This window comes from Providencia sp. JUb39 (assembly GCF_012272845.1).
GTDB classification, from domain to species: Bacteria; Pseudomonadota; Gammaproteobacteria; order Enterobacterales; family Enterobacteriaceae; genus Providencia; species Providencia lanzhouensis.
On record NZ_JAAWXD020000001.1, the window covers coordinates 1,326,447 to 1,384,117 of the forward strand.

Sequence of the window (57,671 nt, forward strand, 5' to 3'; positions counted from 1 at the left end):
AAACCAAGTATTCATTGGTCTGCGCATCAAACCAGGTGTCGATACCGACCACAATACACTGAACGCCAAAGCGCTCAGCCAGACGGCTAATCAGTGTAGGGTCGGACAGCGCAGGGGAGTTGATAGAAATTTTATCCGCACCAAAAGAGAGGATTTGCGCGGCGTCTTCGACACTTTTGATCCCACCGGCCACGCAGAATGGAATATCAATCACTTCGGCCACTTTGGCGACCCAGCTTTTATCGACAACACGCCCGTCAGACGAGGCAGTAATATCATAGAAAACTAACTCGTCAGCACCTTCTTGGGCATAGCGTTGAGCCAGTGGGACGATATCACCGATGATTTCATGGTTGCGAAATTGCACCCCTTTAACCACTTGTCCGTCACGGACATCCAAACAAGGAATTATGCGTTTTGCCAGCATTGGATTGCCTCCGTTACGGTAAATTTACCTTCTAATAATGCACGACCCACAATCACGCCTGCTGCGCCAGAAGCTGGCAGTGCGGCGATATCGTTTAAATTACCAATTCCACCAGAGGCTTGTACCTCGATATCAGGGAATTTTTGGCTGATTTCGCGGTATAAATCCACATTGGAACCCGCCAGCGTGCCATCTTTTGAAATATCGGTGCATAGCACATGTTTTAAGCCATAAGGGCGGTACATTTCAATGGCTTGCTCAAGGGATAAGTTTGAGTTTTCTTGCCAACCACTAATGGCAATCTCTTTGATGCCTTGAGCATTAATACGCACATCCAGCGCCAGTACGATAGCGTCGCCACCATAACGTTGGAACCACGTTTTGACTAACTCTGGTTGGGTCACTGCCGTCGAGCCAATCACCACGCGAGTCGCACCAGCATCTAACAGCGCTTTGACATCTTCTTCAGTACGAATTCCGCCCCCAACTTGTACCGGAACGGTCACACCTGCCAATAGTTTTTTCAGCAGAGGAATTTGGCGTTTCTGTGGATCTTTAGCGCCCGTTAAATCCACTAAGTGCAGCAGTTTTGCCCCTTGCTTTTCATAATCTTGTAAGCGAGGGAGTGGGTCTGTGCCATAGTCCGTTTGTTTGGCGTAATCCCCTTGATGTAAACGCACTACGGTGCCATCAATTAAGTCTAATGCTGGAATAATCATGGTTTTTACATCTCCAAGAAGTTTTGGATCAAGCGAGCACCCGCAGCACCCGAACGTTCTGGGTGGAACTGCACGCCATAGAAATTATCTTTATTCACGGCACTACTAAACAGGTTGCCATATTGTGTTTGCGCGATGGTGTTGGCGGAAATTGGCATTGAATAGCTGTGTACGAAATAAAAATAGGCATCATCGCTAATCCCCTTAAACAGAGGATTGCCCGCGAGTGCTTTCACTTGATTCCAGCCACTGTGAGGGACAGGTAAGCCGTTTGCATCCATTTTGCGAACGGGGCTGTCGATCAATCCTAACAGTGGAATTTCTGTTTGACCTTCTTCACTGATACTGCCGAGTAATTGCATTCCAAGGCAGATACCCAAAACGGGTTGGGTTAGCGCTTTAATTAACGGAATAAGTTCACGCTCTGCTAGTTTTTCCATGGCGGCGCTGGCGGTGCCAACACCCGGTAGAAAGACTCTGTCTGCTTGTAAAATAGTGTTTGTGTCGCGGCTCACTGTCGGCTCATAACCTAGGCGCTTAACGGCATAGGCGACGGACGCTAAGTTTGCACAGCCGGTATCGAGGATCACAACCTTCATTACAGAACTCCTTTCGAACTTGGCAAGGTATCCCCTTCAACGCGAATCGCTTGGCGTAAGGTACGACCAAAAACTTTAAACAGGCTTTCCGCTTTGTGGTGATCGTTTTTCCCTTTCGTTTTCAGGTGTAGCGTGCAGCCCATCGCATAGGATAACGAACTGAAGAAGTGCTCAATCATCTCGGTACTCAGGTCACCAACGCGCTGATATTTAAACTCTGCTTTGTATTCCAGGTGCGGACGCCCAGAAATATCCAGCGCACAGCGTGCTTGGCATTCGTCCATCGGTAATACGAAACCAAAACGGGCAATGCCACGTTTGTCTCCGAGTGCGACGCGTAGTGCTTCGCCTAACGCCAAGCCGGTATCTTCGACGGTGTGGTGGTCGTCAATAAACAGATCACCATTAACTTCAATGCGCAAGCGGAAGCCGCCGTGGGTGGCGATTTGATCCAACATGTGGTCAAAGAAGCCAACGCCAGTGTTGATTTTGCTACCGCCTTCTTGGTCAAGCCACACTTCCACTTGGATGTTGGTCTCTTTGGTTACGCGCTCGACTAAGGCGTAGCGGTTACGCTTAGTGAGTTGGTTGGTGATGGTATTCCAATTCAGCTCTTTGGCACTATAACGTAGCCCTTTAATCCCCATATTTTGGGCAAGCTGAATATCTGTCTCGCGGTCGCCGATGACATAGCTGTTTTCGATATCGAGAACACCGTCTTTGAGGTAGCTTTCTACCAGCTTAGTTTTTGGTTTGCGACAGTCGCAATTGTCTGCAGGCATGTGTGGGCAAATCAGCACATCATCAAAACGGATACCTTGAGATTCAAATACCTGCATCATTAAATTGTGTGGTGGATTGAAATCTTCCGTGGGGAAGCTCTTGGTGCCTAAACCGTCTTGGTTGGTGATCATTACTAAGCGATAATTGGCTTTTTGCAGTGCTAATAGGCTTGGAATGACATCATTTTCAAAGGCGAGCTTACTGAGGCTATCCACTTGATAATCTGTCGGTGGTTCAGTAATTAATGTTCCATCACGGTCGATAAAAAGAATTTTCTGGCTCATGATTATTTCCTAATTAGCAAAGTGCTTTAATCGCTTCAATAACACGGACGTTTTCAATTTCGGTACCAATGGTGATACGCAGGCAGTTGACCAGCCCCGGTTGCTTGCTTTGGTCGCGTAAAATAATGCCTTGATCCCACAGGGTTTTAAACACTTTAGCGCCATCGGTAAAACGTACCAGAATATAGTTGGTTTCACTTGGATAGACGGTTTCAACGACAGACAATTCACGCAAAGCCTCTGAAAGCGCAATGCGATTCTCGCGAATTTCTAACACGCGTTTTTTCATGATGGCGATGCCATCAGCATTCAGGGCTTTTTCCGCTATCAGTGCCACGGGGGTAGAGAGTGGATAAGGGGCGATGACTTTCAGTAAAACTTCAATCACTTCAGGGGATGCTAAGGTAAATCCGCAGCGTAGACCTGCCAGTGCAAAAGCCTTTGATAAGGTTCTTAAAATCACTAAGTTCGGATATTTGGCAAGCCAGCTTGAGACGCTGAACTCAGGGCAAAACTCAATGTAAGCTTCATCGACGACCACCAGAGCACGGTCAGCCGCCATTTCTAATACTTCCAGCAGCGCTTTATTATCGATGATATTGCCCGTCGGATTATTTGGGCTACAGATATAAATCAGCTTGGTATTCGATAAGTTTTCGCGGATAGCGGCGACATTCAGTGACCAATCTGGCAATGCCAGAATTTTTTTCTGTTCTACACCAAAGGTTTCCGCGCTGACGCTGTACATACCGTATGTTGGTGGGCAGAACATCACCGCATCTTTACCAGGTTCGCAAAATGCACGGATCAACAGTTCGATAGATTCATCCGCGCCACGGCACACTAATACTTGCTCAGGAGATAACCCTGCATAGGCCGCATAATTGTTAATCACACCAGCAGGTTGTGCCTCTGGGTAACGATTAAGATTACGTTCAATAAACTGATAATCTGGCGCCGTTGGGTATTCGTTGGCGTTGAGCCATACATCCCCATTACCCCCAAGACGACGGGCGGACATATACGGGGTCATTACTTTTACATTTTCGCGTGCAAGGCTGGCTGCGTTAAACGTTTGGCTCATGGTTCACTCCTGATTTTGTTTTTTTAGTTCGGTGACTCGTAAGGTAACGGCGTTTTTGTGGGCAGTCAGCTGCTCGGCTTGTGCCAAAGTTTCTATGGTGTTGGCTAATCCTAGTAACCCTTGAGCCGACAGTTTTTGGACTGTCATTCGCTTCATAAAATCGGCTAAACCAAGGCTTGAATAGGTTGATGTGTAACCATAAGTTGGTAAGACGTGGTTGGTGCCGGAAGCGTAATCCCCTGCGGATTCTGGCGACCAATCTCCCACAAATACCGATCCTGCACTGGTGATAGACTCAACCAAATCATCGGCATTGCGAGTTTGCAAAATCAAGTGTTCAGGTCCGTAGCGGTTACTGATTTCAACACATTGGTTGATAGAGTCCGCGATGATCACTCGGCTTGCGCTGAGGGCTTCACGGGCAATAGATGCACGAGATAACGCCGTCAGTTGTTTTTCGGTCTCTTCAATAACGCGCTGTGCAAAATCCGCGTCGTCGGTGAGCAAAATGACTTGAGAATCTGGCCCGTGTTCTGCTTGGGAGAGTAAATCCGATGCCGTAAATGCAGGGTTGGCTTGGCTATCGGCAATCACTAATACTTCGGATGGCCCCGCTGGCATATCAATAGCCGCACCTTGGTAGCTTTGGCTAACTTGGCGTTTGGCTTCTGTCACATAGGCATTGCCCGGTCCAAAAATTTTATCGACGCTCGGAATGCTTTGGGTACCAAATGCCATCGCAGCAATAGCTTGGGCGCCACCAACTTGGAAAATGTCAGTAATGCCACATAGTTTGGCTGCATATAAAATTTCGTCTGCAATCGGTGGAGGTGAGCAGAGAATGATGTTGCGGCATCCGGCGATATTTGCAGGCGTTCCCAGCATCATGACAGTGGAGAGCAACGGTGCGGAGCCGCCTGGAATATACAGCCCGACAGAATCAATCGGGCGGGTCACTTGTTGGCACACCACGCCTGCTTGAGTTTCAACGGTGATCGGTACAGGTTTTTGGGCTTCATGGAAGCGGCGAATATTGCCAATCGCCGTGTTCATTGCCGCTTTAATGTTATCGCCAAGGCGAGCTTGGGCTTCATCAACGGCTTCTTGTGAAACACGAACAGAGGTAATGTCTGTTTTATCAAAACGTTGGCTCAGGGCGATGAGGGCAGCATCTCCCTCTGTACGCACTTGGTCAATAATTTGACTGACTGCGGCGCTAATGTTGCCAGAGGCGGCAATAGCAGGGCGCATCAGTAAAGCTTCTTGCTGCTCTTCAAGGCAGTCTGACCAGCGAATTGGTTGATTGAATCCCAGTTCCATGGCGAATTACTCCATCATTTTTTCAATTGGTAAAACAAGAATTGAACTTGCGCCCAAGGATTTCAGTTTTTCCATGGTTTCCCAGAATAGGGTTTCTGAGCTGACCATGTGCATTGCAACACGGCTTTGATCACCTGCTAATGGCAAAATAGTTGGTCGCTCAGCACCTGGTAACAGTGCGATGATCTCTTCGAGTTTTTCACCCGGAGCATGCAACATAATGTATTTTGATTCGCGTGCTTGGATAACCCCTTGAATACGCGCCATCATGCGGTCAATTAACTGTTGCTTATCGGCCGACATTTCACCGTCACGCTGGATTAAGCACGCTTTTGAGCGGTAGATGACTTCCACTTCTTTTAAGCCGTTTGCTTCAAGGGTAGCGCCTGTAGAAACGAGGTCACAAATGGCATCCGCTAAGCCAGCGCGAGGGGCAACTTCGACTGAACCGTTCAGTAAGCAAGATTTGAATGTCACGCCTTTTTCATCGAAATAGCGTTTCAGTAGGTACGGGTAAGATGTCGCAACACGAGATCCATTCAAGCATTCTGCCCCGGTATAATTGAAGTCTAATGGCGCGGCTAAAGAGAGGCGGCAGCCACCAAAATCAAGGCGACGTAGAGTGGTAAATTGCGGATTTTCACCGCGAGCTTGACGGCTTAATACTTCTTCCTCCAGTACGTTTTCGCCAATGATACCGAGGTCAACCACACCGTCCATTACCAACCCTGGGATATCGTCATCACGTACACGAAGTAAATCAATAGGCATATTTTCTGCATAAGCAATCAGTCTCTGCTGTTGTAAATTGATTTTAATGCCGCAGCGAGCCAGTAGCTCTCTTGACTCTTCGCTTAGACGTCCTGATTTCTGTATTGCGATACGTAAACGTGATTTGTCCAACATAATTTTGCTCCACATCCCAAAAATATCTTTTTGATTAATAATAAAAAAACCCTCGGAAGATAATCTTCCGAGGGTTTTCTCAATTCGCATTTCAGCCACCGGAAGAGTCGTTGATCGTCTTCCAGCACACATCGCCCGAAAGACTAATCAGGATGATGGTGATGATGATGGTTGCGTGAAATACGAGTCATAATAGCTTCCGTTTAGTTATTTGGATAATTGCTTAAACATTCAATACTAATCAAGCTATCCGATTTCACACTATGAATGCAACCCTTTTTTTCAAAATAACTCATAATAATTAGTTCCCGGTTTTTTATAGTGATTAATCCCTTGGAAAATAGCTTCGGAAGTTGAATGATTTTCAGCTAATCTATGAGGCATTGATGCAATCACTTTCTCAGGATGCGGGACAGTCTTATGAAAAAAATCACCATTATTGGTTTAGGTTGGTTAGGGGTTCCTTTAGCGAGTCGCTTGATGGCGCAGGGAATGACGGTCACGGGAACGAAAACAAGTTTGGACGGTGTTGAAGCTGCCAAAAAGGTTGGTATTGACTGTTATCAACTGCAATTGGTGCCAGAATTACAATGCGATACCGATGATTTGAGCGAATTAATGGAGGGGGCAGATGTGATGGTAATTTTATTACCACCATCGAAAGTCAGCCTTTCTGAGTATATTGTGGCGATTGAGCAATTAGTTGATAGCGCGATTAGCTATCAAATTCCTCGGGTTATCTTTACATCATCGACTTCTGTCTATGGTGATGTGGATGGCGTCATTAATGAAGATGCGCCGTTACTTGGTGAAACCGCCTCAGCACAAGCGTTAATCGCTGTTGAGCAATGGTTGCATGATTTACCCAATATTCAGGTGGACGTACTGCGATTAGCCGGTCTTGTGGGTGAAAAGCGCCATGCAGGGCGCTTCTTAGCAGGGAAACAACAAGTCAAAGGGGCTAATCAGCCAGTTAATATGGTGCATCAAGATGATGTGATCGCTGCAATTTTGCTGTTGATCCAGCAATCCAATGGTGGGCATACCTATAATTTATGTGCGCCTGAGCATCCGACGCGTCGGCAGTTTTACACTGAAGCAGCAAAATCATTATGCTTAACACCGCCAGAATTTGCGCTTGAAGAGCATGAAGCGACAGGGAAAACAATCGATGGAAATCGAATTTGCCAAGAAATGGGGTTTGAGTATGAGTTTACTCATCCACTTTATATGCCGATGAGTTAAATAAAAGCCGTGGCGCTCAATACGAACGCCACGCTAAATACTTATTTGATAGGTAACATCACAATTTCTTGGAACGCAGGACGCTTGGTCAGGGTTTGATACCAGCGCTCTAAATGAGGAAATTCAGGGCGTTCCGTCACAATTTCATGCCATGGGTAGAACAGTGGCGCAATGGCAATATCTGCAATACCAAATTTATCTCCGCTAAAATAGGCTTGAGTCGCCAGAGCGTCATCCGCAATTTTCAGCAGTTTTTCGATATTTTGATAAATGACTTTGGCTTGAGCTGGGTCTCTATCGGCTTCAGGAACACGAACGATTTTGTTCATCATCTGCTTGATATGGTCAAACAAATTAGCGCTGCTCCAATCCATCCATTTATCAGCAGCCGCTTTTTCTTGCAGATCACGGGCTAACAATAGGTGAGAGTGATCATACTTTTCCGTAAGGTAACGTAAAATTGCATTGGATTCCCACAGGGTAAAGCCTTCATCCTGTAAAGTTGGAATTGTGCTGTTTGGATTCATTTTCTTATATTCAGGTGTATCAACACCACCGAATGGGCCACCAACATCTTTTTGATTATAAGGAATATTCAGCTCTTTCAAGCACCACAGTACTTTTTTCACGTTTGAAGAGTTAGTACGTCCCCAGACAGTTAACATTGGAATCTCCCATGACTATGTTTTAACTTAAAGACGGTATTTTTGACCTAAACAAGATAGATGAAATTAATGAATTGAGAAACTTTATTATTTATTAATTGCGGTGGTCATCATCACTTATTTTGTTTAGGGTATGGGGGGATTTTAATTAGCGTAATATTTTGCAGTATCTCGATGAATTTGACTGCATTTTTGGTTTCTAGTGAATATTTTATTAAACATGGTTTGATTGTGATGAACGCTTTGAATAGTAATAGCAACACTAATAGTAAAGGAGTAACCAATGAATAAAACAACATTGTCCTCAGCAATTAGAGGAACAGGTATCGGGTTCAGTCTATTCGTTGTGATGAGCACAAGTAGTTATGCAGCTCAGACACCAGTTGCTCCACAGGTTGACGCAAAAGCGTTTGTATTAATGGATTATAACAGCGGTAAAATTTTGGCTTCGGGTAATCCTGATGAGCGTTTGGATCCTGCAAGTCTAACCAAGATCATGACTAGCTATGTGGTTGGGCAAGCGGTCAAAGCAGGGAAAATTACACCGCAAGATATGGTGACAGTGAGTGAAGCCGCATGGGCGACAGGGAACCCAATTTTAAAAGGTTCTTCCTTGATGTTCTTGAAACCGAAAGACCGTGTTTCGGTGTTGGATTTAAATAAAGGCGTGGTAATTCAATCGGGGAATGACGCCAGTATTGCCTTGGCTGAGCACGTTGCGGGGAGCCAAGAATCTTTTGTTGACCTGATGAATAGCTACGTCCAAAAAATTGGCTTAACTAATACCCATTTTAAAACCGTACATGGTTTAGATTCTGAAGGGCAATACAGTACCGCTCGGGATATGGCGGTGTTAGCGCAAGCGCTGATCCGCGATGTACCTGATGAATATGTATTGCACAAAGAGAAAGAGTTTACGTTCAATAATATCCGTCAACCTAACCGTAACCGTTTATTGTGGAGCCAAAATCTCCATGTTGATGGCGTGAAAACAGGGCATACCAGCGGGGCTGGTCATAACCTTGTCGCATCAGCAACTGACGGTCCTATGCGCTTGATTTCAGTTGTTTTAGGTGCGCCAAGTGACCGGGTTCGTTTTTCTGAAAGCGAAAAGTTACTCACTTGGGGCTTCCGTTTCTTCGAAACAGTGACGCCGATTAAAGGGGATGCTGTTTTACAGAAACAACGTGTTTGGTTTGGTGACATTTCAGAAGTGCCTTTAGGGGTCGAAAAAGATGTGGCAGTGACTATTCCGAAGGGCCAGCTACAAAACCTAAAAGTGGATATCAAACTGGATAATGATTCTATTGAAGCGCCTTTAGCATTAAACCAAAAAGTGGGCACGATTAACTTTATTCTTAATGGTGAAGTGATTGAGCAGCACCCACTGGTTGCAAAACAAGCCGTAGAGGAAGCTGGGTTTGTCGGTCGTATTTGGGATTACATTATGAAAACCATTACTGGCTGGTGGAATGCTATTTTTGGATAATTAAAACCTAATTATAAAATTAATATATGGAGACCTCTTTATGAGGTCTCTTTTTTTGTGGTAAATAATATTAATTAAATTTACAGATAAACTTCAATTGAAATATTTTTAATTCAATTTAATAATCAAGCTAATCGTTTGATAGGTAACTATTATTTTTTATTTTCGTTTTGATTAATTTAGTTCCTCTGATTCGATTTGTGAATTTATAAATCAATTTATTTAAATTATTTTAATGGAGAATTATCAATGGGCATTTCCATGGAAGAAAGAATGCATCAATTATCCCTGCAAAAAAATACCAAAGGAATTGGGGAAAACAGTGTTAATGGTGGTCGTGCGGATAACCGTGGCGAGAATAGTGGAGTTATGAAATCCGGTGATGCGGTTGATTCTGGCAATGGGGGCGGTTCTGTAGATGGCGGTAATACATTAAACCTGCATACTAACAATCATATAATGCAAGGTGGGCTTGCGCGTAATAATGGCGTTAACAATGGGGACATTGAGGGGGGACATAGCACCAACTTTGGTTTAAATAACAATGAACTTAATGGTGGTTCCGCAACGAATGAATTTGGTTCTGTTAACCATGAAAATTCACATATTAAAGGCGGTAATGCTATTCGTGAATTGCAACGTGGTCTTGATGAATATAAAGGAATGCAAAAGCAATTGGCGGATACAAATAAAGAAATTATTCGTAAAAATAATGAATTATTAAAATTACAAAAGGAAATTGAATCTCAAAAATTAGAATTACAAAAGCAGCAGAAGATGCTAGCAGACCAAGCTTTTCAATCGAAAGATACACAAGATAAATTGGATAAAGCTCAACAAAAACTCCTCACGAGTGAAAGTGAAAAGCAGCAGCTAAGCCGTGACTTGCTTAAAGCGAATAGAGATATTCTTAAGTTACAAGATGATATGAATAATCAGCGCAATGAAATTGAGCAGCTCAACAATGAGGTAAATCTTGGACAGAAAAAAGTTCAAGCCCTGGTCGCTGAATTGGATCAATACAAAGCTGATAAAGCGAAGTTAGAGTTAGATTTGGCAGGAAAAAATAACCGCGCAACTCAACGTGAAGGGAGTATTGCTAAACTAGAAGAGCAAATAAAGGTGCAAGACAAAAAAATTATTGAGTTGCAAAAGCGACAGGATAATAAAAATAATGCCGAAATTAACGAATTGAAAAATAGCAATAAGCAATTACAAGATAGCATCAATGATAAAAATGCCAAATTAGCTAAATCTGAGAAAAAAGTTGCTAAATTAGAAGGGGAAATAGCATCTCTGGAGGCTAAAGAGAAAGAGCTCACCGAACTTTTGAAGCTTGAAGCTCAATCCTATAAAGAATTAGATGAAAAATATCAAATTTACACAGCTTCTATTGAAGGGGATTTAAAAACGTTGGAACAGTTAAAATCAACGTTATCCCAAATTGGTGATTTAGCGAGCGATGGTGGGAAAATCTTAGATAATCCAATTAAAACAAAAGTAACGACCACGCATTCAGTCTCTAGTCATATGAGTAAAAATCAGACTAAAATGGAGCCAGCACCAGCAGGATCTGCTCAAAATTCAGGGAATAACTCAGGCATTATTCGTGCAGGTGACAGCATTAGTAATTCACTTGTAGTGAATGAAGTGGTGGTTGAGTTCGATAGTGAACAACTCGCCAATAAAATAGCGGAAGGGGCGAGCGCTTTCACTCAGACTGTTGAGGATGCTGTTTTAGATGCTGAAAGTTCAGTTAAAGGAGCTGTCGATACTGTTAGTGCATTAGTCTCAACGAAAACACCATATCAAGTTAATTAATAATACTTAGCCAGTAACCAAAAGGCCTGCATTTGCAGGCCTTTTATCGTCAAAAAGTTATCAACTATTCACAGTGTCCTAACTTAATCGCCAAACCGCCTTGGGAAGTTTCGCGGTATTTTGCGTTGATATCTTTACCTGTTTCATACATGGTTTCGATGACTTTATCGAGACACACGCTTGGCGCGCTCACACGGCGTAATGCCATACGAGCAGCATTCACAGCCTTAACAGATGCAATTGCGTTACGTTCGATGCAAGGTACTTGGACTTGCCCACCCACAGGGTCACAGGTTAAGCCTAAGTTATGCTCCATGGCGATTTCCGCCGCGACGCACACTTGCTCTGGGCTGCCTCCCATTAATTCTGCCAAACCAGCAGCTGCCATGGAACAGGCTACGCCGACTTCACCTTGGCAACCGACTTCTGCACCAGAGATGGACGCATTCATTTTGTACAGCGTACCAATCACGCCTGAAACTAAGAAATAGCGGGTATAAGAGTTTTCGTTGACTGGGCGAATAAATTTATCGTAGTAAGCCAATACCGCAGGAATAATTCCGCACGCACCATTCGTTGGGGCAGTAACAACACGACCACCGGCGGCGTTCTCTTCATTGACGGCAAGGGCGTACATGTTGATCCAGTCAATCACCGCCATTGGGTCAATATTGTTATTGTCAGAGGTCACTAATTGACGGCGCAATGCCGCTGCACGGCGAGGAACGCGCAATGGACCAGGTAATAAACCTTCGGTGCTCACCCCACGTTCAATACCCGCTTTCATGACATCCCACACCGCAGCCAGATATTCAGAGATCTCTTCTTTGCTGTGCAGGGCTAACTCGTTTTGCATTACTAATGCAGACAAAGACAATCCCGTTTCTTTACAGTGTTTTTGTAAATCAGCTGCATATTTGTATGGGTAAGGGACTTGAACCGTATTTTCAGTTTCTTGACCGAAATGTTCTTCATCGACGATAAAGCCACCGCCAATGGAGTAATAATTCTTGGTATACAGAACGTTATCGCCATCAAACGCGGTAATTGTCATTCCGTTTTCGTGTAATGGTAGGTTGGTTGAATGGAAATTCATCCCACCTTCAGTTGGAAACTCGACTTCATGTTGACCATTTGCCAGCAGTAGTTTGCCAGTTTGCTCAACCTTGCGCATAAATGCTGGGATAGCATCAATATCAATCGTATCAGGCAGATTACCCGCCAAACCCATAATAATCGCCATATCGGTGGCGTGCCCTTTACCTGTTAGGGATAAAGAACCATAAACATCGACGGAAATACGTGTGGTTTTAGTGAGAAGATTTTGCTGGATGAGGTCATCGACAAACTGCTTACCGGCTTTCATAGGGCCGACAGTGTGTGAGCTGGATGGTCCGATACCGATTTTAAAAATGTCGAATACGCTAATCATATTCTGTCTTCCTATATTGAAGGATCCCCATCAAACTGCCAATTACAGGGTATTTGTTGTCAGTAAGATGATTATAGAAGATCCCTCAATTAACCAGATTGATATAGGTTAATTGAGGGCTTAGATTTACTTAATTATTTGCTAATTTTTTTAATTAGAAGAATAACTTGTAAGTTGCAGCGGAGATAGCGACCAGACCCATGATGACAACGAAGATATTGCTGAGTTTACCGGAGTATTTACGCATCGCAGGAACTTTGCTGATTGCATACATTGGCATTAAGAACAGCAGGATTGCGATAACTGGGCCACCCAGACTTTCAATGATATCCAGTACACCAGGGTTCAATGTTGCAACAATCCAAGTTGTTACTAACATGAACAGTGCAGTACCACGATTTAATTTTTTAACATCAACTGTTTTGCCTTTTGCGCGATATGCACGCTCAACTAAACCATTGAAACCTTCACGAGCACCTAAGTAGTGGCCTAAGAATGATTTGATGATAGCGATAAAGGCGATGATAGCTGCAGCATACTTGATGAACGGCTGATCAAAATAGCCAGACAGGTAGTCAAGGATACTGATATTTTGCGCTTTAGCTGCAGCAAGGTCTGCTGAAGACAGTGTGAATACACAGCTGATGACGAAGAACATTACAGTCAGAACCATCAGGATGTGTGCAGAAGCTAGAATGCGTGAGCATTTTTTCTCAGCCGCTTCATCATACTCTTCACGTTTTGCAACAGAGAAAGCAGAGATGATTGGTGAGTGGTTAAACGCGAAAACCATAACTGGGATTGTTAACCAGATAGTGATCCAAATGCTTTGTCCACCTGATGCTTTAGCTGCTTCAGTCACGTTATCTAAAGATAATGTGCTCAGAGCATCGGTGCTCCAATGTGGAACCATATACAGAGAGAAAGCAACCAGTACGGCGATGAATGGGAACACCAGCATACTCATGACTTTAACAATGTATTTTTCACCGAATGCCACGATTGCCATGACGCCACCGACTAAAATCAGTGCCAGCAACCAACGTGGTGGTGCACCAACACCTAATAGTTCAGTCAGGAATTTGTTGACGTTGTTAGTGATGGAAACGCCATAAACTAACAAAATAGGATAAATTGCAAAGAAATAGAGCAGTGTGATCCAGTTACCTGCTGTACGACCAAAGTGTTCTTCTACCACTTCAGTAATATCACCGTCTTTCTTTGAACCAGAAAGAACAAAGCGAGTTAAACCACGGTGAGCGAAAAATGTCATTGGGAAAGCAAGTACTAACATCAGTAATACTGGCAGTAATCCACTCATACCCGCATTGATAGGCAAGAATAAAACACCAGCGCCGATGGCGGTACCATAAAGACCGAGCATCCACACGGTGTCTGTTTTACGCCAAGCGGTAGCATTCCCTGTTTGCGAGGCTGTTTTGTTGATGGAACCAACTTTTGTTGTATCCATAATAGTCTCCAAAAATAAAAGTCAAAAAATAAAAATTGGGTGCCTATTTCACTAGGCTCTTAATCTTTTTGTACGATTAATCGACGGTTTAATTAGTGGTTAGTAAATAAACAATCGGTTAATACACTGTCTAGCCATTAATAATGGTTTTATACGTAACAATCTGATTGGAAATAAAACTAAGATGAATATGAAATTCATTTTCAATCAGTTTTGCAATTTTATAAGTAATTTTTAAAAGTGGATTTTGAGTGTGAGAATCTACATTTTAGCAGAACAAAATGCCGTGATCATTATCTCAAAAGAGAAATATCCCCCATGTTTATCAGCTCACAGTGAATTTTGTAAAATTGTTAATGAAATTTAACTTAGTGCTAGCTATTACTGGTTTTCAACCATATTCATAAAATGATTATTCGACAAATTTATTTATATAAAAATACAAAACATTAAAACCGTTATCATGTTAATAAAAAATTTAACGTCAATAAAATGATCAATGACTTGAAAATAAAGACGGAAAAATCACGCTATTCTTTGGATGAGTTTAAACTTCATAATTAACGTAATATTATGATATTTATTGTATTTTTGTGATTGTATTAATTGATTAATAACGTGATTAATTTTTTTGGTTAATTAATGTTCTTGAGGAATATGTTAATTGTTTTAGGGGATTTAAGATTAGAAATAGAATACTTATTTTTCGTCACAAAAAATAATAAGAAAGCGTTACAAAATATTTGTTAATTAATTGTTTTAATATTTATTTGATAAATTCAAATAAAGTTATTGATGCTAAAAATAAATGAAAACAAACTTTGATTTAGCTCAATATTTAATGATGGGAAAAATGAAGGGGAAAGTACTGACTCTAATAATAGGTCAGTACTTTAAATCACCAATTAAGGTTGCATCCATCCTTTACGAATGAGAGAACCAAATACTAACTGGTAAAGACGAGTGATTGGCTGCTGAATAACGCTGCCGCCCATTGCCCAAATCAGCTGAGATAAACCGCAAGAAATAGCACCTAAGATAAATGCACCAATCATGTCTAACGGCCAGTGAACACCAAGATAAATACGAGACCATGCAATAACGATGGCTGGAATCATAAACACAAAGCCAACCCACGTTCTTAGCCAGAATAAGAAAGCAAAAACAAAGGTGAAGACGATAGTTCCATGGTTACTCGGGAAAGAAGGTGTTGCGTCGTGATCTAAGAAATTAGAACCAATTCCCATCACAAAAGGGCGTTCATGTGGCGCAAAATAACCAATCAACCAAGAAATCACTAAACCAATAACAATGGCGTAAGCCGTTTTACAGGCAAAGGCACGTTGGCGAGTCATATTTGGCTGTGCACCCCAAAACCAGCATGCAACAGTAAATAGCGGAAAAATAAGGATCAAGCGTTTGGCGATCACCGTGGCTAACGCAATAGTACCACTTGCGGACTCAGGCGTTGCGTTGATCAGATTAAAAAGATCCAGATTTAGTTGTTCCAGCACGATCGGAGTACCTCGGACATTAGTTCTCAAGAAGACGGGACATAGCAATGGGAAGGGGGTGAATCAAGACACGCTCTAGACCTTGCTACTCAAGCTGACAAATTTACTTTTTGTTAAACATTAACTCAATCAATATTTGCTCAATAACAGTGATTTATCAGGGCAATGCAAAAGTTCTAGACACAAAAAAACCGATAGCATGAAAGAATCAAATGGCTATCGGGCTCCTCAATATGGGGACATCAAAGAAAAGCAGTGGCACTAATTAAGACTACGGCAAAGGAGGAAAGTTCTCTCGGTGATCAGAAAAAGTGCAATTTTTGATGAAAATATTTTTGCATAGCACAAAAAGAAAAAATAAAGCCCCAAATGATAGGCTCATCTGGGGCTTTATAAAAGAAAATGTCTTGTAAGATTGATTACTTATACAGGCTCAGATTTTCTTTAGCGTATGCTTCAAAATCAGTGCAACCACCGATGTGTTTTTCATCGATAAAGATTTGGGGAACGGTTTCTACAGTTTTACCAACGGTTTTAGATAAGTCTTCTTTAGAGATACCTTCCGCTTGGATATCAACATAGCGATAATCGAAGTCGTCACGTTCATTTTTCAGTTTTTCTGCAAGTTCTTTAGCACGAACACAGTATGGGCAACCAGGGCGACCAAAAATAACAGTGTACATAATATCTCCTTAAATTTAGAACTCAGATTCTAATGACTATTCAGATACGAAATAATAATGCCCAATACTATGCCAACATCAGCTTCTAAATAAAAGTTGAATTTTCCTTTCATAGCTATAGGCAGTATATATAATTTGCTAGAGGTGGTGACGATACTGTCAGTATAAGGCAATAAAACGAAGGAAAACATCATGGAACAACAGCAAAAACCCACAAAAGAGACTAAAGGGACGATGCGCTCATTAGCGGATATGCCAAAACCCGTTCTTTTTCTTGAGGGTATCGGAATATTATTACTAATCACCGTATTACTTGCCACTAATGACTATATTACGCTGCCGGAATGGCTAGCCAGCTCTGGCGCGATTGTTTCTATGGTGCTGGTCGGGATGGGCTGCTTAATTCCGGCGATGATTAATATTATCTGGCGAGCCGTGCATGGTCTTACTTTTTTGGGAATTGATAATAAATCGGGTGGCGCGAGTCGTGACCGTCGTATTCAACCAAAAGGGACGACGGGAGATGATGATAAACCAGACGAAAAGTAGAGCTGGGCATGGTTTTACTGGTGTTTAGACTGGCTATGTGTGAAAATTGTCCGCTTTCTATTTGTTAGAATGAATGATTTGTTAGTATAAGTGCTAGTTGGCATGAATATGGTTATTTTTGGTATATCGCTATTTTGAGTTGAAGAAGGTTATTGCTCATGGATTCTATTTGTTACCCAGATATCTCACAACTACGTGAGTGGCTCGACCAACTCAAAACGTCCTATTTCGAGTGTGATTCTTGTGCTGCTTTGCATCTCCCTCATATGCAAAATATTGATGGGATCTTTGATGCTAAATTAGACATTATTAATAATGTGTTAGTACTCTCAGCATTGGCAGAACTTAAACCTACTGCGATTATTACGCTGGTGGCAAATATTAGCCAAATTAATGCCAGCTCATTAACGGCAAAAGTTTTTCTCGAAATTAATAATGAAAATCTACCTAAGTTAGTGGTTAGCCAATCATTTTCGTTAGAAGCTGGAATTACTTATCGCCAATTTAGTCATTTCTTACAGCAGGCCGAAGAGCAAATTTCCGGTATTGTGTTTGAAATTTTCAGTAATAATCTACTGTATGCAAACCAAGATGAGTATGAAGAGTTAGAGTCGGATGATAATGATGACGACACTGAATCCGACCTTGATGATAAACCTTCTGTAATTATTCACTAAATACCCTATGCATTGTGAAAAATATTTGGCAGGAGAATGTCGCTCCTGCCAGTGGCTAGAATTATCGCCAGAACAGCAAATTGCCCGTAAACAAGATAATCTGCAATCTTTATTGCCTTCTCTGGCGTCATCTATATTTTTGACACCCGTGATGGGACCATTTGAAGGATTTCGCAATAAAGCCAAAATGGTTGTCAGTGGTAGCGTTGAAAAACCGATTTTGGGTATTGTTAACCGTGATGGTGACGCTGTCAGTCTAACGGAGTGCCCGTTATATCCCTCTGAATTTTCGCAAGTCTTCGCGCAGCTTATTCCTTTTATCGCGAGAGCTGGGTTAACCCCCTATAACATTGAACGTAAGCGTGGTGAGCTAAAATATATTTTGCTGACTCAAAGCTGGCATACCAAACAATTTATGTTGCGCTTTGTCTTGCGTTCCGATAAAAAAATCGCGCAATTGCAGAAAGCATTACCTTGGTTACAAGAAAAATTGCCGCAATTAGCCGTGATCACCGCCAATATTCAACCCGTACATATGGCAATTTTAGAAGGTGAACAAGAAATTATGTTCACTGAGCAACATGTGCTGCGGGATGAATTTAACCAAGTTCCTCTGTTTATTCGTCCGCAAAGTTTTTTCCAAACTAATCCTATCGTGGCATCTCAGTTATATCAAACTGCACGAGAGTGGGTAAAAGAATTGAATATCATTAGTTTATGGGATCTGTTTTGCGGTGTGGGTGGCTTTGGTTTACATTGCGCGGATAAGACGACCAAGCTAACGGGGATTGAGATTAGTGCGCCAGCTATTGAGTGTGCTCGTCAGTCTGCCCAAGAGCTGGGTTTGCAGCACGTTGAGTTCCAAGCGTTAGATTCAACAAATTTTGCCACCAGCCGCCAAGATATTCCCGATTTAGTGCTGGTGAATCCACCTCGCCGTGGTATCGGTAAGAATTTATGCAATTATTTATCTGATATGCATCCTGAGTATATTCTCTATTCTAGCTGCAATGCCCAAACCATGGCGCAAGACGTTGAATTATTATCAGGATATGAAGTTTGCAAAGTTCAACTGTTTGATATGTTTCCGCATACCGCACACTATGAAGTATTGAGTTTATTGAAGCGGAAATAGTAATTAAAATAGATAGGTTTACGCCTATCTATTATGAATTTCTCCATATTTATCAATAGACAAATTACCTTTTTTGTTTTTTATTAATGGGAGCTTTTCAGTAATAGTTGAAATCATTTTTTTAACGTCAGTTTCATTTGAATCGATATTCCATTTTTTTAGTCCCTTATAAATGGTAGATTTGGTCATATTATTTATTGAGTCATGGCTTTTCAGTTTTATTTTGAAATTACCGGGTAATGCTATGTTTACTTTATCTTTTATGAGAGCCTTTTTTATATTATTTTGAAGCTCTTCATCAGAAAACGCAGGCAAGCTAAGTTTGTTTTGACTATTGGCTATTTTATCAATCATGCGGACATTAAGTAATGCATGGCCAGCATAAGAGCGTTCAGTTTGACCATTGGCATTAAATTCATCAAAAATTTTGGATAACTGGCTGAAAAAGCTGTAGCTATCTTCATCAAATAGAATTCCATTATTTGGGTCAAAAAAAGTGTATATCACTTTTTTGTTATTGATTTTGGCCGAAATAGCCATGCAGTGGCCGATTATGTCTACAAGGCAGTAATAGTAACTTTTACTTTTTACTGATTCATCGACATCCATTTCTATATCAGCTAGGGTTTTCAATTCACCATAATGATTGGGGTTTTGTCTATTTTCCTGTGGTTGTGTATTATCGTTGATTAACCCAGTACGAATTTGTCTATCAATAGAAATTAAGCTAATTTTTTCTACCTCAAATTTTAAAAAGGCAGTCAAAATCAAACGGGTATCATTGGTTGTTAACGGTATTTTATAGAATAATTTTTCTCTTATTGGCACTATTTCTTCCTGGGATAAATGCAAGCTGCTGAAACAGTTTCTATCCAGTATTTTATCTATAAAAAAGCTAAATTCGCAGGAAAATTATAGTTAATGAGAAATGTATCAGGCATATTTAATCTTTCATGAATTTCTCCTGATTTTAATAGCTTATTTAGATATCTAACATTGTCTTCCTGCGGGTAGATATCTCTAATGGATAAATTTTTAATATCAAATAAAAGTTCATTTAATTCAAATGAATCTACGTAGTCTACTTGTTCATTGATAGCTTGATAAATCAAAGTATTAAATTCAGCTATTTTGAATTTTTTAGTGGAATTTAAGACATATTTATCTAACGTATTTTGGGGATACTCTTGACTCGATATGATATGAAATGCGTCACTGAGTTTTTTAATATATTGGGAACCAAGATCATGATTTTCATACATCATAAAATGGTTGGAAAGACCGGAGCAAATACCTGCTTGAATAGGGCTAATATTTGATACTTTGACAAGTTTATTTTCAAATAGACTGGGGATAATAGTGGCTATGTAATCAACAATAGGCGCTTGCTGAAAAGGGATGGAAAATTTAACTTGTGTAATCATCTAGATAACCTTATTTAATCGATATAATTTTGCAATGATTCATGCTACCAATACAAAAAAGGTCTATCTTTCAAAAAACAATATAATATATAGAAATGATTGGTTATGTATGTTTTTCATACAAAAAAGCTTGGCATAAGACCAAGCTTTTTCATTTAAAAACAATCTGTTAATTTTTAGCTACGATGTTCAAAAGCCAGTGCTTTACGCTCAATCAGACGCATAATTAATGTCAGGATAGCATTCACCACAAGATAGATAATCCCTGCCGCGACAAACGCCATGACATCCCATGTCTGCCCAAATACTTGGCTACTGTAGCCCATAATATCCAGCATGGTAATGGTACTGGCAAGAGAGGTACTTTTGAAAATCAGCACGACTTCGTTGGAATAGGATGAAAGTGAGCGTTTAAACGCATAAGGGAGAATAATTCGCATGGTTTGCAGCTTATTCATACCCAGCGCTTGGCAAGATTGCCACTGACCTGACGGAATGGCTTTTACCGCGCCATGGAATAACAGTGTGGAATAGGCTGCACTGTTTAATGCTAATGCCACCATCGCACAAACCCAAGGCGTCGAAATAAACTCCCACAGCATAGGGTAATCTTGCAGTGACTTAAATTGGCTAGGGCCATTATAAATCAAGAAGAATTGCACTAATAAAGGCGTACCTGTGAATAGGGTGATATACACCTTAACCGCTTGTGAAATGACGGGGGTTTTGAGGGATAAGATCAGCGTAAAGAAGATGGCTAAGATAAAAGCCACCAATAATGCACTGAAGGTCAGCGACAAGCTGGTTGGTAATCCCGGTAATATTTGTAGAATTAAATCGATCATTTCGCATCACTCCGTTCAAAACGTGTGGTGCGCAGTTCAATACGTTTTAGCACCAATTGGCTTAATAGGGTGATAGCGAGGTAAATCAGTCCCACAATAGCGTACCAAGTAAATGGTTCATGGGTACGGTTCACAATGGTTTTGGTTTGTAGCATTAAGTCGTTGACGCTAATTAAGGAGACTAACGCGGTATCTTTGAGTAACACTAACCATTGGTTACCCAAGCCGGGCAGGGCATGGCGCCACATTTGCGGCATGATATAGCGAAAGAAAATGGTACGCTTGCTTAATCCAAGTGCCAATCCCGCTTCCCATTGACCATAAGGCACGGCTTTCAAGGCACCACGCAAGGTCTGGGAGGCGTAAGATGCATATAACAGCGCGAGCGCAATAACACCACAGAAGAATGGTGTGTAGTCAAATTCGCCGCTATCAGCAAAGAAAATGCTCGGGTCAATTTGGAAAGTACCTTGCCAGAAACCTAAGTTAATGGCGATACCATCACCTAACAGGTTAATAAGCTGGAGCGTTCCAAAATAGACAAACAGCACCACCAGTAGTTCAGGTAAACCACGGATCAGCGTGACCCAGCAGGTTCCTAAAAAGGCGAGAGGTTTGAACCGAACAGATTCCCAGGCGGTAAATAGCATCGCGAGAACCAATCCAAGGACTAGTGCTAAAACGGCAAGGCCGACGGTAATACCGGCGGCACTTGCTAAAAAGAATAAATCATTCATTAATTATATCGACTACTGTTGAAACCATTTTTTATGGATAGCATCGTAGGTGCCATCGGCTTTAACTTCAGATAAGGCTTTGTTCATCTTATCCAGCAACTCTTTGTTGCCTTTACGAACCGCGATACCTAAACCAATACCAAAGTATTGTGGATCGGTCACTTTGTCGCCCACAGCTGCTAAGTTTTCATTACCTTTCGCTTTTAACCACTCATCAGCAACGGCTGTGTCACCGAATACCGCATTAATACGACCGTTTTGCAGATCTAAAATGGCAGATTGGTAGTTATCATAAGGGACAACCGTCATATCTTTATGTTGTTCCAGAATGTATTTCTGGTGTGTGGTACCGTTTTGTACCCCGATTTTTTTACCTTTTAACTGGTCAACGGCAGTCACTTTATCTTTTACTGCAATAAACTCAGCGGAGTTCGGATAGTAAGTTTCGGTGAAATCCACTTGTTGTTGACGCTCAGGGGTAATATCGATACCCGCCATTAACGCTTCAAAGCGACGGAATTTCAGGCTTGGGATTAAGCTATCAAAAGATTGGTGTGTGAATGTGCAGGTTGCATTCATTTTTTCACACATTGCATTTGCCAGATCTACGTCAAAACCTACGATTTGGTTGTTTTTATCAAACATTTCAAACGGGGCGTAAGTTGCTTCAGTTGCAAAACGGATGGTCTCTTTTTCCGCCGCCGCCGCAGATAGGGTTACAGCGCCTAATAATGTAGCTAATAATAATTTTTTCATTGCTTAATCCTATATCTATTAGTGGGACAGAATCTATTAATGGGATAGATAATTTGCAAATGCTTCGGTTTGAGGTGCAGCGAAGTGGCTAGCATCTCCTTGCTCTACAATATGACCGTTTTCCATATAGACCACACGGCTTGCGGTTTTACGGGCAATTTCAACTTCATGGGTCACGATAACTTGGGTGATCCCTGTTGCTGAAAGTTCACGAATAATGTCTACCACTTGCGCTGTAATTTCAGGGTCAAGTGCGGCTGTTGGCTCATCAAATAACAGAACTTGAGGTTCCATCATCAAGGCGCGAGCAATTGCGACACGTTGTTGCTGTCCACCGGATAAATGCAGGGGATAACGGTCAGCAAATTGCGATAAACGTAAGCGCTCTAACAGCTTAGCGGCTTTTTCTTGTGCTTGCTGTTTGGATAGCTTCAAAACGCGGCATGGCGCTTCAATCAGGTTATCCATCACACTTAAGTGAGGCCAGAGATTATATTGTTGGAAAACCATGCCTACATTTTGGCGCAGATCGCGAATGGCTTTCGCATCTGGTGTTTTGGCAAAATCAAAAGTATGGTTGGCAACATTGAGTTGACCTGAACGTGGCATTTCTAGCAGGTTCAGTACGCGCAGTAAGGAGCTTTTACCTGCGCCACTTGGCCCGAGTAATACCATGGTTTCACCAGCAGAGCACTCTAAGTTGATATCAAAGAGTGCCTGATGGTTACCGTAGAAACAGTTTATGTTTTTTAATTGAATGCTCATGCTTACCAATAATATCTAAATTAACTACCTGCGATATTAATCCTGTAAGCATATTTATGCAATGTTTTATGCATAAAAATTTGGTTTTTTACGCTAAATTTATTCTGGCTTATTGGAGCTATCTTCCACTATCGGTGCTGTCACAAGCTTTTTGTCCCGTTGAATAGCCAATTCACTAATACGCTTAGCCATGCCTTTAAAGATGAACAGATGAGCTGGCATCATCGCAAACCAATAGAGTAATCCGCTGAAACCCGCAGGATGCCACCATGCACGAACATCAATGGAGCGTAGGTTTCCACTATCATGAATAGTGAAAGTTAATCGACCTAAACCTGGTGCTTTCATACCAAAAAGCAAGCTAAGTTGTTTATTTGGTTCCATATTAATGACTCGCCAACCATCAACTTCATCACCAACCTGTAAGGTGTCACGATCAGGTCTGCCATATTTGACTTTATTCAACATCATATCGTCCATAATGGCGCGTGTTTTCCAAAGGATATTGGCGTAAAAATAGCCTTCCTTTCCACCAATTTGCTGGACGGTATGCCAGAGCGATTCAGTGGATGCGGTGGTGCTAAAAGTAAAACCCGCTTGTTTAGGGTAGTAGCCGTAACCCGGTCGCCAGCGTTTTCTCACCTCAGGATCATAACCCCAATCAGAGTTATCAATGGCACTGGCTTCTTCCGCTAATGTGGTTCTGACTGCATCATCAAATGAAATCAGCGTTTGCGGGATAAGCTCGCGAATGAGTTTATCGTCCGCAGGCAGATCGTGTTGTAAGCCTTGGATCAACTCTTTGGCAATAGTCGGCGGCACTGAAGTTATCAAGCTAATAAAGTGCACGGAGATCATGCTGACAGGGATTGGAATTGGAATTAACAAGCGACGCTTTCCAGAGACTTTGATAAAGCGCTTGAAGAGCTCTTGATAACTTATATATTCAGGACCACCCGCATCTAACACTCGACTTTCTGTCACGGGAAGTTGGGCTAACTGGGTGAGGTAATACAGGATATTTTCAAGGGCAATTGGGGATGATTTTGAACGTACCCAACGAGGCGGCGTCAAGATGGCGAGGTTATATACCATGTCGCGCATAATTTCGAAGGCCGCAGAACCTGAACCAACAATTATGGATGCACGAATTTCAGTCACAGGGATGCCACTTTCGCGCAGAATTTCTCCTGTTAAGCGTCTGGCAATTAAATGCGGGGAATAAGTATGCCCATGTTGCAGTGCGCTGAGGTAAATCACTTGTTTGACGTTAGAGCCTTGCAGCGCATTTTGTACATTGCGCGCCGCTTCACGTTCACGTTCAATAAGGTTGGCTTGATCCGCCATGCTATGAACGAGGAAGTAAACAATATCCACCTCGTCCATAATATTTTTCAGTGTTCCAGGCTGGTGTAAATCCACATAGATACAGCGAGTATCCGACCAACCTTGGGATAGCATCCAGTCTACACGTCGGGCGGCAGCAGTGACTTCATGACCTTCTTCCAATAATTTAGGAATTAAATTTTGCCCAATATAGCCACTTGCACCTAGTACTAAAACTCGTTGTTTACCCGTCATGTTAATTTCCTGTGATACCTAAATTAACGGCTATTGTGACTGAAATTCTACTTATGTAAAGAAGGCCATAAGGATTGGCGTAATTAGACTTAAAACGAAGCCGTGAACGATAGCCGCGGGGACAATCGACACGCCACCACTACGCTGCAATACCGGCAAAGTAAAGTCCATAGACGTAGAGCCACAAATTCCCAATGCAGTAGAACGATAGCGATTAATGATTAATGGAATCAACATGATGGCAGTCAATTCTCGCAATAGGTCATTAAAAAATGCGGCGCTGCCCATCACGGGACCATAGGCATCGGTAATTAAGATACCGGTAAGTGAATACCAACCGAATCCTGAGGCGATAGCTAACCCCATCTTGATAGGAAGCCCAAGGAAAAAGGCTGCGGCTGCCCCACCGATAAGGGCGCTAACCCCCATGACTAAGGCAATGGTGGTTCCTCGGCGGTTAATTAAAATCTGTCGAATATGCATTCCACTATTACGCAGTTGTACCCCAACCAGTAACAGCAGCAACATTAGTGCCACTTGGCTGCCTTTATCCGCATAATGTAAGAATTTAAACCCAGTTAATCCCACCAAAAAGCCAATGAGCAACACACCACACAGCTGCAAGGATTCAAATACCATTTTGATACGTGAAGGGGGCTTTTCTTGCTTGTGCTGTGGCACTTTCCACGGATCAAGTTTATCCAGAAGAATTAAAGAAAGCGCATTGAGGCCAAAAATGCAGGCGAAGAAGGTCAGGGCATAAATTAAGATGGACACCAAATGTGCGCTGAGGTTTTCAAGCAAAGCAAGGGTAATACCCATTAAAAATAAAATAACGTACACCATCGAATTTAAAGACTGATGAACTCGATGAAGAACATTTTTATTTTTTATAGGTATCAAGTAACCCAGAAACAGCGGTAAAAGAATAATCAGCAAGCCTGAATACATGTTAGTGCCCTTTTATTTCATTTTGTTTTACTGCATTAACTACACTAATTTATACCAATATAAACAACGGATTATATTTAAACTTTCATGAACATTGCTATCGAAACATGAATAAATTTAGCCTGTGATGCTAAATATCACGCAGGTGATAAATATTTTTCAATGGCCGATTAAATAAAAATAGGAGAAAAATGCTGGAAAATAAAGCATAAACATCCTATATCACCAATTAAATAAGCTCAATACAGGGGCATGTATCGTTACGTGTTTTTTTTGTACTATGTTGACTCGTATAGTAATTAATCGGCTTAATGAGTAAGCTTTTATTTGAGATAGTTCAGGTTGTTTCACGGATCCTTGAGCGGTCAAGATGTTACAATCAAACTCAGTTTTCGATAGCAAGGAGAGAGATATGTACCTGGAACGTGTGGAAATATACGGATTTAGAGGGATCAACCGACTTTCTTTAGAACTTAATAATAATACCGTTCTCATCGGGGAAAACTCATGGGGTAAATCGAGTTTACTCGATGCCTTAGATATTTTGCTATCTCCCGAACATCGCGAATACCAATTCACAGCTAATGATTTTCACCATCCTACAGGGGATGATGAAACGCGTTTTCGTACTTTGCAGATTGTCTTAAAGTTCTGTGAGAGTCGTCCTGGTCGCCATCATTCTTATCGTTTCCAAAATCTAGCTTCTGTTTGGGTCGATAATGGGGATGACTTAAAACATATTTTATTCCGAGTAAGTGCCGAGCTAAAAGATGATAACAGCGTTACAGTAGATAAGTGCTTCTTAAATTCTGGGGGTAATAAATTATCCCTCGATAATGTGGGTAAGTATATTAAAGAAATTGTTCGTTTATATCCCGTAATTCGCTTACGAGATGCGCGTTTCTTAAATAGTATAAACCCCGAGACGATAGTCAGCGGAAGCAACAATTTCCGTGAAAACTTTAATCATCAGATTAAAGAATTGACGATGGCGCTGGTGAATAATCCTGAACGCTTAAGTGATAATGACCTTGAAGATGGAGTGGACGCGATGCAGCAATTGCTGAGCCACTATTTTTCAGGGAAAAGCGGTCATATGGTGAAAACGGATAATCCAATGATTAGTATCGAGCCTCGTAAGCGGGGTTGGCAGGCATTGGATAATATTAATCGATTAATTGCGAAGCCGAATCAACGTAATATTCGCCTGATTATCTTAGGGATGTTTTCATCGTTACTGCAATCTAAAGGGAATATTGAGCTGGATAAACATGCTCGTCCAATTATTATTGTGGAAGACCCTGAAACACGGTTACACCCTATTATGTTGTCTATTGCGTGGGGGCTGTTTAGTTTATTCTCCTTGCAGCGGATCACCACAACCAATTCTGGCGACTTACTTTCCCAAGCGCCAATTGACAGCTTATGCCGTCTTGTCCGTGATACTAATAAAGTGTCTGCATATCGTTTGAACCCGCAGGATTTAAGTGCCGAAGAGTTACGTAAAATCTCTTTCCATATTCGTTTTAATCGACCTTCCGCATTATTTGCCCGTTGTTGGCTACTGGTTGAAGGTGAAACGGAAATTTGGCTAATGAGTGAATTTGCGAGGCAGTGTAATTATTTCTTCGAAACAGAAGGCATTAAGGTAATTGCTTTTGCACAAAGTGGCTTAAAACCTTTATTAAAATTTGCCAATAAAATGGGCATTGAATGGCATGTATTAACCGATGGGGATGAAGCAGGGCGAAAATATGCCGCAACGGCGACGCATTACGCCAACAAAATTAATTCGCCAGATAGAGACCGGTTAACCATGTTGCCTGCACCGGATATGGAACATTTTCTGTATCGCGAAGGGTTTCAAGGTTTGTACCATGAAATTGCAGAAATTCCTGAAAATGCCCGAGTATCCACTCGCCGTGTGATTTTAAAAGCAATTGCTCGGACGTCAAAACCTGACTTAGCGCTGGCAACAGTAAACCGTGCCGCTGAATTAGGCCCTGAAGCTGTACCATTAGCTCTGAGAAATATGTTCTCAAGAGTCGCATGGTTGGCACGCGGTAAGGCGTATTAATATAAATTGCAGTTAATCTTAAATCTGTTTAGTGAAGAGTGATAATTATTCAGTTATCTTATTTTCAAGAGAGGGGCGGCCCTCTGATTGAAAATAGGAACAGAGTTAATGAAGGCAGCATCAAGAAAAAAATGGATTTATGGCATATTTGTCCTACTCGCGGCGCTGGTTACCGCATGGTTTTTTCTTGGTAACCAGCAGCCAGAGAGCTACCAAACGGTTGATGTGACTCGTGGCGATCTCGATAAGCGGGTTATGGCGACGGGTAAATTAGATGCTGTACGTAAAGTGGATGTGGGGGCGCAGGTTAGCGGCCAACTGCAGACATTGTATGTAAAGGAAGGTGATACCGTTAAAAAAGGCGATTTACTCGCCGTTATTGATCCGCAAAAAGCGCAAAACGAAGTCACTGAATCTCAAGAAACTATTCATGAATTAGAATCCAACTTGGCATTGGCTCAGGCTGAATTAAAGCTTGCACAAGTGACTTATCAACGCCATTTAAGCCTATCAAAAGTACAAGCGGTGGCTCAGCAAGAGCTGGATAAAGCCAGAACCGATGTGGAAGTGAATAAAGCGAAGGTGGCCACGTATCAGTCGCAGATTAAACGTAATCGCGCCTCTTTAGATACCGCAAAAACGAATCTGAAATACACCCAAATTACAGCACCAATGGATGGTATTGTAACGTTTATCAAAACATTACAAGGGCAAACGGTAATTGCCGCCCAAGAGGCACCAACGATTTTAACGCTCGCTGATTTGGATACGATGTTGGTCAAAGCAGAAGTTTCCGAAGCCGATGTTATCTACCTTGAGCCAGGGCAAAGTGCGTCTTTTACAGTGTTAGGCGCTCCGGATAAAAAATTCGCAGGAAAATTGAAAGATATCCTACCGACCCCTGAAAAAATTAACGATGCGATTTTCTACTATGCCCGTTTTGAAGTGCCAAACCCTCAACATCTTTTAAAGCTACAAATGACCGCACAAGTGGTGATTGAGCTTGAATCCCATAAAAATGTGCTGCTCCTTCCCTTGCTCGCTTTAGGAAACGAAGTCACTCCGCAAGTTTATGAAGTGGAAGTTTTGAATGATGGGATACCGCAAAAGAGAAACATTGAAATTGGCAGCCGTAACGATGTTTCAGTGGAAGTGATTAAAGGGTTGCAAGAAGGGGATAAGGTCATCGTCGGTCGCAGCAGCGATACGGAATTGTAATGATGACGACTTTACTGGAGCTGCATAATATTACGCGGCGCTATCCTGCGGGTGAGCAGGAGATCACCGTACTCAAAGATGTTTCGTTGAAAATAAATGCCGGTGAAATGGTGGCGATTATCGGTGCGTCGGGGTCGGGAAAATCGACGTTGATGAATATTTTGGGATGCTTGGATAAACCCTCATCAGGGGAATATTTCGTTGCAGGTCAAAATATTGCGACATTGGATAATGACCAATTGGCACAATTACGACGTGAACATTTTGGCTTTATCTTCCAGCGTTACCATTTACTGAGCCATTTGAGTGCTGAGCAAAATGTTGAAATCCCCGCTATTTATGCCGGAGCAGGCAAGTCTCAGCGACAGGAACGGGCGGTGCAATTACTCCAACGTTTAGGCTTAGGTGAACGAGTTCATTATCGCCCAAGCCAATTGTCGGGAGGGCAGCAACAAAGAGTCAGTATTGCTCGCGCTCTGATGAATGGCGGACAGGTTATTTTGGCGGATGAGCCGACAGGAGCGCTGGATAGCCATTCGGGGGAAGAGGTCATGAAGATCTTAAAAGATCTTTGTGCCCAAGGGCATACGGTGATCATCGTTACCCATGACCCGAAAGTCGCGCAACAAGCAGAGCGGATCGTTGAAATCAAAGATGGCGAAATCATCAATGATTCAGGTGTGTTAGCAACGCAGAAAGCTGAGTTTCCGGCAAAAGTCGCGATGAAGAAAAATCCATTAGGGCAATGGGTTAGCCGATTCAGTGAAGCTTTATTGATGGCGTGGCGCGCGATGGTAGTGAATAAAATGCGCACCTTGCTGACTATGCTGGGAATTGTGATTGGTATTGCCTCAGTGGTATCCATCATGGTAATTGGCGATGCGGCCAAAGGGATGGTATTGAATGATATTAAATCGATTGGTACTAATACAATTTCGGTGTATCCCGGAAAAGATTTTGGCAGCGATGACCCAGAAAATCGCCAAGCGTTGAAAGCCTCCGATATTTCTGCCATTGCTCAGCAGCCTTATGTTCAGTCGGTGACTGGCTCCATTGATACCTCTGCTCGATTACGTAAAGGGAATTTAGATGCGGTGGCTCGAGTCGCAGGAGTGGGGGTAGGTTATTTCCAAGTTTATGGTAATAAATTCGCTGAAGGGATGGGATTTACTCAGGATATGCTTGATCGGCGTGCGCCTGTAGTTGTGATTGACGGTAATACGAAACGACGCTTTTTTCCGAATAAACAGAATGTCGTGGGAGAGACATTGCTCATCGGAAATATGCCTGCCACTGTGATTGGTGTATTAGGAGAGCAAAAGTCAATTTTTGGTTCCAGTAAAAGCCTAGAAGTGTTTTTACCCGACACGACAATTAACAGTAAGCTGATTAACCGTTCTTACTATGACAGCATTGTGGTTAGAGTGAAGGATGGTATTGATGCGAAAGTCGCTGAGCAGCAACTGACCCGTTTGCTGACATTGCGTCACGGTAAGAAGGATATCTTTACCTATAATATTGATACTTTGGTCAAAACAGCGGAAAAAACCACCCAAACTATGCAGCTCTTTTTGACTTTAGTCGCTGTCATTTCCCTTGTGGTTGGGGGGATTGGTGTGATGAATATTATGTTGGTGTCTGTCACAGAAAGAACCCGTGAAATCGGTATTCGTATGGCGGTTGGTGCTCGTACGATGGATGTGATGCAGCAATTTCTTATTGAAGCGGTATTAGTGTGTCTAATCGGTGGCTTAATGGGAATTGGCTTATCTTATGGCGTCAGTTTGATTGCTCAAATGGCGCTGCCAGGCTGGACATTTGCATTTGATCCAATTGCACTTGTCAGCGCATTTGCATGTTCTACGGCGATTGGGATTATTTTTGGTTTCCTACCTGCGAGAAATGCGGCGAGATTAAATCCGATTGATGCATTAGCAAGAGAGTAATTTACCCATCAGTGGTTATTTGAAAAGTTGTAGAGGGGGGATCTCTACAACTTTTTTCTCACGAATAAGGCAATTTATTAGATAAAATAATTAGTGAATGGCTGTTTAGGTCGAATATTTTGTGAGATTAACGGCAATGAAAAGATAATTTACTCTATATTTGCGTGTCTAAATTAGAATTATCTATCGATGAACACTCATTTTGTGAAATTTCTCTAATCAAATGTGGGTTTTTTAACCTATTAATTTACAGCTTATTTTGTTTTTACCCCCTCCTATTTCTCCTCCCATTTAAATAACCGATAATAAAAAAGCTATCAAAAAGGTAAATTCTACTTGCGATTTAGTACCGATCGTGGATATTATTCGTCTTGTAGAATAAATGAAACCTAGTTCCGTTAAATGGAACTTTAGCGAAAAGCCAAAAAATCACAAGTAAAGACTCATACACAGCAGGATAAAAAATGGCAAATAAAGCAGGTGAAGATTATTCTTTGGCGCGGGTACCGCAAAGTGCTCGTCGACCGTTTTATGAAGTGTTGATCCTCCGTATCGGTTCACTCGCTTGCGTTTCGCAAGTAATGCTAGGTGCAGCGCTTGGTTATGGATTAACGTTTTGGCAGGCGTTTTGGGCAACAATGCTCGGTTCTGTAATTTTACAGGTCGTCAGTTGGGGGCTCGGAGCGGCAGCTTGCCGTGAAGGAATGTCAATCAGTCTACTGTCTCGGTGGTCTGGTTTTGGAAAACTAGGATCGGCATTAATTGGAGGAGCCATTGCTATCTCCTTAATGGGTTGGTTCGGTGTCCAAAATGGTTTCTTCGCGGATGGTATGTATAAAGCGACTAACGTGCTAACACCAGGGACCTGGTCGCTTATTACAGGCATTGCGGTGACAATTATTACGGTATATGGGTATCGCTTTTTATCTATTACCGCGAATATTTCAACACCGCTATTTTTATTCGCACTAGGTTGGGCAACTTATAATTTATTATCGGGACAGGACATTAGTTTATTAATTAATGCCACTGAACCTGCCGGGCCTTTAATGACAATGCCAGCTGCAATTACGATGGTTGCGGGTGGTTTTATCATCTCTGCTGTAACAACACCAGACATCAGTCGCTTTATGCATAAGCCGAAAGATGTGTTCTGGATGACGTTGATTGGTACATTCTGTGGCGAGCTTTTCGTCAACATGATAGCGGTATTAATGGCTTTAGCATTACGCACAAGCCAAGTTTTTGATTTGATGATGGCGTTAACTGGGTTGCTAGGTGCATCGATTGTTATCTTCTCAACAATTAAAATGAATGATATCAATCTCTACTCTTCATCACTCGGCTTCTCCACACTGTTGAACGCTATTTTCAATAAGCGTTTTGACCGCCGTTATTTAACATGGATTATTGGTATTTTTGGTACTGTGGCTTCCATGTTAGGCATTTTAGATAACTTTATTAGTTTCTTAATTTATCTTGGTATTTCGATTCCGCCTGTCGCGGGTATTATGGTTGTTGATTATTACTTGTTAAAACGTGACAGAAAAGAGCTGGATATCACCCGAGAACAAGGCATTTTACCAACGCGTTGTGAAGCGTATAACCCAGTAACTTTAGTGGCATGGTGCTGTGCGGTCGTTGTTGGTTGGGGAACCTCTGCTCTAGGACCTTTTGGTGCAGATATTGGCGTCCCAGCGTTGAACTCTTTGCTGGTTGGTGCGGTGGCTTATTGGATTGGTATGCGCTTATTAGCGGCATTCCGAGGCGAAAAAGGTACTCACTTCCGCCAAGTTTCTCATTTAGATTGAGGGCAAATGGATGACTGATAACCGAGTTAAAGTTGCGCTAGCTCAGTTCGATTCTGAGCTAGGGAATAAGACGGGTAATTTGCAACGCATGGCGCAATTGTGCGAACAAGCGGCATCGCAAGGGGCAAAACTTATCTGTTTCCCTGAGTTAGCCACAACCGGTTATCGTGGTGATTTATTATCTACTCAATTATGGGATCTCAGCGATTTTGACGGCAGCGAAACATATCGTATGTTTAGTCAATTGGCTTCCCGCTTAGATATCACGATTGTAGCGGGATTTGCCGAACGCGGTAGCCGACTAGGTGAAGTATATAACTCGGTGGGCGTATGGAATCCCGGCTGTGAAAATATCAGCGGTGTATTTCGTAAGGTTCATGCGTTTGGTATTGAAAAGCAATGGTTCAAAAACGGGGATACTTTCCCCGTGTTTGATACGCCAATCGGTAAAATTGGTGTGATGATTTGCTACGACATGGGCTTCCCTGAAGTAGCGAGGATCCTCACTTTGCAAGGCGCTGAGTTACTGATTGCGCCTTCTGCCTGGTGTATTCAAGACCGCGATATGTGGGACATTAATACAGCGTGTCGTGCTTTAGAAAATGGCACGCATCTTCTAGCGGTCAATCGCTGGGGGCATGAAGAAGATTTACACCTATTTGGTGGCAGTAAAATTATGGGCCCGCGTGGGCAAGTTTTGTGTGAGGCATCTTGCGAACAAGAACAGTTGTTAGTTGGTGAGATTGATTTTCGTCTTCAGGCACATACGCGTTTAAATGTGCCTTATCTAAGAGATAGAAAGCCTCTGGATTATGGCTTGCTAGTGCAGGAAACTCAGGTATGAGTATTTTAACAAGTGTTGTCGACGTGTATCGCCTATTTTTACGCTCAGGTAATGAGCTAACGGTCACCACGTTGGTCAATGAATTATCGATGCCGAAAAGCTCCGCGTCACGTCTGTTAAAGCAGATGGCAGAACTTGGGTTACTCGAAAAGAAAAATAACGCGCCGATTTATCGTCCAGGTTTGTTGATTATGGAGATTGCCCACCGAGCTCGTGGCATGAACCATTTAATTGATATGGCGTTAGAAGCATTAGACAGTTTGACGAAAGATACGGGGTTTACCAGTTATGTATCTGCGTTAGACGAAGACAAAGTCCGTGTTGTTCATGCACGAATTGGTAACAGCATGCTGCAAGTGGTTACGCAGCCGGGAACGCGTTTACCTATTGGCGGCACATCAACGGGGCGCGCATTATTAGCACGTTTGCCGATAAATGAGCGCATAAACTTAATTAATTTAGAGCCTGAAGAGTCTCGAGCTAGTTTAAATGAGCGCATTAGCGTGATCACTGAACGAGGTTGGGAGTTTTCAGTCAATGAGTCAGTTGCCGGTGTCGCTTCTGTATCCAGTACAGTATATGACCCTTCACAAAATACGTTGTATGCGTTGTGTTTGAGTCTCCCTGCGTCGCAAATGACCGATGAGATTATCGTGCAGTTGTCCCAAGATCTTTACCGTAAGGCTTCTTACCTAGGATGTATGGTTGGGGATCCTTATTGGTTAGAGCGTAGTACCAAGTAGTCAAAAAATCTTGTGATATAAAGCAGTATCAGCAGTAAAAGTTCAGTAATGAGTAGTTGCAGTAAATAATAATTAAATACCATTCAAAGTGCGTGAATACGCCTTCATCAGGAAATATACCCTTTGTCTTTAGTTAAGGGGTATTCAGAGTAAGCGGGTGCTCCTTTGGTGCCCGTTTACTCTAAAACTCTAAAAAAAATAATTAGAATTAAAGGAAGTACAATGACTCTAAAGCAAACTTTGTGCGTTTATGAGCTGCTCGATTGTGCGAATGTTAGTGGGCATGATGTTGTTCAGTTGTTCCAGGATTTCCCCTCAGTTCAAGTCATTTCAACGACGGTTGTCGATCAAAAAGGCCAAAGCGATTTCGTCAGAATCACCATTCCGGGTTTACAAGGCAAGTCCCAAGGTAAGAATGCACCAACGTTAGGGATCATCGGGCGTTTAGGTGGGTTGGGAGCAAGGCCTTCGCGCATTGGGGTTGTTTCTGATGCGGATGGCGCAATTGCTGCCATCACAACGGGATTAAAATTGGCTGAAATGCAGCAAAGAGGAGATGCATTACAAGGGGATGTGATCATTACAACGCATATCTGTCCAAATGCACCAACTCGTCCGCATACACCCGTCGATTTTATGGATTCCCCCCTTGAAGACGCAACGATGAATCTTCATGAAGGGATCCCTGAAGCTGATGCAATTTTATCGGTGGATACCACCAAAGGAAATCGCTTAATTAACCATAAGGGTTATGCGCTATCACCGACGGTTAAATCGGGGTATATCCTACCTGTTTCTGAGGATCTATTGCGTTTAATGGAGTGGAGTAGCGGACAAAATGCAGTGACTTTCCCGCTATCTATTCAGGATATCACGCCTTATGGCAATGGGCTTCATCACCTCAATAGTATTATGCAGCCAGCAGTTTCAACGACGGTTCCGGTTGTTGGTGTCGCTATTTGCACTGAAACTGTTGTGCCGGGTTGTTCAACGGGAGCCAGCCATGAAGTGGACATTGCTGCGACTGTGAAATTTATGATTGAAGTCGCAAAAGCTTTCGGTGAAGGGCAATGCGCGTTCTATGATGAAGAGCAATATCAGTTATTAACTGAATTGTATGGTGATATGCATCATTTGCAGGCAACGGATGAACAATAATATTTGTTGCAGACCGTCTTAATTTAGAACGTCGTTAATTTGGAATAGCCACAGTTAATTATTTACCCCTTAAAAATAATTAACTGTGCTCTATTACCCTGCTTATTCTGTTTTCGCTTCACCACTTTCGATAATTGGGATAATGGCGGTAGCATGCGCGCCTTTAGGTCCATCAATCATAAGCGTGTAGCTGACCTTTTGACCCGCTTTGAGTGTCCGGTAACCATCCATCTGGATTGTGGAATAATGTGCAAATACATCATCTCCGCCATCTTCTGGGCAAATAAAACCAAAACCTTTGGCATTATTGAACCACTTAACCGTACCTGTATTCATATTTCTGTCCTTCAAGTTTGCTACTGACTGTTTATATACATGCATAAAATACACATGCAAACTAGGTATAAATACGAAGTTAATCGCTCGCATTTCATACTGTATTGAATAGGGATATTTGGTCAAGAGTCGGATTTTGGCTTTTTGAATAAACTGAAAATAATCCGATGAGCGTTTTTCGTGAAATTTTAAATTTTTTGACGTGCATCACAAAATTTAGATGCTATAAGTTAGTTATCAGCCCATGGTACACTGGGATAAATTGAGAATTCAGTACCAAAATGAAGACAAAATATTTTTAATGGCTTAGCTTTATTGAATTGCTATTTAGTGAATAGATATCATTGATAATAAAGGCTATGCTTAAATTGAATTTCCACACTGAGCAACACGACTGAGCACGAAAGTAATGAGTGATTTTCTGGGCACATTTAAAACTGACACAATTTTTAAAGATGAAGTTGAAAAGACGCTGCAACCACCATCGATGTATAAAGTACTGTTAAATAATGATGATTATACTCCGATGGATTTTGTTGTTGAGGTGTTACAAAAATACTTTTCTTTTGATGAAGAACGCGCTACACAGATAATGTTAGATGTACATTTTCAAGGTAAAGGTATTTGCGGTGTCTATACTGCTGAAGTTGCAGAAACAAAAGCCGCTCAAGTCAATGCTTTTGCAAGGGAACATGAATATCCTTTATTGTGTACTATAGAGAAAGTCTGAAGAGTCTTAATATCAATTTTGGGAGGTGCTTATGCTCAATCAAGAATTGGAGCTTAGTCTAAATGTTGCTTTTACCAGAGCGAAAGACAATCGCCATGAATTTATGACTGTGGAGCACCTATTGCTGGCATTATTGAGCAATATCTCTGCGCGTGAAGCTTTAGAGGCTTGCAAGGTCGACTTGGTTGCCCTGAGACAAGAGCTCGAACATTTTATTGCCCAAACTACGCCGCTATTACCTGAGAATGATACACGAGACACTCAACCGACTTTGAGTTTCCAGCGCGTACTGCAACGTGCTGTTTTTCATGTTCAATCATCAGGACGCAGCGAAGTGACTGGTGCGAATGTGCTAGTGGCAATTTTTAGCGAACAAGAATCCCAGGCGGCTTATTTATTACGTAAGCATGATGTTAGCCGCCTTGATGTCGTTAATTATATTTCCCACGGTACCATTAAAGGTGAAGATTCTTCTTCATCGGAGGATGATGCCGCAAACAATACACCGCCAAGTGAAGAGCAACCAGTCTCAGAAGACCATATGGATAACTTCACCACCAATCTAAATCAACAGGCTAAGAAAGGGAATATCGACCCGCTGGTAGGACGTCAGGCTGAATTAGAGCGTACCATTCAAGTGTTGTGCCGTCGCCGTAAAAATAATCCATTATTGGTTGGGGAATCCGGCGTAGGTAAAACGGCGATCGCCGAGGGCTTAGCATGGCGTATTGAGCAAAATGATGTGCCTGAAGTGATGAAAGATTGCACAATTTACTCACTGGATATCGGCTCATTGTTGGCAGGTACTAAATATCGCGGTGATTTTGAAAAACGTTTTAAAGCGCTGCTGAAAATGTTGGAAAAAGACCCGAAAAGCATTCTGTTTATCGATGAAATTCATACGATTATCGGTGCCGGTGCGGCATCGGGTGGACAGGTAGACGCTGCAAACTTGATTAAGCCGCTGTTATCAAGTGGGCGTATCCGGGTGATTGGCTCTACTACCTATCAAGAATTCAGCAATATCTTTGAGAAAGATAGAGCGCTGGCTCGACGTTTCCAAAAAATTGATATTGTGGAACCTACCCCTGAAGAAACCGTGCGTATCATTAATGGATTGAAACCGAAATATGAGTCTCACCATGATGTGCGCTACACCGCGAAAGCTATTCAGGCGGCGGTGGATTTATCGGTGAAATACATTACCGATCGCCATCTGCCGGATAAAGCGATTGATGTTATCGATGAAGCGGGAGCTAGAACCCGTTTAGTGGCGCCAAGCAAGCGCAAGAAAACTATCGGTGTACCTGAAATCGAAACTGTGGTGGCGCGTATTGCGCGTATTCCAGAAAAAACGGTTTCCTCTAGCGATAAAGATCGTTTGAGAACCTTAGACTCACGCCTGAAGATGTTAGTCTTTGGACAAGATAAAGCGATTGAGGCGCTGTCTGAGGCGATTAAAATGAATCGCGCAGGCTTAGGGTTAGAACATAAACCTGTTGGCTCATTCTTGTTTGCAGGACCAACTGGTGTGGGTAAAACGGAAGTCACCGTGCAGCTGGCAAAAGCATTGGATGTGAAACTGCTACGCTTTGATATGTCCGAATATATGGAACGCCATACGGTTAGCCGGCTGATTGGTGCTCCTCCGGGATATGTTGGTTTTGATCAAGGTGGTTTGCTGACCGATGCTGTCATTAAGCATCCACATTCCGTCGTGTTATTGGACGAAATTGAAAAAGCGCATCCAGATGTGTTTAACATTCTTCTGCAAGTCATGGATCACGGTACGCTGACGGATAATAACGGGCGTAAAGCAGATTTCCGTAATGTGATTGTGGTAATGACTACCAACGCAGGGGTACAAGAAACTCAGCGCCGTTCGATAGGCTTTGCAGAGCAAGATAATAGTACGGATGCGATGTCTGAAATTAAAAAGGCATTTTCACCAGAATTCCGTAACCGTCTTGATGGCATTATTTGGTTTAATGCGCTGTCGATGGATATCATCACGCAAGTGGTTGATAAATTCATTGTTGAGCTGCAAGCTCAGTTGGATGAGAAGGGTGTCTCGATTGAGGTAAGCCAGGCAGCTCGTCGTTGGTTGTGTGAGAAAGGGTATGACAAAGCAATGGGGGCCCGACCTATGGCGCGTGTCATTCAGGATAACCTGAAGAAACCATTAGCAAATGAACTGTTATTTGGTTCGTTAACGAATGGCGGCTCGGTGAGTATCGGGCTTGATGAAAAGAGTCACACACTGACATACAGCTTCAGTAGCGTACACAAGGCCTCTCCAGAGGATGCTGTAATATGACAATAACTAGTACCACAGGTGTCTTAGGCACCTGTGGTCTTGTCAGGCCTTGCCTGAAAATCGAAAATCAGCGGCTACGGAAAATGATGCGGCCTTTGCTCAGGTCGTAAGGAGTTAACTCTACAGTTACCTTGTCGCCTGTCAGAATGCGGATGTAGTTTTTACGCATTTTACCAGAGATGTGCGCAGTCACGACGTGACCGTTTTCCAGTTCAACGCGGAACATTGTATTTGGCAGGGTATCCAAAACCGTTCCCTGCATTTCAATATTATCTTCTTTGGCCATCTAATCCTCTAAGTCTAATAACCGTGATTTTTTACGGGCAAGATAATGCCCAAAAACCCACACTAAGTAAAGAAGTGTCGCATTTTAAAGCGATCTTTCTTTAAAATAGTTGGGGATAAAATTACTGTGTTGCCACTTTTTATCGCTTAAAAAGTGGTGATTTTTCAAATGATTGAGGTAAATCAATTGACTGTGGTAACCAGCATGCTGGGTCAATCCGCAGGTCACGCCACCGATAAAGAATATGCAGAAAATCCCTGCGGGAGATCTCCGTCGCGCCAAGTGAAGCGGTGTGGTGGTTAAGTACCTGACAATCAAAAAGTTGCCCATTATAGCGCAAAAAATGAAAATAGAATGTAATAAAAGCACATTTGGACGCATCATTCATTCTACTGAACATTGACTCCCCACAAAACAGGTGTCCCATGTTCACGCCATACAAGCCACCCACCAGCTGATCATCATGCCACGCCTCAATAGAGTGGGCGTGTCCCTCTTGGTGTAGTGCGAGATAGCCGGCTTGCACTGAGGGTAGGATCCACGTGCCTTCCTTGCGTACAGCACAAGCCTCTATCACCTCTTTGAATGCATGATTTATGGTAATGCGATAAGGGGATTTTTTTAATGTCTTAACCATGGAACGGCTGATATGCAGGTCGCCCACTTTCAAGACTGCTCGCGGATCAGGGGACCACCACAATGGGACTTCACCGGGGTTAAACCACGGGAAAATGCCATCATAGTAAGCCGCTTGTAAGCGCCGAGATGATAAATCACCGCCGATCGCCAGTAACCCATTAGGTTCCCGCATCGCTTCAGACACGGGCGGGAACAGGTATGAATCATCGTCCAATTGGTACATGGTGCACCTCAGCGAGTTTGCTGAACCAAATGACGTTGACGGAATTGATAATAACGCCCTTGCTCTGCTAACAATGTTGGGTGTGAGCCTTGCTCAATAATTTCGCCATTATCCATCACACAAATGGTATCCATTTGTTCTAACCCTTGCATACGATGGGTGATCACCAGTAGCGTTTTGTCAGCACATTTTTGTTTGAGCAAGCTAAGAATTTGCTGCTCAGTATGCGCATCTAACCCTTCGGTTGGCTCATCCATTAAGATAAGTGGCGCATTGTGCAGAAGGGCACGAGCGATACCTAAGCGGCGCTGCTCTCCTCCTGATAATTGACGACCGCCTTCACCCATCCAGGCGTTTAATTTTAGCTGATTATCCAACAAATTATCTAAGCCAACTTGAGTCAGTACATCGCAAAGTTGCTCGTCAGTAGCTTGCTCGTTCGCTAATAATAAATTGTTGCGCAGGGTATCGCTGAACACATGGACGCGCTGAGGAACTACGGACATGACACTACGTAGCGCTTCTTCGCTGTAAGCTTGAATTGGCTGACCATTAATCGATATCACGCCACTGTCCACATCCCAAGCGCGGGTGAGCAATTGCAGCAGAGTTGATTTACCGCAGCCCGTTTTCCCTAATAATGCAATGTGTTGGCCTTGTTTAATCGACAAGGAGACATTTTTCAATACGGCGAAAGGCTGTTCTGGATAAGTGAATGTGACGTTATCGATGGTCAGGCTCTCAAGAGAATCGAGCGTAGTGCCTTGGCTGACAAAATTCACTTCCGGTTTTGCATGCATTAACTGAGAGACGCGGGTGGCTGAAGCGATCACTTGCCCCATATGTTGGAATGCGACAGCAACAGGCCCTAAGGCTTCAAACGAGGCTAATGCACAGAAAACAAATAAGGCAATTAGCGCACCGGGTTGTGTGCTCCCGCCAACATGTTCAGCGGCCATCCATAAAAGCAAGGTTGCGGTAAGTCCTGATGCACACAGAATGATGGCTTGAGATAAACCTGTTAGTGCCGCTTGTTGCTGCTGGCGACCTTGCCATGAATTTTCGATGTTTGATAAATTTTGACGAAAACGCGCAGTCGCGCCAAACAAGGCTAATTCGGCTTGACCTTGCAATGCTGAAGTTAATACTGCGCGGTAATTTCCACGCAGTTCAGTCAGTTCGCGTCCAATAGGTTTACCCGCACGATAAAATACAAATGGCATCGTAAACAGCAGGAACAGCATAACGCCGCCTAATATCCATGCAAGGCGAGGGTCAAGGAAGCTTAAACCAATGATTAGGACAAACGTGACAAAGAAAGCACTGACAATCGGCGAGAGAACACGCAAGTAAAGGTGGTCTAGGGTTTCGACATCTGCAACTAGTCGGTTTAATAAATCCCCTTGGCGGAAACGGCTGATCCCACCCGGAGAGAGTGGTAACACCTTACTGAAGGCAAACACGCGCAGATGTGCTAAAACTTTAAATGTCGCATCGTGGCTGACTAAGCGCTCGGCGTAGCGTCCTGCGGTACGGAAAATAGCCGCACCACGAACCCCAGCCGCAGGCAACATATAGTTAAAGAAAAAGATCCCCGGCGCACCGACGATAGCCGCACCGGCTAAGAACCATCCCGATAACGTGAGAAGGCCAATACTGGAAAGCAGCGTGACAATCGCCAGAATGATCCCTAAGGAAATCAAAAACCAATGACGGCGATAGAGGGCTAAGAAGGGGAGTAACACTTTCATTTTCAAAGCTCCTCTTGGCGATGAGCGAGTAACTGGGCAAAAGCACCTTCAGACTGGCTCAGTTGTTGGTAATCACCACGCTGGATAATTTTCCCGTTAGACATGACCCAAATTTGGTCGTAATCCATGGTTTCTTCCAGTAAATGGGTCACTAATAACGTGGTTTGCTGCTCAGATAATTGATTCAATGTTTCCATCACGCGCTGTTCGCTGTGAGCATCTAAGCTGGCTGCTGGCTCATCTAATAGCAACAAGCGAGAGGGTTTTAAGAGTACACGAGCGACAGCGACACGCTGGGCTTGCCCAACAGAAAGACGTGCGGCGAAATCACCTAAGCGAGTATTTAAGCCATCCGGTAAGTTTGGCAGAAATTCCGCGACATAAGCTTTTTCGATCGCAGACTGAATTTCTGATTCAGTCGCATTGGGTTTCCCTAGGCAAATATTTTCCTGCAATGTTTGTTCAGGTAAATGTGGATTTTGCCCAACCCAGCCGACCAAAGCACGCCACTGTTCAGGGCATAATTGATTGAGCTCATTGCCATTAATGGTGATAGAACCACGGTAAGGCAAGAAACCAAGTAATAAGTTTAATAGGGAGCTTTTACCTGCACCACTTTGACCCACTAAGGCGATACGCTGTTGCGGCTCAATGGTGAAATCGAGAGGACCCGCCAGAATAGAGCCATCATGGGAGAGAACTTCCAGCTGCTTGGCTTCAATGCGAATAGGTTGTTCATCAATTACCTTATCGCCTTGTGGTAATTGTTCGTTACCTTGACTTTCGAGTAAGGTCACTAGAGATTCTGCGGCGCCCACCGCTTGGGCTTTTGCGTGATAGTAAGTGCCTAGGTCACGCAGGGGTTGGAAAAATTCAGGGGATAAAATCAGTGCAAGGAAACCTGCAAATAGTGTGACTGGCAGACCATAACTGCCGAAGCTTAACTCTCCAAGATAAGAGAATCCGAAATAAACGGCGACAACTGCAATGGAGATTGATGCGAAAAATTCCAAGACTCCCGACGATAAAAATGCCATACGCAGCACTTCCATGGTGCGAGAACGGAAGTCTTCGGTGGATTCACGAATCTGGGAGACTTCCGCTTTGCCACGGAAAAATAAGCGTAGGGTGTCTAATCCTCGTAAACGGTCGAGGAAACTACCACTCAAACGGCTTAAGGCAAGGAAATTACGGCGGTTAGCATCGGCAGCACCGAGTCCTACCAGTGCCATGAAAATCGGAATTAACGGTGCGGTTGCAAATAAAATCAGCGCGGCTGCCCAGTTAAACGGGAAGATGGCAATCAAGATCATGATTGGGATGATGGTGGCTAAATACATTTGCGGAAGATAGCGAGAATAGTAATCCTGCATGTCTTCAATCTGCTCAAGAATAATCGTTGCCCAGCTTCCTGCTGGCTTACCCTTGACCCAGACAGGGCCTAACTCTTGCAGTTTATCTAATACCATACCGCGGACTTGCTGCCTGACAACTTGCCCACAGCGGTAGCCTGCGCGTTCACGAAGATAGTGAACAACACCACGTAAAATAAAGACACTAATTAATAATGCAAAGTCAGTGAGGAGTTGCTCTCGTGGAATGTGGTCCATCATGAGTGCTTGAAGGATCACGGCGAGGAACCAAGCTTGCGCAATAATTAATAAACCGCTGACTATGCCTAATAGCATAGAAATTCGGAGCCAACGCTTAGCAGGAGCGCTGTGTTGCTTTAACCAACGCACCAATTCAGTCTGTCTTGATTTATCCATAATGATTTAGTTAGCAGGTGTAGTTTTCATGTTATTGAGTGCAGTTAAGATAGTTGACTTTGTCATCAAATCTCACCGAATTTTTGCCTATCATAACAGCTTCCATCAGATATGTTACATAATAAAAGCCAGTTATTTGAATAGAACAATTTTTGTTATCGATATGTTTTATAAAGGTAAATTATATGGGCGTAATATAATAAATTTGAACGAACAGAGGATGTTACCGTTATTACAAAGAAAAAATAAGGTGGCTTAATTTATAATTGTTAAGCCACCTACATTTTAGGTTGAAATAATTTGGGGGGATTTTTGTGTGTTATTCAGGAACAATTTGCAACCAGGTTTTTGGTTTCAACATAAACTGGTTGTTGAGTAGCTTATCCCATGCTGTTTTTTTGGATTGCATATCATCGAATACCTCCCTTTGCGTATCCACTAATTTCCATGTGTTATCCGCGGACTGCCAAATAGTACATTCATAATCAAGGGACTCGGGTATGGAGTAGCACATCACCACGTCGTCAGTTCCATCGTTGTTTGCATCGGTCATAAATCCAAGGCAGTCATAATTACTGTAATAATTGGTGCAATTCCATGCGTCGCGGATCCCGTCTTCCATATCAAACCAGCTTTGTGGCAATGGTTGGCTGCCTTTGGCGATGATAAGAACGTCTTTAAGTGGTTTAGGAACATCAGAGTAAGCGCCAACTTTGAGCTGTGCTTTCGTATCAGGGTCTTGCTCCAATTTTGCTAACGCCTCTTTTCCTTGCACTCCTAATTTCTCTAAGTCATAAGATAAATCGTAGTTAATTTTAATTTTGCCTTTTTCAACAGCCGCCATAATGCTGTTGACCGCAATGCGTTGGAAATCACCAATAGGGCTATTAATGACTAAGATTGTGGCGATTAAACCTAGAATAGCGACCTTATTTATCCTACCGAGGGAGAATGCCCAGCGGCGTTGTTTTACTATGATTGTGATGCTGTAAGCTAAAATAATCAGGGCTAAAAATAGTGCAATAGTAAATGCATATAGCCTGCTCACACTCCAGCTATATTGGCTAACACGAACGAAAATACCGTACAGAGAAAGTGCAGAAAATGCATTTAGTAGAACGATGCTGATCAGTACAAAGCCATTGATAATAGGTTTAAATTGGAATTGGGTTGTGCCATCGCCATAAAGGGCATTAATAAATATAATATTTAAAATCACAAAGCAAAGCATGGTGCCAGAACCTAGCTCTGAAGCTGTGTAATGCACACCAGTTAATATGGATACAACCAAGCCAGCTAAGAAAATTACGGCGATTAAACTGAGTAAGGGTAGGAAAAATTGCGAGAAATATTTGGCGATGTTGTTCAGTTGCATCACCAATTTGGAACGTAAAAAGAGCAAGCTAGTATTAAAACCAACTAAAAATGCTATCCAAAGGACAATATAGTGACCAAGAAATTGGCTGAGTGTTGATAGATTGACAATGCCGAATAAAAAGCTGGCTTGCTTGACAATCAGCGCTAGTAAGCCCCCAATGGCACAGGCGAAAAGACCAAATAAGGTGTTACGGAAATAGTGCCCGACTAAGCAGCTGTAATCAGCTTTCCAGGTTCCTGTGGCTTGGCGGTTTTGCATCCAAGGCAATATGAAAAAAATCAGGACAGTGAGCGTCGTAATAGAGAGGAATGCGTCATTGTTATCAGAAGTACCAATATCAAGGCTTTGCCAAGTATTGATCCAAAAAACAAGCACAATCGTTAGGATAATATTGAAATAAAACACCGCTTGCTTGGCATTGGTAATAAGAAAGCTGATAACCGAAGGAACAAAAATAGCCAACATCATGGGTAAATAAGCCCATGTGGGGCTTAATGGAATTTCTATGGAATAATCAAGAGTTGCAGTGATGACAATTCCTTGAATAACCGATAGCAAGATAACAATGAAATACGCCAGCTTATTAAGTGAACCCATAAAGTTGGTCTCTTTTTGCGTTTGAGGCTCCATGTCACTTCCTTATTTGAATGAACAAGATAATTAAATTGAGTATAGGCATGGGGTAAAAAGAGGAAAATAAACTTGCTCCTAATTCAGAATGGAATAGCGCTTTATTTTTAAAACAGGAATAAATAAAAAGCCCCATTTTATTTCGCTGCGAACTTAATGAACGACAACGCAAAAATGGGGCTTCTATTTTTAGATTAAAAAATTATTTCTTGTCTGCTAACCCGTCTAGGTAACGTTCCGCATCTAATGCTGCCATGCAGCCAGTACCGGCTGAAGTGATTGCTTGGCGGTAGATGTGATCCATAACATCGCCAGCAGCAAAAATTCCTTCAACGGATGTTTGAGTTGCGTTACCGTTGGTGCCGGATTGTACTTTAATATAGCCATTATTTAAGGCTAACTGACCGTCAAAAATTGCGGTGTTAGGGCTATGACCGATAGCAATAAAGGCGCCCATAACAGCAACATCTTCCGTTTTATTGGTTTTGGTGCAACGTAAACGAACGCCTGTAACGCCCATATCATCACCCAGAACTTCGTCTAATGTATTGTCTGTATGTAGAACGATGTTCCCATTTTCAACTTTATCCATCAGACGATTAACCAGAATTTTTTCCGCTCTAAAGCTATCGCGACGGTGAATCAAATGCACTTCAGACGCGATATTAGAAAGATACAGCGCTTCTTCAACGGCTGTATTACCACCACCGACAACCGCAACTTTTTGGTTACGATAGAAGAAACCGTCACAAGTTGCACAAGCAGAAACACCGCGGCCTTTAAATGCTTCTTCTGATGGTAGACCGATGTAACGAGCAGACGCGCCTGTCGCTATGATCAATGCGTCACACGTATATTCTGTATCATCACCAAACAGGCGGAAAGGGCGCTGCTGGAAATCCACTTTTGTAATGTGGTCGTTGATGATTTCAGTTTCGAATTTTTCCGCATGAGCATGCATGCGTTCCATGAGTCCAGGACCTTTTAAGCCTTCAGGATCACCCGGCCAGTTTTCAACTTCCGTGGTTGTGGTTAATTGACCGCCTTTTTCCACCCCAGTAATCAGTGCAGGGTGTAAATTTGCGCGAGCTGCGTAAACGGCTGCGGTATAACCTGCAGGGCCTGAACCTAAAATGATTAACTTACGATGTGTGGTTGTGCTCATGAATTCCTCTTTTTAGTCTCAAAAAAGCATAAGGACGATTGTAGGAGAAATAGGGGGGTAACAAAAGTGATTTAACCATTCATTCATCGGAAGGGTACAAATCTTTCTGATAGGCAATACCAATTAAGAGTTAAAAAATGAGAGGGAAAGTGCTTTAATCACGAAACGGTAATTTTAGGAATTATCTTGAATTACGTCTGCGAAACGTTTGACTGAAAAAAAAACCGAAATCTTGTACTGATTTTTATTCATTTACTTTGACAATCGGCTGCGCATTTGCGAAAACATCTATCTAAGAGTTAATTATCTAGCAGGTCAATGGAAATGGCGCATTTTTGTTCTTACTGGAAAATTAACTTTACGTCACACATTCAAGCAATGTCGCGACGATTGTAAGCCGCTCCAAAGGTAAATATGTTTCGGTTTACGAGAACTTCAGTTATGACGAATAGAATAGGTTCCACGCCCGCTAGTCCGCTTAGGAAGACTGACGTATAGATGGTGCCGTTTTATAAGATGTAGAAAATAACAATTAAAGAAAGAGAGATAAGAGATGATTGACAATAAAAAGCGTCCTGGCAAAGACCTTGACCGTATTGACAGGAATATACTGAACGAATTGCAAAAAGACGGGCGTATCTCTAACGTTGAACTATCTAAGCGTGTTGGTTTATCTCCAACGCCATGTTTAGAGCGTGTTCGTCGTCTTGAAAGACAGGGTTTCATTTCTGGCTATACCGCGCTGTTGAATCCACATTATTTAGATGCATCGCTGCTGGTTTTCGTTGAAATCACCTTAAACCGTGGCGCGCCAGATGTGTTCGAACAATTCAATACAGCAGTTCAAAAACTTGAAGAAATTCAAGAGTGTCACCTCGTTTCCGGTGACTTTGACTATCTGTTGAAAACGCGTGTGCCAGATATGTCCGCATATCGTAAACTGCTAGGTGAAACTTTATTACGCCTTCCGGGTGTAAACGACACTCGTACCTACGTAGTTATGGAAGAAGTGAAACAAAGCAACCGCTTAGTGATTAAAACTCGCTAATTGCGCTTTGTGTTCATCATTCCTGCACAGCAATCTGCATTGTTGTCGCACTGCTGTTTCAACGCTGGGTTTACTCAGCGTTGTTCCGTTTTTAAGCGCCATAATTTTTCTCTTTAATTCTCCCAATGGTTCTTTTTCGAACATTCTCTCGTCACTGTCTGCGATAGACTCAAAATTAGTCAGAAATTTTCATTTCAATTTATTGATTTTAAAGCTATAAACAATTAAGAATTTTGACCTTAAATAGAGTTTGAAACCCTATTCGTAAGATGAAATACTGAGTCTTATGGTCTCTATGGTGTGATAATTTGTCTTAATCGTCTTAATGCAGGCGCGTTTAGGGGATTAGTGTTAGAATAATCATAGGATAATCACGTATTAAGCAAGAACATCAGTCAGTAAAGAAACAATAATGAGCCAAGAATATACCGAAGATAAGTACATCAAATTTAAAAAGCTCAGTAGCGGCAGACGGCTATTAGAGGTGATTTTGTTGGCAATCTGCCTCTGTGCGATTTTTCTTATGGTCGCGCTATGGAGCTTTAATCCTTCTGACCCGAGTTGGTCGCAAACTAACTGGGATGCCCCCGTCAAAAATTTAGGGGGAAGTATTGGCTCATGGAGTGCGGATATCCTGTTTTCTGCATTTGGTATTCTCGCGTTTGCGATCCCGCCATTATTGTTACTCGGGTGTTGGGCAATTTATCACTATGAAAGCCAGCGCCGCTATATTGACTTTTTCTCGCTCTCTCTACGCCTTATTGGCGGGTTAGCGCTGATCCTTTCATCTTGTGGTTTAGCCGCGCTCAACTTTGATGATTTACCCAACTTCGCTTCTGGCGGGGTCATTGGCAGTGTATTCAGTAATGCAATTATGCCGTGGTTTAACTCATTGGGCGCTACCTTGGCGCTGTTATTCCTCTGGGCAATCAGTTTCACCCTATTCACGGGGTGGTCTTGGCTGACTATCGCAGAAAAAATAGGGGCAGGGATATTACTTCCTATCACATTGCTAACAAACCGTGCCCGTGGTGATGAACTTGATGACTACGATTATGACGTTGAAGAAACGGAAGAGGCGCTACAGCGTGCTCAAATCGCTGAACATCAAGCAAATGATGAGAACCAACAATTTGATGCGGATGATGTTCTATTTTCCGCACCAACAGTCTCTGAGCTCGTTTCTGAGGATGTGCAGCCTGCGGTTGAGCCACAGGTTATGGTTGATCCTCTATTAACGGCTGCACCGCAATCCGTTATTGAGCCAGTCCAACCAAGCGCATCTTTGGCAGAGCAGCCTACTTTTACTGCTCAACCAACAGAAAATACAGCTTTACCGACATTTTCCGCGACAGAAGAGCCTTCAGCGAGCAAAGAGCCTTCAGCGAGCAAAGAGCCGCAAACTTACCATTTTGAAGTGCCTGATGATTATCAGCCTCAAGTGGCACCGACTCAGGCATCTTCTCCTGCGCCTGTTATGCCTCAAGAACCAACATTTACGCCTGAGCCCGTTTTTGCTCCGGAACCTGTTTTTGAGTCTAAGCCTACAGCCCCAGTATTTACATCGCCACAGCTTACGCCTGTAGAGCCAACCATTGATATGGGAAGCCCTGACGTGAGTGAATCCTCGGTAACTAGCCGTGTTGCCGATCCTGCGGCACTAGCAGCTGCGGGTATTTCGATTGCAGCGATGGAACGCCACGCGCAAGTGAAAAAGAATCTGGAGCCAGAATTACCTCGTCCAAATCCAGTTCGTTTACCGACTCGTCGTGAGCTGTATGGTATTCGTATTCCATCTCAGCGTGATGCGGAGCTTCAACGTCGTCAAGAAGAGGCATCTCAGCGTGAGCAGGTTTATCAGCAATGGTCTGCGACTGAAGAACCTGAAAATGAGGTGAAAACTGACGATGAGCTAGAGCAAGAAAGGTTGTTGCGCGTTCAATTCTTAGAGCAGCAACGTCAACGCTACGGTGAGCCAGAGGCAGATATGCAGGAGTTTGACGCTGCATTCCAGGTTAACCAGCCTGCGGTTGATTCTGTTGCCGATTCAGGTATTGCACCAGAGCCTGAAACTCATCAAGATTATATGCCTGCGAGCACGTTTACTCAGCCAGAAATTGAACATCGTTGGGCTTCTGCTCCGGCATTTACGCCCGCTTTTGAGCCTACAAAACAAATAGAGCCAACTTCACCTTCGGATATCCATCGCTTTACAGCCCATGCAGATGATGAGCATGAGCAGGATAATGATCTGGATGATTTTGAACCTAAAATTGATTTAAGTACGCCATTATCGGCATTTGAGCGTTTCTCGCCGGTGGATGATTTAGTCGATGATGAACCTGCAGCGCCGCTGTTTATGCCATCATTTACTGAACCGCCAGTGCAAGTACACTCGATAACGCAAGAACAGCCAATAACACCGGCAAATAATGGAAATGAATTTGTTGCTCATCCTGCGGGGCAGCCTCAAACTGCAGCACAGCAGCCACAGCAGCCACAGCAGCCACAGCAGCCACAGCAGCCACAGCAGCCACAGCAGGATAGTTTATTCCACCCATTCTTAGTACGTAACGACCAACCGTTACCGAAACCAACGACGCCAATGCCGTCGCTTGACCTGCTGGCGAGTCCACCAGAGCAAGAAGAGCCAGTGGATATGTTCAAATTAGAGCAAACCGCAAGGTTAATTGAAGCACGCTTGAACGATTATCGGGTTAAAGCTGAAGTGGTTGGCTTCTCTCCAGGTCCCGTAATCACCCGTTTTGAGTTGGATCTTGCGCCGGGAGTGAAAGCAGCTCGAATTTCCACGTTATCCCGAGATCTTGCGCGTTCATTGTCGACAACAGCGGTTCGTGTTGTTGAGGTGATTCCAGGTAAACCCTATGTTGGTTTAGAGTTACCGAATGAAAAACGTCAAACTGTTTATTTGAGTGAAGTCTTAGACTGTGATGATTTTAGAAAAAATCCATCGCCGCTGACGATTGTTTTAGGGAAAGATATCGAAGGTGATCCGGTTGTTGCCGACTTGGCAAAAATGCCGCACTTATTAGTGGCGGGTACAACGGGATCCGGTAAGTCGGTTGGGGTCAATGCGATGATCCTGAGTATCTTATATAAAGCGAAGCCTGAAGATGTTCGCTTTATTATGATAGACCCGAAAATGCTGGAACTTTCTATCTATGAAGGGATCCCGCACCTGTTAACTGAAGTCGTTACTGACATGAAAGATGCGGCAAATGCGCTGCGCTGGTGTGTCAATGAAATGGAACGCCGTTATAAACTGATGTCAGCATTAGGCGTACGTAATCTCGCGGGTTACAACGACAAAATTAAAGCGGCAGCGGATATGAATCGCCCAATCCCAGATCCATTCTGGAAGCCGGGCGACAGTATGGATATGGAACATCCAATGCTGAAAAAAGAACCTTATATCGTGGTGATGGTGGACGAATTTGCGGACTTAATGATGACCGCAGGGAAGAAAGTGGAAGAGTTGATTGCTCGTTTAGCACAAAAAGCGCGTGCAGCCGGTATCCACCTCGTTTTAGCGACCCAACGTCCATCGGTTGACATCATTACTGGGTTAATTAAAGCCAATATTCCAACGCGTATTGCCTTTACGGTATCGAGTAAAATTGACTCGCGCACTATTCTTGACCAAGGTGGTGCTGAATCACTATTAGGTATGGGGGATATGCTGTATCTGCCACCAAACTCATCTATTCCAGTGCGTGTTCACGGTGCATTTGTCCGTGACCAAGAAGTTCACGCTGTCGTAAATGATTGGAAAGCACGCGGGAAACCGCAATATATCGATAGCATCACGACGTGTAGCGATGATAGTGAAGGTGGTGGAAGTTCAGATAACGGTGATGAGGATCTCGACCCGCTATTTGATCAAGCTGTCGAATTTGTTGTTGAAAAACAAAGGGTATCTATCTCTGGTGTACAACGTCAATTCCGTATCGGTTACAACCGTGCAGCTCGGATTGTTGAGCAAATGGAAGACCAAGGAATTGTCAGTGAACCGGGGCATAATGGCAATCGAGAAGTATTAGCTCCGCCATCAATGGGATATTAATATTTCATGTGCTAATTGCTGGTTTAATTCAAGGGGTGTATAAAGACATACGCCCCTTGTGGTATTAATTTTAAGGTCTTTTCTCGATGAAAAAAATGATGTTGTTAGGTGCATTAGCCCTGAGTTTAAACGTAGGTCAAGTATTGGCAGATGCGAGTCAAGACCTTCAAGATCGTCTGAGTAAAGTGAATAGCTTCCAAGCGAGCTTTTCTCAGAAAGTGACTAGCCCTGAAGGTGATCTTATCCAAGAGGGTGTCGGTGACTTGTGGATTGAACGACCTAACTTATTTAACTGGAATATGACTTCGCCGGATGAAAGTGTTCTGGTATCAGACGGTAAAAACCTGTGGTTTTACAACCCATTTGTTGAGCAAGTGACGGTGACAAACTTAGCTGATGCTACCCAAGATACGCCATTCCTGCTATTAACTCGCAACAATCCGCAGGATTGGAAACAGTATTCTATTGTCCAACAGGGCAATACGTTTGATCTGAAACCAAAACAATCTAACGGGACATTAAAAAGTTTCTCTATTACGGTTAACCCACAAGGGACGATTGAGAAATTTGCTGCGGTTGAACAAGATGGACAAACCAGCGCCTATCAATTAAAACAGCAAAAAAATGGCCCAGTTGACCCAAGTAAATTCAAATTTACAGTACCAAAAGGGGTCACATTGGATGACCAGCGTTCTCGCGCTCACTAATATCTAGGGAGTAAAGAGGGTCTCGTGGGTAACTTATCTCTCGATTTTTCACAAAATGAATTCCAACCTCTGGCTGCGCGTATGCGGCCAGAAACGCTTGAGCAATATATTGGTCAAACACATTTACTTGCCGAAGGTAAACCATTACCACGTGCGATTAAGGCGGGTCATTTACACTCAATGATCTTGTGGGGACCTCCGGGAACGGGGAAAACTACGTTGGCTGAAATTATTGGTCACTATGCACAAGCGGATATCGAGCGCATTTCTGCGGTAACTTCAGGGATCAAAGAGATCCGTGAATCTATCGAAAAAGCACGCCAAAATCGCAGTGCGGGGCGAAGAACCATTTTGTTTGTGGATGAAGTTCACCGCTTTAATAAAAGCCAGCAAGATGCTTTTTTACCTCATATTGAAGACGGTACCATCACTTTTATTGGTGCGACTACCGAAAACCCATCATTCGAACTCAACTCGGCACTGCTTTCTCGCGCTAGAGTCTATTTATTAAAATCTTTAGAAAATAATGAAATTGAAGAAGTGCTGTTACAGGCATTGGGCGATAGCTCTCGGGGTTTAGGTGGACAAAATATCGTTCTTCCAGATAGCACCCGAAAAATGATTGCTGACTTGGTTAATGGGGATGCAAGGCGCTCATTAAATCTGCTGGAAATGATGTCGGATATGGCGGAGGCAGATAACCAAGGTCAACGAGTGTTAACTGCTGAGTTACTCAAAGAAGTGAGTGGCGAACGCGCGGCGCGTTTCGATAATAAAGGCGACCGTTACTATGATTTGATTTCTGCGCTGCATAAATCAGTTCGAGGTTCAGCTCCTGATGCTGCGCTTTATTGGTATGCTCGGATTATTACCGCGGGCGGTGATCCCCTATATGTGGCTCGTCGTTTATTAGCGATTGCCTCTGAAGATGTCGGGAATGCCGATCCTCGAGCGATGCAAGTGGCGATTTCAGCATGGGATTGTTTTACTCGTGTAGGTCCAGCGGAAGGGGAACGAGCGATCGCTCAAGCCATTGTTTATCTTGCATGCGCACCGAAAAGCAATGCCGTTTACACTGCATATAAAGCCGCAATTAAAGATGCTCAAATGCAGCCAGATTATGATGTTCCTGAACATTTAAGAAATGCCCCTACCAAATTAATGAAAGAGTTAGGTGTCGGTAAAGAGTATCGTTATGCTCACGATGAACCTAATGCTTATGCGGCGGGTGAAAACTATTTCCCTGAACCGATGAAAGCGACGCAATACTATTACCCAACGGCACGCGGGCTAGAAGGCAAAATTGCTGAAAAACTCGACTGGTTAGCCCAACAAGATCAAATTAGCACAACAAAACGCTATCGCTAATCGGGTCAATGCGGTAAGGTTATAAAGCAATAAAATATTCTAAATATAACGCCGGAGCGCGTTATATTCGCTCTCACAATTGACTAACAAAATCACAGGATAAGCATGCTCGATCCAAATTTACTGCGTACGGAGCTAGACGCGGTTGCTACAAAACTGGCTCGCAGGGGTTTTACCCTTGATGTGGAAAAGCTGCGTGAATTAGAAGAACGCCGCAAAGTTTTACAAGTTGAAACTGAAACCCTGCAAGCAGACCGTAACTCGCGATCGAAAACTATTGGTGCAGCGAAAGCGCGTGGTGAAGACATTGAGCCATTGCGTCTGGAAGTGAACCAATTAGGCGAAAAATTGGATGCTGCTAAAGCAGAGTTAGATAAGCTGCAACAAGAAATCCGTGATATTGCATTAAGTATCCCGAATATTCCTGATGATGAAGTGCCTGACGGTAAAGATGACTCAGAAAACTTAGAAATCACTCGTTGGGGGCAACCTCGCCAATATGATTTTGAAGTGAAAGATCATGTGAGCTTAGGTGAACTGGCTGGTGGTTTAGATTTTCCAGCGGCAGTGAAATTGACAGGTGCTCGTTTTGTTGTGATGAAAGGTCAAATCGCGCGTATGCACCGTGCATTAGCGCAATTTATGCTGGATTTACACACTGAACAGCATGGCTATCAAGAGTTGTATGTTCCTTATTTAGTCAACCATGACACGTTGTATGGTACTGGTCAGCTGCCAAAATTTGGTGAAGATTTATTCCACACTAAACCGTTGGAAGAAGAAGCGGATAGCAGCACTTATGCACTGATCCCAACCGCGGAAGTACCAGTAACTAACTTAGTGCGTGATGAAATTTTAGATGAAGATTCACTTCCTCTGAAAATGACGGCTCATACACCATGTTTCCGTTCAGAAGCGGGCTCTTATGGTCGTGATACTCGTGGCCTTATCCGTATGCACCAATTTGATAAAGTTGAATTAGTGCAAATCGTGCACCCTGAGAAATCAATGGCAGCACTGGAAGAGTTAACAGGTCACGCGGAAAAAGTTCTGCAATTACTGGAGCTGCCATACCGTAAAGTGCTGCTGTGTACTGGGGATATTGGCTTTGGTTCACGCAAAACTTACGATTTAGAAGTTTGGCTGCCAGCGCAAAATACATACCGTGAGATTTCTTCTTGCTCAAATATGTGGGATTTCCAAGCTCGCCGTATGCAAGCGCGTTTCCGTGGTAAGAGCGACAAGAAAACCCAACTGGTTCATACATTGAATGGTTCTGGTTTAGCGGTTGGTCGTACTCTGGTTGCTGTGTTAGAAAACTATCAGCAAGCGGATGGACGCATTGAAGTACCAGCAGTCTTACGTCCATATATGAAAGGCTTAGAATATATCGGCTAATTGATATGTTTGATGTTGAAGGCTGAGCTTGGTTTTAGACTGGGCTCAGCTTTTTTATTGTAAAAATAAGTGGTTAAGTCACAAGCTCAACACTTGAATTTCTGAATGGGACAATCCCGAGATTTGGCTAATAACATCAATACTGAGCCCCAGGCTTAAACTCGTTATGACCAGTGACCTCATGCGTTGACGAGTGTTAATAATTTCTTCTTTTCTCGCCTGCTGAATGCCTTGCTCTATGCCTTGCTCTATCCCTTGTTCTATGCCTTTTTCTATACCTTTTTGCATTCCTTCATCCCTGAGTCTCTGTGCAATATTCATAATAGTTTCCTCATATTTTTCAGTTTGATTGATTAAAGCCTGTACTATTTGGGTGTAATCAGTGGAATCCATCACATTAAATAGATAGTTAATAATTAAAATCACATCATCTCGATGATTTTCATTTTCTTTAATCACATGTGCTAAGCGTTTAGATAGCAGAACAATGTCACCCTGTCGGGCTGAATACTTGAAAGCTAACTCCATTGCAGCCACCTTCCGGTGGGTAAGAATTTCATCATCGCTGACAGCATTTATGTCAATTAGTGGTAGGGGATTACAATAAAGGTCATGGGCTAAATCTGACCACTGAAAGCAGTCTGTCCATGAGCGTGAATAAGGGTAAGGCGACGGATCACCATGATAAAACTGAATAGGGACGATAAGGGGTAAAGCATGATGACCCTGTTGTAGATGTTGATTCATTGCGGAGAACGCGTAATGCATTAAGCGCCAGCCCATTAATTTATCTGGAGTCGATTGGTGCTCAACTAATAGATAGAAGTAACCCGAACCTTGTTTTGTTTCGACTCTATAGAGCAAATCAGACAAGCGAGAACGCAGCGTTTTATCTATAAATGAAGCACTCGTTAGTATTAAAGTATCGAAATTACAGTATTGTGTAATACGACTTGGTAAATGAGCCTCGAAGAAATCCCTTGCATTACCAAGCTTAGTCATAAAGCCTTTGAATGCAGAATCATGCGGTTTAGAAACTAAGTGAATAGACATATCGATCCTTATCCCGAGCGGTTGACGACGAGATACTAACCAATATTTTTTAAGGAGTGGAAAAAAGTTAGTCCTAATTCTAGATAATGACTTGACTGATTAACTTTTTATTATAAATGGTTTTATTTACTGATTTTAGTAATTAAAAAACACCTCATCGTCGTAATTCAACCCTGAGGTGTCAGGAGATAATTTTAGTCAATACTGATGAGCTCAGTGCAAAACTTCCAAAGAAATTAGTGAGTCTCGTCCGCTTTAATTACACAATCAATGAACTGGTCTGTGACTGTTTAGTATCGGTAAAAAAGATACTGCGGTACGTGCTGTAGTAAGTTGCGTACATAATTGGCATTGAGATAAATAATCCTAAGCCGAATGGAATAATGGAGACAAACATTAGCACCATGGCAATCAGGAAGAATAAGAAACCAGGTAATAGGTTTTTCTTCACTGCCTGTAAGCTGGCGGAGATAGATGTGCCAATTTTGAAATCATGATTCATGATAAGAGCGGGAGCAAACCACGTTAGTGCAGTGCCAAATAAGCTAGCTAATGCCATGATAATGCCCGCAAATACAAATGTTCCAGTTGATGCAAACAAGGCTGCATCCGAAATACCATCGTATTGGTCAGCTTGCATTACTAAGCTAAAAATGGCCGAGCCAGCAATCAGAAATGCAATTAACATTCCGACCATATTGGCTGCAAAGTTTATGGCACCGATGGCAAATAGCTCACCAAATTTCTTTTGGAACCCAGAGAAAAGCAAGCCAATATCAGCTTCGCCAGTTTTGCGTTGGTTTTCACAAATTGCAATGATCCCCCCGACGAAAACGGGAGTAACAAAACTCACAAACATACTGACAATGGGTAGAAAAGCCATGGCAAAAATAATCAGGAAAAAGACAACGTTAATCAGGATCCACATGCCTAATTTTTCTTTGACCAGTGCCCACGCTTGGCTGATCCATTCAACGCCTTCTCCTGCTTGAACGGCGCGAGGTTCAGGCGTAAATACAAAACTATCAACGGGCTCTTGAGGTGATGGTGTTTCAGGTGCTGGCGTTACAGGTGATATGTCGTTATCGACATGATCGTGTTCATTATTCATGGTAAATGACCTATTCGTA

At 42.8% G+C, this 57,671-nt stretch carries 49 protein-coding genes and 1 other annotated feature (1 of these 50 only partly in view); of the genes, 20 read left to right on the top strand and 29 right to left on the bottom strand.

The genetic code is table 11. The features are described 5' to 3' along the window. The 7 genes in view from hisF to hisG are tightly spaced (at most 13 nt apart) and all read right to left on the bottom strand, a layout consistent with a single transcriptional unit that may run on beyond the window. Positions 1-427 carry the 5' portion of an imidazole glycerol phosphate synthase subunit HisF gene (gene hisF / locus HFU86_RS05935; RefSeq protein WP_036951926.1) on the bottom strand. 350 nt of this gene lie to the left of the window's left edge, so 427 of the gene's 777 nt are visible here — the first part of the coding sequence; its start codon is at positions 425-427; its stop codon lies off the left edge, out of view. Then, positions 409-1,146: a 1-(5-phosphoribosyl)-5-[(5-phosphoribosylamino)methylideneamino]imidazole-4-carboxamide isomerase gene (hisA, locus tag HFU86_RS05940; RefSeq protein WP_036951923.1), complete on the bottom strand. Its 738-nt coding sequence runs from the start codon at positions 1,144-1,146 to the stop codon at positions 409-411. Before hisA ends, hisF begins: the two co-directional genes overlap by 19 nt. Before the next feature lie 5 nt (positions 1,147-1,151). Continuing rightward, a complete protein-coding gene (hisH, locus tag HFU86_RS05945; RefSeq protein ID WP_187128897.1) occupies positions 1,152-1,745 on the bottom strand; it encodes an imidazole glycerol phosphate synthase subunit HisH in 594 nt (197 codons plus the stop codon). Next, positions 1,745-2,812 carry a bifunctional histidinol-phosphatase/imidazoleglycerol-phosphate dehydratase HisB gene (gene hisB, locus HFU86_RS05950; RefSeq protein ID WP_132494408.1) on the bottom strand — a complete coding sequence of 356 codons (1,068 nt, stop codon included), beginning with the start codon at positions 2,810-2,812 and terminating at the stop codon, positions 1,745-1,747. The genes hisH and hisB overlap by 1 nt, the downstream gene beginning before the upstream one ends. 13 nt (positions 2,813-2,825) lie before the next feature. After that, positions 2,826-3,896 carry a histidinol-phosphate transaminase gene (hisC, locus tag HFU86_RS05955; protein ID WP_132494410.1) on the bottom strand — a complete coding sequence of 357 codons (1,071 nt, stop codon included), beginning with the start codon at positions 3,894-3,896 and terminating at the stop codon, positions 2,826-2,828. A 3-nt stretch (positions 3,897-3,899) separates the two neighbouring features. Beyond that, a complete protein-coding gene (gene hisD, locus HFU86_RS05960) occupies positions 3,900-5,216 on the bottom strand; it encodes a histidinol dehydrogenase (RefSeq protein ID WP_187128898.1) in 1,317 nt (438 codons plus the stop codon). A 6-nt stretch (positions 5,217-5,222) separates the two neighbouring features. After that, complete coding sequence (hisG, locus tag HFU86_RS05965) at positions 5,223-6,122, bottom strand: ATP phosphoribosyltransferase (protein ID WP_187128899.1); 900 nt, start codon at positions 6,120-6,122, stop codon at positions 5,223-5,225. A gap of 40 nt (positions 6,123-6,162) precedes the next feature. Then, positions 6,163-6,290 (bottom strand) — a sequence feature (His leader region). Between the two features lie 252 nt (positions 6,291-6,542). Here hisG and HFU86_RS05970 point away from each other — a divergent pair. Further along, positions 6,543-7,367, top strand: coding sequence for an SDR family oxidoreductase (locus HFU86_RS05970; protein WP_187128900.1), 825 nt, complete (start codon positions 6,543-6,545; stop codon positions 7,365-7,367). A 41-nt stretch (positions 7,368-7,408) separates the two neighbouring features. On the opposite strand, the gene HFU86_RS05975 is transcribed toward HFU86_RS05970, so the two are convergent. Next, positions 7,409-8,032: a glutathione S-transferase family protein gene (locus HFU86_RS05975; protein WP_036951905.1), complete on the bottom strand. Its 624-nt coding sequence runs from the start codon at positions 8,030-8,032 to the stop codon at positions 7,409-7,411. A gap of 283 nt (positions 8,033-8,315) precedes the next feature. On the opposite strand from HFU86_RS05975, the gene HFU86_RS05980 reads away from it, so the two are divergent. Together HFU86_RS05980 and HFU86_RS05985 are read left to right on the top strand one after the other, a co-directional pair. Then, on the top strand, positions 8,316-9,521 hold the full coding sequence (locus HFU86_RS05980) for a serine hydrolase (RefSeq protein WP_132494419.1): 1,206 nt from the start codon (positions 8,316-8,318) through the stop codon (positions 9,519-9,521). Between the two features lie 249 nt (positions 9,522-9,770). Further along, positions 9,771-11,342 carry a hypothetical protein gene (locus tag HFU86_RS05985; RefSeq protein WP_187128901.1) on the top strand — a complete coding sequence of 524 codons (1,572 nt, stop codon included), beginning with the start codon at positions 9,771-9,773 and terminating at the stop codon, positions 11,340-11,342. 64 nt (positions 11,343-11,406) lie between these two features. On the opposite strand, the gene HFU86_RS05990 is transcribed toward HFU86_RS05985, so the two are convergent. The 4 genes from HFU86_RS05990 to HFU86_RS06005 all read right to left on the bottom strand — a co-directional run bounded on the left by HFU86_RS05990 (position 11,407) and on the right by HFU86_RS06005 (position 16,442). After that, complete coding sequence (locus HFU86_RS05990; protein WP_132494423.1) at positions 11,407-12,774, bottom strand: L-serine ammonia-lyase; 1,368 nt, start codon at positions 12,772-12,774, stop codon at positions 11,407-11,409. Positions 12,775-12,928: 154 nt separating this feature from the next. Then, positions 12,929-14,245, bottom strand: coding sequence for a serine/threonine transporter (locus HFU86_RS05995; RefSeq protein ID WP_108478971.1), 1,317 nt, complete (start codon positions 14,243-14,245; stop codon positions 12,929-12,931). 905 nt (positions 14,246-15,150) lie between these two features. Next, positions 15,151-15,759, bottom strand: a complete 609-nt coding sequence (ybjG, locus tag HFU86_RS06000) for an undecaprenyl-diphosphate phosphatase (protein WP_132494425.1) — start codon at positions 15,757-15,759, stop codon at positions 15,151-15,153. Positions 15,760-16,178: 419 nt separating this feature from the next. After that, positions 16,179-16,442, bottom strand: a complete 264-nt coding sequence (locus HFU86_RS06005) for a GrxA family glutaredoxin (RefSeq protein ID WP_006657693.1) — start codon at positions 16,440-16,442, stop codon at positions 16,179-16,181. Between the two features lie 192 nt (positions 16,443-16,634). Here HFU86_RS06005 and HFU86_RS06010 point away from each other — a divergent pair, with 192 nt between their 5' ends. The 3 genes from HFU86_RS06010 to rlmC all read left to right on the top strand — a co-directional run bounded on the left by HFU86_RS06010 (position 16,635) and on the right by rlmC (position 18,803). Further along, positions 16,635-16,991 carry a YbjC family protein gene (locus tag HFU86_RS06010; protein ID WP_132494427.1) on the top strand — a complete coding sequence of 119 codons (357 nt, stop codon included), beginning with the start codon at positions 16,635-16,637 and terminating at the stop codon, positions 16,989-16,991. A gap of 158 nt (positions 16,992-17,149) precedes the next feature. After that, positions 17,150-17,668 carry a YbjN domain-containing protein gene (locus HFU86_RS06015; RefSeq protein WP_036951887.1) on the top strand — a complete coding sequence of 173 codons (519 nt, stop codon included), beginning with the start codon at positions 17,150-17,152 and terminating at the stop codon, positions 17,666-17,668. Between the two features lie 7 nt (positions 17,669-17,675). Then, a complete protein-coding gene (rlmC, locus tag HFU86_RS06020) occupies positions 17,676-18,803 on the top strand; it encodes a 23S rRNA (uracil(747)-C(5))-methyltransferase RlmC (RefSeq protein ID WP_132494429.1) in 1,128 nt (375 codons plus the stop codon). Positions 18,804-18,827: 24 nt separating this feature from the next. On the opposite strand, the gene HFU86_RS06025 is transcribed toward rlmC, so the two are convergent. From HFU86_RS06025 to HFU86_RS06060, 8 genes are all read right to left on the bottom strand, one after another. Further along, positions 18,828-19,631, bottom strand: coding sequence for a hypothetical protein (locus HFU86_RS06025; protein ID WP_187128902.1), 804 nt, complete (start codon positions 19,629-19,631; stop codon positions 18,828-18,830). A 56-nt stretch (positions 19,632-19,687) separates the two neighbouring features. Next, positions 19,688-20,227 (bottom strand): hypothetical protein, encoded by a 540-nt coding sequence (locus tag HFU86_RS06030; RefSeq protein ID WP_187128903.1) that lies wholly within the window; start codon positions 20,225-20,227, stop codon positions 19,688-19,690. A 176-nt stretch (positions 20,228-20,403) separates the two neighbouring features. Further along, complete coding sequence (artM, locus tag HFU86_RS06035; RefSeq protein ID WP_036951879.1) at positions 20,404-21,072, bottom strand: arginine ABC transporter permease ArtM; 669 nt, start codon at positions 21,070-21,072, stop codon at positions 20,404-20,406. Beyond that, positions 21,069-21,809, bottom strand: a complete 741-nt coding sequence (gene artQ, locus HFU86_RS06040) for an arginine ABC transporter permease ArtQ (protein ID WP_132494433.1) — start codon at positions 21,807-21,809, stop codon at positions 21,069-21,071. The genes artM and artQ overlap by 4 nt, the downstream gene beginning before the upstream one ends. A gap of 12 nt (positions 21,810-21,821) precedes the next feature. Next, complete coding sequence (artJ, locus tag HFU86_RS06045; RefSeq protein ID WP_132494435.1) at positions 21,822-22,565, bottom strand: arginine ABC transporter substrate-binding protein; 744 nt, start codon at positions 22,563-22,565, stop codon at positions 21,822-21,824. A 36-nt stretch (positions 22,566-22,601) separates the two neighbouring features. Then, positions 22,602-23,330 carry an arginine ABC transporter ATP-binding protein ArtP gene (artP, locus tag HFU86_RS06050; RefSeq protein WP_036951870.1) on the bottom strand — a complete coding sequence of 243 codons (729 nt, stop codon included), beginning with the start codon at positions 23,328-23,330 and terminating at the stop codon, positions 22,602-22,604. 99 nt (positions 23,331-23,429) lie between these two features. Next, positions 23,430-24,911, bottom strand: a complete 1,482-nt coding sequence (locus HFU86_RS06055; protein WP_187128904.1) for a DUF2867 domain-containing protein — start codon at positions 24,909-24,911, stop codon at positions 23,430-23,432. Between the two features lie 51 nt (positions 24,912-24,962). After that, positions 24,963-25,862 (bottom strand): lysine exporter LysO family protein, encoded by a 900-nt coding sequence (locus HFU86_RS06060; protein WP_036951864.1) that lies wholly within the window; start codon positions 25,860-25,862, stop codon positions 24,963-24,965. Between the two features lie 412 nt (positions 25,863-26,274). Here HFU86_RS06060 and HFU86_RS06065 point away from each other — a divergent pair, with 412 nt between their 5' ends. From HFU86_RS06065 to HFU86_RS06095, 7 genes are all read left to right on the top strand, one after another. Then, complete coding sequence (locus HFU86_RS06065; RefSeq protein WP_036951861.1) at positions 26,275-27,939, top strand: ATP-dependent nuclease; 1,665 nt, start codon at positions 26,275-26,277, stop codon at positions 27,937-27,939. A gap of 108 nt (positions 27,940-28,047) precedes the next feature. Further along, a complete protein-coding gene (gene macA / locus HFU86_RS06070) occupies positions 28,048-29,157 on the top strand; it encodes a macrolide transporter subunit MacA (protein ID WP_036951860.1) in 1,110 nt (369 codons plus the stop codon). 2 nt (positions 29,158-29,159) lie between these two features. Further along, positions 29,160-31,103, top strand: a complete 1,944-nt coding sequence (gene macB / locus HFU86_RS06075) for a macrolide ABC transporter ATP-binding protein/permease MacB (RefSeq protein WP_132495122.1) — start codon at positions 29,160-29,162, stop codon at positions 31,101-31,103. A gap of 464 nt (positions 31,104-31,567) precedes the next feature. Beyond that, positions 31,568-32,914, top strand: a complete 1,347-nt coding sequence (locus tag HFU86_RS06080) for a purine-cytosine permease family protein (protein ID WP_108478966.1) — start codon at positions 31,568-31,570, stop codon at positions 32,912-32,914. Between the two features lie 10 nt (positions 32,915-32,924). Continuing rightward, positions 32,925-33,758 carry a nitrilase-related carbon-nitrogen hydrolase gene (locus HFU86_RS06085; RefSeq protein ID WP_132494439.1) on the top strand — a complete coding sequence of 278 codons (834 nt, stop codon included), beginning with the start codon at positions 32,925-32,927 and terminating at the stop codon, positions 33,756-33,758. Continuing rightward, the gene (locus tag HFU86_RS06090; protein WP_036983690.1) at positions 33,755-34,501 is read left to right on the top strand and encodes an IclR family transcriptional regulator; all 747 of its coding nucleotides are present in this window, start codon (positions 33,755-33,757) and stop codon (positions 34,499-34,501) included. Before HFU86_RS06085 ends, HFU86_RS06090 begins: the two co-directional genes overlap by 4 nt. A gap of 222 nt (positions 34,502-34,723) precedes the next feature. Further along, positions 34,724-35,659, top strand: a complete 936-nt coding sequence (locus tag HFU86_RS06095) for a DUF1177 domain-containing protein (RefSeq protein ID WP_108478965.1) — start codon at positions 34,724-34,726, stop codon at positions 35,657-35,659. 102 nt (positions 35,660-35,761) lie between these two features. On the opposite strand, the gene cspD is transcribed toward HFU86_RS06095, so the two are convergent. Continuing rightward, positions 35,762-35,995: a cold shock domain-containing protein CspD gene (gene cspD / locus HFU86_RS06100; RefSeq protein WP_036951850.1), complete on the bottom strand. Its 234-nt coding sequence runs from the start codon at positions 35,993-35,995 to the stop codon at positions 35,762-35,764. 409 nt (positions 35,996-36,404) lie between these two features. Here cspD and clpS point away from each other — a divergent pair, with 409 nt between their 5' ends. Both clpS and clpA read left to right on the top strand, forming a co-directional pair. Then, positions 36,405-36,725 carry an ATP-dependent Clp protease adapter ClpS gene (gene clpS, locus HFU86_RS06105; RefSeq protein ID WP_036951847.1) on the top strand — a complete coding sequence of 107 codons (321 nt, stop codon included), beginning with the start codon at positions 36,405-36,407 and terminating at the stop codon, positions 36,723-36,725. Positions 36,726-36,756: 31 nt separating this feature from the next. After that, positions 36,757-39,042: an ATP-dependent Clp protease ATP-binding subunit ClpA gene (gene clpA, locus HFU86_RS06110; RefSeq protein WP_036951845.1), complete on the top strand. Its 2,286-nt coding sequence runs from the start codon at positions 36,757-36,759 to the stop codon at positions 39,040-39,042. A 67-nt stretch (positions 39,043-39,109) separates the two neighbouring features. On the opposite strand, the gene infA is transcribed toward clpA, so the two are convergent. The 6 genes from infA to trxB all read right to left on the bottom strand — a co-directional run bounded on the left by infA (position 39,110) and on the right by trxB (position 46,883). Next, positions 39,110-39,328 (bottom strand): translation initiation factor IF-1, encoded by a 219-nt coding sequence (gene infA, locus HFU86_RS06115; protein WP_004244560.1) that lies wholly within the window; start codon positions 39,326-39,328, stop codon positions 39,110-39,112. 139 nt (positions 39,329-39,467) lie between these two features. Beyond that, positions 39,468-40,190, bottom strand: coding sequence for a leucyl/phenylalanyl-tRNA--protein transferase (gene aat, locus HFU86_RS06120; protein ID WP_187128905.1), 723 nt, complete (start codon positions 40,188-40,190; stop codon positions 39,468-39,470). An 8-nt stretch (positions 40,191-40,198) separates the two neighbouring features. After that, positions 40,199-41,941, bottom strand: coding sequence for a heme ABC transporter ATP-binding protein/permease CydC (gene cydC / locus HFU86_RS06125; protein ID WP_187128906.1), 1,743 nt, complete (start codon positions 41,939-41,941; stop codon positions 40,199-40,201). 2 nt (positions 41,942-41,943) lie between these two features. Next, the gene (gene cydD / locus HFU86_RS06130) at positions 41,944-43,710 is read right to left on the bottom strand and encodes a heme ABC transporter permease/ATP-binding protein CydD (RefSeq protein WP_132494447.1); all 1,767 of its coding nucleotides are present in this window, start codon (positions 43,708-43,710) and stop codon (positions 41,944-41,946) included. Positions 43,711-44,029: 319 nt separating this feature from the next. After that, on the bottom strand, positions 44,030-45,718 hold the full coding sequence (locus HFU86_RS06135) for a DUF7057 domain-containing protein (RefSeq protein ID WP_187128907.1): 1,689 nt from the start codon (positions 45,716-45,718) through the stop codon (positions 44,030-44,032). 202 nt (positions 45,719-45,920) lie between these two features. Next, complete coding sequence (gene trxB / locus HFU86_RS06140) at positions 45,921-46,883, bottom strand: thioredoxin-disulfide reductase (RefSeq protein WP_187128908.1); 963 nt, start codon at positions 46,881-46,883, stop codon at positions 45,921-45,923. Between the two features lie 553 nt (positions 46,884-47,436). Between trxB and lrp the strand changes: the two genes are divergently transcribed. The 5 genes from lrp (at position 47,437) to serS (ending at position 55,488) form a co-directional block, all read left to right on the top strand. Further along, positions 47,437-47,931 (top strand): leucine-responsive transcriptional regulator Lrp, encoded by a 495-nt coding sequence (gene lrp / locus HFU86_RS06145; RefSeq protein WP_004918089.1) that lies wholly within the window; start codon positions 47,437-47,439, stop codon positions 47,929-47,931. A 412-nt stretch (positions 47,932-48,343) separates the two neighbouring features. Continuing rightward, positions 48,344-52,015 carry a DNA translocase FtsK 4TM domain-containing protein gene (locus tag HFU86_RS06150; RefSeq protein WP_187128909.1) on the top strand — a complete coding sequence of 1,224 codons (3,672 nt, stop codon included), beginning with the start codon at positions 48,344-48,346 and terminating at the stop codon, positions 52,013-52,015. Positions 52,016-52,101: 86 nt separating this feature from the next. Next, positions 52,102-52,722, top strand: coding sequence for an outer membrane lipoprotein chaperone LolA (gene lolA / locus HFU86_RS06155; protein ID WP_036951825.1), 621 nt, complete (start codon positions 52,102-52,104; stop codon positions 52,720-52,722). A 24-nt stretch (positions 52,723-52,746) separates the two neighbouring features. Beyond that, positions 52,747-54,090, top strand: a complete 1,344-nt coding sequence (locus HFU86_RS06160; RefSeq protein ID WP_132494455.1) for a replication-associated recombination protein A — start codon at positions 52,747-52,749, stop codon at positions 54,088-54,090. Positions 54,091-54,195: 105 nt separating this feature from the next. Beyond that, positions 54,196-55,488 (top strand): serine--tRNA ligase, encoded by a 1,293-nt coding sequence (gene serS, locus HFU86_RS06165; protein ID WP_132494457.1) that lies wholly within the window; start codon positions 54,196-54,198, stop codon positions 55,486-55,488. Between the two features lie 78 nt (positions 55,489-55,566). Here serS and HFU86_RS06170 read toward each other — a convergent pair whose 3' ends face one another. Further along, positions 55,567-56,541, bottom strand: a complete 975-nt coding sequence (locus HFU86_RS06170) for an Rpn family recombination-promoting nuclease/putative transposase (RefSeq protein WP_132494459.1) — start codon at positions 56,539-56,541, stop codon at positions 55,567-55,569. Positions 56,542-56,800: 259 nt separating this feature from the next. Then, the gene (locus HFU86_RS06175; RefSeq protein ID WP_132494461.1) at positions 56,801-57,652 is read right to left on the bottom strand and encodes a BPSS1780 family membrane protein; all 852 of its coding nucleotides are present in this window, start codon (positions 57,650-57,652) and stop codon (positions 56,801-56,803) included. Positions 57,653-57,671 lie beyond the last annotated feature (19 nt).

Excerpts from the sequence above, each read along its gene's own strand:
- hisA (WP_036951923.1), bottom strand. The coding sequence starts at position 1,146 with ATGATTATTCCAGCATTAGACTTAATTGATGGCACCGTAGTGCGTTTA.
- hisH (WP_187128897.1), bottom strand. The coding sequence starts at position 1,745 with ATGAAGGTTGTGATCCTCGATACCGGCTGTGCAAACTTAGCGTCCGTC.
- hisB (WP_132494408.1), bottom strand. The coding sequence starts at position 2,812 with ATGAGCCAGAAAATTCTTTTTATCGACCGTGATGGAACATTAATTACT.
- hisC (WP_132494410.1), bottom strand. The coding sequence starts at position 3,896 with ATGAGCCAAACGTTTAACGCAGCCAGCCTTGCACGCGAAAATGTAAAA.
- hisD (WP_187128898.1), bottom strand. The coding sequence starts at position 5,216 with ATGGAACTGGGATTCAATCAACCAATTCGCTGGTCAGACTGCCTTGAA.
- hisG (WP_187128899.1), bottom strand. The coding sequence starts at position 6,122 with ATGTTGGACAAATCACGTTTACGTATCGCAATACAGAAATCAGGACGT.
- HFU86_RS05970 (WP_187128900.1), top strand. The coding sequence starts at position 6,543 with ATGAAAAAAATCACCATTATTGGTTTAGGTTGGTTAGGGGTTCCTTTA.
- HFU86_RS05975 (WP_036951905.1), bottom strand. The coding sequence starts at position 8,032 with ATGTTAACTGTCTGGGGACGTACTAACTCTTCAAACGTGAAAAAAGTA.
- HFU86_RS05980 (WP_132494419.1), top strand. The coding sequence starts at position 8,316 with ATGAATAAAACAACATTGTCCTCAGCAATTAGAGGAACAGGTATCGGG.
- HFU86_RS05985 (WP_187128901.1), top strand. The coding sequence starts at position 9,771 with ATGGGCATTTCCATGGAAGAAAGAATGCATCAATTATCCCTGCAAAAA.
- HFU86_RS05990 (WP_132494423.1), bottom strand. The coding sequence starts at position 12,774 with ATGATTAGCGTATTCGACATTTTTAAAATCGGTATCGGACCATCCAGC.
- HFU86_RS05995 (WP_108478971.1), bottom strand. The coding sequence starts at position 14,245 with ATGGATACAACAAAAGTTGGTTCCATCAACAAAACAGCCTCGCAAACA.
- HFU86_RS06005 (WP_006657693.1), bottom strand. The coding sequence starts at position 16,442 with ATGTACACTGTTATTTTTGGTCGCCCTGGTTGCCCATACTGTGTTCGT.
- HFU86_RS06010 (WP_132494427.1), top strand. The coding sequence starts at position 16,635 with ATGGAACAACAGCAAAAACCCACAAAAGAGACTAAAGGGACGATGCGC.
- HFU86_RS06015 (WP_036951887.1), top strand. The coding sequence starts at position 17,150 with ATGGATTCTATTTGTTACCCAGATATCTCACAACTACGTGAGTGGCTC.
- rlmC (WP_132494429.1), top strand. The coding sequence starts at position 17,676 with ATGCATTGTGAAAAATATTTGGCAGGAGAATGTCGCTCCTGCCAGTGG.
- HFU86_RS06030 (WP_187128903.1), bottom strand. The coding sequence starts at position 20,227 with ATGATTACACAAGTTAAATTTTCCATCCCTTTTCAGCAAGCGCCTATT.
- artM (WP_036951879.1), bottom strand. The coding sequence starts at position 21,072 with ATGATCGATTTAATTCTACAAATATTACCGGGATTACCAACCAGCTTG.
- artQ (WP_132494433.1), bottom strand. The coding sequence starts at position 21,809 with ATGAATGATTTATTCTTTTTAGCAAGTGCCGCCGGTATTACCGTCGGC.
- artJ (WP_132494435.1), bottom strand. The coding sequence starts at position 22,565 with ATGAAAAAATTATTATTAGCTACATTATTAGGCGCTGTAACCCTATCT.
- artP (WP_036951870.1), bottom strand. The coding sequence starts at position 23,330 with ATGAGCATTCAATTAAAAAACATAAACTGTTTCTACGGTAACCATCAG.
- HFU86_RS06055 (WP_187128904.1), bottom strand. The coding sequence starts at position 24,911 with ATGACGGGTAAACAACGAGTTTTAGTACTAGGTGCAAGTGGCTATATT.
- HFU86_RS06060 (WP_036951864.1), bottom strand. The coding sequence starts at position 25,862 with ATGTATTCAGGCTTGCTGATTATTCTTTTACCGCTGTTTCTGGGTTAC.
- HFU86_RS06065 (WP_036951861.1), top strand. The coding sequence starts at position 26,275 with ATGTACCTGGAACGTGTGGAAATATACGGATTTAGAGGGATCAACCGA.
- macA (WP_036951860.1), top strand. The coding sequence starts at position 28,048 with ATGAAGGCAGCATCAAGAAAAAAATGGATTTATGGCATATTTGTCCTA.
- macB (WP_132495122.1), top strand. The coding sequence starts at position 29,160 with ATGACGACTTTACTGGAGCTGCATAATATTACGCGGCGCTATCCTGCG.
- HFU86_RS06080 (WP_108478966.1), top strand. The coding sequence starts at position 31,568 with ATGGCAAATAAAGCAGGTGAAGATTATTCTTTGGCGCGGGTACCGCAA.
- HFU86_RS06085 (WP_132494439.1), top strand. The coding sequence starts at position 32,925 with ATGACTGATAACCGAGTTAAAGTTGCGCTAGCTCAGTTCGATTCTGAG.
- HFU86_RS06090 (WP_036983690.1), top strand. The coding sequence starts at position 33,755 with ATGAGTATTTTAACAAGTGTTGTCGACGTGTATCGCCTATTTTTACGC.
- HFU86_RS06095 (WP_108478965.1), top strand. The coding sequence starts at position 34,724 with ATGACTCTAAAGCAAACTTTGTGCGTTTATGAGCTGCTCGATTGTGCG.
- cspD (WP_036951850.1), bottom strand. The coding sequence starts at position 35,995 with ATGAATACAGGTACGGTTAAGTGGTTCAATAATGCCAAAGGTTTTGGT.
- clpS (WP_036951847.1), top strand. The coding sequence starts at position 36,405 with ATGAGTGATTTTCTGGGCACATTTAAAACTGACACAATTTTTAAAGAT.
- clpA (WP_036951845.1), top strand. The coding sequence starts at position 36,757 with ATGCTCAATCAAGAATTGGAGCTTAGTCTAAATGTTGCTTTTACCAGA.
- infA (WP_004244560.1), bottom strand. The coding sequence starts at position 39,328 with ATGGCCAAAGAAGATAATATTGAAATGCAGGGAACGGTTTTGGATACC.
- aat (WP_187128905.1), bottom strand. The coding sequence starts at position 40,190 with ATGTACCAATTGGACGATGATTCATACCTGTTCCCGCCCGTGTCTGAA.
- cydC (WP_187128906.1), bottom strand. The coding sequence starts at position 41,941 with ATGAAAGTGTTACTCCCCTTCTTAGCCCTCTATCGCCGTCATTGGTTT.
- cydD (WP_132494447.1), bottom strand. The coding sequence starts at position 43,710 with ATGGATAAATCAAGACAGACTGAATTGGTGCGTTGGTTAAAGCAACAC.
- HFU86_RS06135 (WP_187128907.1), bottom strand. The coding sequence starts at position 45,718 with ATGGAGCCTCAAACGCAAAAAGAGACCAACTTTATGGGTTCACTTAAT.
- trxB (WP_187128908.1), bottom strand. The coding sequence starts at position 46,883 with ATGAGCACAACCACACATCGTAAGTTAATCATTTTAGGTTCAGGCCCT.
- lrp (WP_004918089.1), top strand. The coding sequence starts at position 47,437 with ATGATTGACAATAAAAAGCGTCCTGGCAAAGACCTTGACCGTATTGAC.
- HFU86_RS06150 (WP_187128909.1), top strand. The coding sequence starts at position 48,344 with ATGAGCCAAGAATATACCGAAGATAAGTACATCAAATTTAAAAAGCTC.
- lolA (WP_036951825.1), top strand. The coding sequence starts at position 52,102 with ATGAAAAAAATGATGTTGTTAGGTGCATTAGCCCTGAGTTTAAACGTA.
- serS (WP_132494457.1), top strand. The coding sequence starts at position 54,196 with ATGCTCGATCCAAATTTACTGCGTACGGAGCTAGACGCGGTTGCTACA.
- HFU86_RS06170 (WP_132494459.1), bottom strand. The coding sequence starts at position 56,541 with ATGTCTATTCACTTAGTTTCTAAACCGCATGATTCTGCATTCAAAGGC.
- HFU86_RS06175 (WP_132494461.1), bottom strand. The coding sequence starts at position 57,652 with ATGAATAATGAACACGATCATGTCGATAACGACATATCACCTGTAACG.